Here is a 57,671-nt window from a genome sequence, read left to right as displayed (position 1 = left end):
GGCTACATGGATTACGTCGGCGTCCTCAAGTTCGACGGCAACGGCCGTCCTGTCGCCGAGCAGCGCTTCCTCGGCCTGTTCTCGTCCAATGCGTACATGGCGCATCCGCAGCACGTGCCGCTCGTGCGCGAAAAGTGCGAAGCGGTGATGACCCGCTCAGGACTCAAGCGCGACTCGCACTCGGGCAAGGCGCTACGCCACATCCTCGACACGCTGCCGCGTGAAGAGCTGTTCCAGTGCAGCACCGATGAACTCTACGCCCTGGCGATGGGCCTGCTCGAACTGGCCCAGCGCACGCGCACGCGCCTGTTCATCCGTCGCGACAGCTACGGCCGGTTCTTCTCCTGCCTGGTCTACATTCCGCGTGACCGTTTCAACACCAACGTGCGCGAGCGTGTGGAAGGTGTGCTGCGCGAGGCCTTCCACGGCGAGCACGTCGATTCCGCCGTGCTGATGGGTGAGGCCGCTCTGGTCCGCCTGCACGTGGTAGTGCGCCCGCGCATCGGCGACCACCCGATCTACGACGCGGCGGCCATCGAAAGCCAGATCGTCGCCATTGCGCGCAACTGGTACGACGACCTGCGCGATCGCCTCATCGAAGTAGCCGGCGAACAGCAGGGCATCATTCTCGCCAACCGTTATGGCAAGGCGCTGCCGGCCGGCTACGTGGACGAAGTCTCGCCGCAGGTAGCCGCTGCCGACGTGCGCGCGCTCGCGGGTCTCGACGGTCCCGATGCCATCAGCATGTCGTTCTACCATCCGCCGCACCGCCCGGAAGAACTCCGCTTCAAGGTCTACCGCTCGGGCTCGGACATCGCGCTGTCGGAAGTCCTGCCGCAGCTTGAAAACCTCGGTCTGCGCGTGCTCACCGAGCACATGTACGAGGTGAAGATCGGCGACGGCTCCCTGTTCGTGCAGGATTTCGAAGTGCAGCCGGTCGGCCGCCTCGCCTTCGAGGTGGAGCAGGTCGGTTCGCTCTTCGAAGATGCCTTCGAACAGATCTGGCGCGGCAATGCGGAGAACGACGGCTTCAACCGCCTCGTGCTCGGCGCGAAGCTCGGCTGGCGCCAGGTCGCCGTGCTGCGCAGCTACTGCAAGTACCTGTTGCAGACGGGTGTGGCGTTCTCCCAGGCGTACATGGAAGACGCACTCAATCGTTACCCGGCGATTGCCGGCCTCATCATCGAATTGTTCAACGCGCGCTTCGATCCGCGCCGCGAGAGCCTCGACGGCGACGAGCGCGCACGCGCCGAAAGCCTGCTCTCGCACGAGATGCATACGTTGATGGACACAGATACGCTGGCCGCGCATCCGGGCCTCATCGGCAACCTCGTCGCGTCGCTCAGTCGGCCGCGCGAGGAGCAGGTCGCCGCGGTGGAGGAGGCGATCAACGCACTGCTGGATAACGTCTCCAGCCTCGACGAGGACCGCATCCTGCGCAGCTTCATCGCGCTGGTGCATGCCACGCTGCGCACGAGCTTCTTCCAGGCATGGGACGGCGCGTTCCGTCCGTACATCAGCTTCAAGTTCGATTCGCACCGCGTGCCCGACCTCGCCAAGCCGGTGCCGTTCCGCGAGATCTTCGTGTACGCGCCGCGCGTGGAGGGCATCCACCTGCGCTTCGGCTCGGTCGCACGTGGTGGCCTGCGCTGGTCCGATCGCCGCGAAGATTTCCGCACCGAAGTGCTGGGCTTGGTGAAGGCGCAGATGGTGAAGAACACGGTGATCGTGCCGGTCGGCTCCAAGGGCGGCTTCTTCGTGAAGCGTCCGCCGGTCGGTGGCGATCGCGACGCGCAGCTTGCCGAGGGTATTGCCTGCTATCGCATGTTCATCAACGGCCTGCTCGACATCACCGACAACCTCGTCGAGGGCAAGGTCGTGCCGCCGCACGACGTGGTGCGGCACGACCAGGACGATCCGTACCTCGTGGTGGCGGCCGATAAGGGTACGGCCACGTTCTCCGACATCGCCAACGCCATCTCGACGGAGCATGGCTTCTGGCTGGACGACGCTTTCGCCTCGGGCGGTTCCAACGGCTACGACCACAAGGGCATGGGCATCACGGCCAAGGGTGCGTGGGAGTCGGTCAAGCGGCACTTCCGTGCGCTGGGCCGCGATTGCCAGACCCAGGATTTCACCGTGGTCGGCGTGGGCGACATGTCGGGTGACGTGTTCGGCAACGGCATGCTGCTCTCCGAGCATATTCGCCTCCTGGCTGCGTTCGATCACCGCCACATCTTCCTCGATCCGAACCCGGATGCCGCCACATCGTTCGCGGAGCGCCAACGCATGTTCGCGCTGCCGCGTTCGTCGTGGGACGACTACGACAAATCGCTGATCTCCGCCGGTGGCGGCGTGTATCCGCGCAGCGCCAAGTCGATCCCGGTGTCGGCCGAGATCCGCGCCGCGCTCGGCATCCGTGCCGAGGTCACGCACATGGCGCCGTCGGATCTGCTCTCCGCGATCCTCAAGGCGCCGGTCGATCTGCTCTGGAACGGCGGCATCGGTACCTACGTGAAGGCCACCAGCGAAACGCATGCCGACGTGGGCGATCGCGCCAACAACGCGCTGCGCGTCAATGGCAACGAGCTGCGCTGCAAGGTGGTGGGCGAGGGCGGCAACCTCGGCATGACCCAGAAGGGTCGCATCGAGGCCGCGCAGGCCGGCGTGCTGCTCAACACGGACTTCATCGACAACTCCGCGGGCGTGGACACCTCCGATCACGAGGTGAACATCAAGATCCTGCTGAACGACGCCGTGCAGCGTGGCGAGCTCAGCTTCGAGGGTCGCAACCGGCAGCTTGCCGAGATGACCGACGAAGTCGCGCGCCTCGTGCTGTGGGACAACTATCGCCAGAACCAGGCCATCACGATGATGGAGCACCAGTCGGTGCGCCGCCTCGGTTCGATGGCTCACTTCATCAGCACGCTTGAAGCCGAGGGCCTGCTCGATCGCCAGGTGGAATCGTTGCCCACCTCTGCCGAACTGGCCGAACGCAAACAGCGCGGCCAGGGCATGACCCGTCCCGAGCTGTCGGTGCTGCTGTCCTACGACAAGATCCGCCTGTTCCAGCAGTTGCTGGAATCGGACGTGCCGGAAGATCCGTACCTGTCGCGCGAACTGGTGCGCTACTTCCCCTTGCCGCTGCACGAGAAGTACGCCGAGCACATGCAGCGCCATCGCTTGAAGCGCGAAATCATCGCCACGGCGGTGACCAACTCGACGATCAATCGCATGGGCGCCACCTTCATGATGCGCATGCAGGAGGATACCGGCCACGGTCCTGCCTCCATTGCCAAGGCGTATACCGCGGCGCGCGAGATCCTCGACGCCCGCGACCTGTGGGCTGAGATCGAGGCGCTGGACGGCCAGGTGGCGGAGGACACGCAAATCGACGCGATCCTGCAGATCTGGTCTCTGCTGCGTCATCTCACCCGCTGGTTGCTCAACCGCCCGGGCGGCTCGCTGGACATCGCGGCGAACGTGGATCGTTACGCCAGCGAGGTCACCGTGCTGCGCAAGGCACTGCCGGACGCGCTCACGGATACGGGCCGCGGCGACTTCGCCGCCAGCCAGGAGAAGTGGGAAGGCCTGGGCGTGCCGAACGCGCTGGCTGTGCGTCTGGCGCGCATTCCGGTGCTGCGCTCTGCGCTGGACATGGTCGAAGTGTCCAAGCAGAGCGGCAAGGGCGTCGCCATGGTCGCCACCGTGTTCTACGAACTGGCCGAAGCGTTGGATCTCGACTGGCTGCGCGGGCAGATCGAAGCCTTGCCCGTCGAAGGCGCGTGGCATGCGCAGGCGCGCGGGTCGTTGCTCGACGAACTCAATGCCCAGCATCGTGCGCTGGCGTTGCAGGTGCTCAGCGTGGCCGGCGATCGCACGGATGTCAGCCCGGTCAAGGCCTGGCTCGAGCGCGACGACGCCACGCTCAAGTACACCCGCGCCATGCTGGCGGAAATCCTCACCCAGAACGCGGACTACCCGATCGCCTCGGTCGCCGTCCGTCGCCTGGCCCAGCTCGCGCAGATCCCGGTGTAAGCAACCCTGTGGGAGCCGCTACGGCGGCGAGAAGCCAACGAAGCGGTGTAGCGGCGAGGCCGAATTCCCTCGCCGCCATGGCGGCTCCTACAAGCTCGCGAGAACGCCCCACAGTACTGCGTTGTAGGAGCCGCTACAGCGGCGAGAAGCCAACGAAGCGATGTAGCGGTGAGGCGAATTCCCTCGCCGCCATGGCGGCTCCTACAACGCGGGGCTCTATCCGCTGCACGGCGTTAGGCACTAAGCTCCGTGTTGGTTCCGGATGCCCACTCCTCAATGCGCCTAGCCTTCGTTGCCAGCGAAACCGATGTGGCCCAGCGGGCCCGCGCCACCCTCGTCAAGCGCTATCGGGGGGTGGAGCCTGGCGATGCCGACATCATCGTGTCGCTCGGTGGCGACGGCTTCATGCTGCGCACGCTGCATGCGCATCGGACCCTCGGCGTGCCGTTCTACGGCATGAAGCTCGGCCGGCTCGGCTTTCTCATGAACCATCACGACGTCGACCATCTTCCCGAGCGTATCGAGAAGGCGCACCCGGCGGTGCTGCATCCGTTGGAAATGCACACCACGTGCTGCGATGGCGTGGAGCACCGCGCGCTCGCCTTTAACGAAGTGGCGCTGTTGCGACAGAGCAACCAGGCGGCGCATCTGCGGGTCAGCCTAAACGGCGAGGTGAAGCTGGACGAGCTGGTTTGCGACGGGATTCTCGTGTCCACGCCCGCCGGCTCCACGGCGTACAACCTTTCCGCGCATGGCCCGATCTTGCCGCTCGATGCGAACGTCCTGGCCTTGACGCCGATCAGCCCTTTCCGGCCGCGTCGCTGGCGGGGTGCGATCCTGCCGCACGCGACGCGCGTTGGCTTCGACACGAAAGATCCGAACAAGCGCCCGATCAGCGCCACCGCCGATTTCCACGAAGTACGCGACGTGCGCTCGGTGGAGGTCAAGCAGTCGCGGCGGCATGCGGTGCGCCTGCTGTTCGATCCGGAACACAACCTGCAGCAGCGCATTCTCGACGAGCAGTTCGCGCCCTAGCGGATCGGTGACGGGTGGCCGGTGTACGATGAGCGCCGGCTCGTCTCGATGGAACGCCCGCGCATGAACTCGCCCGAAGACAATCCGCCCAATGCCCACGCCGATGCGTCGGTGCGCGACAACCGCCTGGTGGTCGCCATCTCGTCGCGGGCGCTGTTCGACATGGGCGACAGCCACGAGCTGTTCGAGCGCGACGGCCTCGATGCCTACCGCGCCTATCAGATCGAACACGAAGACGATCTGCTTCAGCCCGGCGTGGCCTTTCCGCTGGTGCAGAAGCTGTTGGGCTTGAACGCGTTGTCGGGTGACCTGCCGGCCGTGGAGGTGATTCTGCTTTCACGCAATTCCGGCGACACCGGGCTGCGCATCTTCAATGCCATTCAGCACTACGGGTTGGGCATTTCGCGAGCCGCATTCACCAGTGGCGCGCCGACGTCGGATTACATCGGGCCGTTCAAGGCCGATCTGTTCCTTTCGGCCAATGCCGAAGACGTTGGCCGCGCGTTGCGCGCGGGCGTGGCGGCGGCCACCATCCTGCCATCGACCGCGCCACAACGGTCCAGCGAACAGCTCCGCATCGCCTTCGACGGCGACGCTGTCATCTTCGGTGACGAAGGCGAGCGCGTGTCGCGAGAGGAGGGTCTCGATGCCTTCCACCGCAATGAGTCGGAGCGCTGGGCAGAGCCGCTGTCGGGTGGCCCGTTCCGGGGTTTTCTTGCGGCGTTGCATCGTCTCCAGGCGGCTTTTCCCGCGGAAACCTCGCCCATTCGCACGGCGCTGGTCACGGCGCGCTCGGCACCGGCGCACAAGCGTGTGATTCTTACGCTGCGTCGCTGGGGTGTGCGCATCGACGAGGCACTGTTCCTCGGCGGGCGCGACAAGGGGCCGTTCCTGGATGCCTTCGGCGCGGACATCTTCTTCGACGATTCTCCGGCGAATGTGGAATCCGCGCGTCGCCATGTGGCGACCGGGCACGTGCCGCACGGCGTGTCGAACCTGTAGTGGCCGCCATGGCGGCGAGGCGATCTGCCTGTGGGAGCCGCTATAGCGGCGAGGGAAAACTGCCTGTGGGAGCCGCCATGGCGGCGAGAAGCCAACGGAGCGGTGACGCGGTAAGGCGGATTGCCTCGCCGCTATAGCGACTCCCACAATGCCTCTTAGACGATATTCGTCCAACGCCACCAGTTGGTTTTCTTTTCCTCGCGTACGAAGGTAAAAAGGCCGGCGCCGAGGATCATCACGATGCCGATCAGCATCGGCCAGTCCAGATGGTCGTGGAACAGCAGATAGCCGAACAGGATCGCCCACAGCATCTGGCTGTACTGGGTGGGGGCGACGCGGTTGGCGGGTGCGTTCTGTGTCGCGAGCATCAGCAGCACCGCACCGGCGGCGGCGAGCAGGCCGTAACCGAGCACCAGGAACCACTGGTGCGCGTCCGGCCAGACGAAGTGCGGCAGCATCATGATGAAGCCGGCAATCATGGGCCCGATGACACCGGCACCGTAGAGCGTGATGCGTTTTTCGGTGGCGCCAGCCATGCGCAGGGCGATGATCGACAGCGCGCCGGTGATGCCGCAGATAATGGCGGCGACGTGGCCCACGCCGAGGTGGCGGAAGCCGGGCCTCAGCACCACCAGCACCCCGAGGAAACCCACCACCACGGCGGACCAACGACGCCAGCCGACGTGCTCGCGCAGGAACACGACCGAAAGGATCGTAACGAAGATCGGCAGCAGGAAGATCAGCGAGAACGCCTCGGCCATCGGCAGCGCGGTGAACGCCATCACGGCGGTGACGTTGCCGATGGCGCCGGCCATGGCGCGCAGCAGCCACAGGCCTGGCATTTTCGAGATGACGATCTCGCTCCAACGGTCGCCGGGCTTCTTCAGGAAGGGGAACGCCGCCATGGCCAGTACGGCGCCGAAGAACACGGCCTCGTAGGCGGGCAGGGTGCCTTCCAGCGACTTGACGAAGGCGTCGCTCCACGCATAGGCCGCGTAGCAGGCGAAGCCGAGAATGACGCCTTTGAACATGGGGAGATCCGGCGACGAGGGACGGACCATTATGGCGCGTCCGGCGTGAACGTCCGTGGCTCGCGTCACCCCACCCGGTCTCGGGTCGCCTGTCCCCGGAGCGCGTGGTCGGGCACGGACGATTGCTGCGCCCCGCCATGACCGGACGCGGCGGCGTGGTTACAATCGTGGGCTTTCCGGCTGCCAACGTACGAGTCCCCGCATGGCCCCACGTCTCGACCCGCTCGATCTCTACGACGTCCGTTCGCTGCTCACCGATGAGGAGCGCGCCGTGCAGGACGCCGTTGGCCGCTTCGTCGACGAAAAGGTCCTGCCGATCATCGGCGATGCCTTCGACCAGGGCCGCTTCCCAGCCGAGCTGGTCCCCGAGATCGCCGACCTCGGCCTGCTGGGCGCCACGCTGCCCGAGGAATACGGCTGCGCCGGCATGAACGGCGTGAGCTACGGCCTGATCTGCCAGGAACTCGAACGCGGCGACTCCGGCCTGCGCAGCTTCGCCTCCGTGCAGAGCTCGCTGTGCATGTACCCGATCTTCGCCTACGGCTCCGAAGAGCAGAAGCGCGAATACCTGCCGCGCATGGCGCGCGGCGAGGTCATCGGCTGCTTCGGCCTGACCGAGCCGCATGGCGGTTCGGACCCCGCCAACATGAAGACGGTGGCGCGCAAGGATGGCGGCGACTGGGTCATCAATGGCGCCAAGATGTGGATCACCAACGGCAACCTCGCCCACATCGCCATCGTCTGGGCACAGACCGACGAAGGCATCCAGGGCTTCATCGTGCCGACCTCCACGAAGGGTTTTGCCGCACAGGAAGTGCACAAGAAGATGAGCCTGCGCGCCTCGGTCACGTCCGGTCTGTTCTTTGACGACGTGCGCGTGCCCGACAGCGCACGCCTGCCCAACGTCAAGGGCCTGAAGGGCCCGCTGGGCTGCCTCAACCAGGCCCGCTACGGCATCACCTGGGGCCCCATCGGCGCCGCACAGGCGTGCCTCAAGGAAGTACTCGATTACACCGGGCAGCGCATTCTGTTCGGTCGTCCGCTGTCCGCGAACCAGGCGGTACAGGTCAAGCTGGCGGACATGGCGCGCCGTATCACCACGGCGCAGCTCCTGTCGCTGCAACTGGGCCGGCTGAAGGACGCAGGACGCCTGCAACCCACCCAGGTCTCGCTCGCGAAGTGGAACAACGTGCGCATGGCGCTGGACGTGGCACGCGAGTGCCGCGACCTGCTGGGCGGCGCGGGCATCACCACCGAGCATTCGGCGATCCGCCATGCGTTGAACCTGGAATCGGTCATCACCTACGAAGGTACCGAGACGGTGCACCAGTTGGTGGTCGGCCGCGAGCTTACCGGCATCAACGCGTTCTGATGCCGCCATGCACGGCCTCCGCATTGAGACCGACCGGCTGATTCTCCGCCCCACGGCGGCGGAGGATTTCGATGCCTGGGCCGAATGTATGGCCGATCCGGAGGTCAGCCGATTTCTCGGCGGCCCGCAGCCGCGCGCGCTGGCCTGGCGCAACTTCATGACGATGGCAGGCTGCTGGAGCATCGACGGCTTCGGCATGTTCTCCGTGATCGAGCGCGCGAGCGGGCGCTGGGTCGGCCGGCTCGGGCCGTGGGAGCCGGAAGGGTGGCCGGGTCACGAGATCGGCTGGGGTCTGGTGCGCGAAACCTGGGGCAAGGGCTACGCCACCGAAGGTGCCGCGGCGTCGATGGACTGGGCGTTCGCGAACCTCGGTTGGGAACGGATCATCCACTCGATCAATCCCGACAACCTTGCCTCGATCGGCGTGGCGAAGAAGCTCGGTTCGACCCTGCTGGGCCCGGGAACCCTGCCACCTCCCTTCGAGGGCGACGTGGTCGATCTCTGGGGCCAGACCCGCGAGCAGTGGCTTGCCCGCCGTCGTTGATTCCCACCGCGAGACTCCCTCCTTGACTCCCGAACAGCTCCCCACCGTGTACGGACTGCGTGCGTCCGGCAACTGCTACAAGCTGCAACTGCTGCTGGATATGCTAGGTCGTCCCTATCGCTGGATCGAGACCGACAGCACGCGCGGCGCCACACGCACGCCCGAATTTCTTGCCCTGAATCCGAATGGCAAGGTACCCCTGCTGGTGCTTCCCGACGGGCGACGGCTCGCCGAATCCAACGCGATCCTGTGTTATCTCGCCGACGGCACGCCCTACCTGCCGGCCGATGCGTGGGAACGCGCACGCACCCTGCAATGGATGTTCTTCGAGCAGTACAGCCACGAACCCTATGTGGCGGTGGCGCGGTTTGTCCGCCGCTGGCTGCCCGAAGATCATCCGCGCCAAGCCGAGATCCCACGGCTCATCGAAGGCGGTGAACATGCGCTGCGCGTGATGGAAGGCCATCTTGCGCAGGAACCCTGGTTCAGCGGCGGCGCGTTCGGTATCGCCGACATCGCCTTGTTCGCGTACACGCATTGCGCCGCCGATGGCGGCTTCGAACTTTCCCGCTGGCCTCACGTGCTTGCCTGGCTGGATCGCGTTCGCGCGCAGCCTGGCTTCACGCCGATGGCCGCCTGACCTTCTCCTTCCGAGTCTCCCATGTCCGTCCCGCAACCCATCGCCGCCCGTCACAAGGGCTTCAACCGCGCCGAGATCGTCGATCGCAATTTCGTGGAGTTCGTGCAGTCGTGGCAGGGGCACGCCGCTGCTGCGCCGCGTGACGACGAGCCCGTGCTGCCCGGCAGCGCACTGGACGCGCGCGGTTTCCGCGAGCTGTTCGAATCGCAGTTGATCAGCCGCCACCTCGACCTGATGGCGCGCGTGCTGCGCGTGCAGAACAAGGTGTTCTACACGATCGGTTCGTCGGGTCACGAGGGTAACGCCATGGTGGCGCGGCTCACTCGCCACACCGACCCGGCGTTTCTGCATTACCGCAGTGGCGGTTTCATGGCCGAGCGCTTCCGCAAGCTGCCCGGCATGGACCCCGTGATGGATTCCGCGCTGTCGTTCGCCGCCAGCAGCGAGGATCCGGCGTCCGGTGGCCGGCACAAGGTGTGGGGCAGCAAGCCGCTGTGGGTGCTGCCGCAGACGTCTACCATCGCCTCGCATCTGCCCAAGGCGCTCGGAACGGCCGTCGCCATCGAACAGGCCCGTCGCATCGGTCATGCGTTGCCGATACCCGACGACGCCATTGCCATCTGCTCGTTCGGCGATGCATCGTCGAACCACGCCACGGCGCAAACCGCGTTCAACGCCGCCGCCTGGACGGCGTACCAGAAGCTGCCGGCCCCGGTGCTCTTCGTCTGCGAGGACAACGGCATCGGCATCTCGGTGAAGACGCCAAGCGGCTGGGTGGCGAACAATTTCCGTCATCGCGCCGACCTCGATTATTTCTATGCCGATGGCCTCGATCTCGCCGCGGGCTACGGTGCGGTGGAACGCGCGGTGACGCATTGCCGAACGACCCGCCGGCCCACCTTCCTGCACCTGGGCACTACGCGGATCATGGGCCACGCAGGCACCGACTTCGAGATCGAATGGCGCTCCGTGGAAGAGCTGGTAACGCTGGAGGCCACCGATCCGTTGCTGCGCAGCGCGGACATCGCGCTCGCCTCCGGCTTGTACGATCGCCAGTCGCTGCTCGATCTGTATGAAGCCATCCGCAAGCGCTGTTTCGATGCCGCGGACGAAGCGGATCGTCGCCCGAAGCTGGGCGCGCTCGACGAGGTGATGGCGCCGCTGGCGCCGTATACGCCGGATGCCGTGCGCGCTGAAGCGGAGCGCACCGCCGATGCCGCCGAGCGCGAACGCGTCTTCGGCGGTGCCGACAAGCTGCCGGAGAACCAGCCGCCGCGGCATCTCGCGATCCAGATCGGTCAGGCATTGCACGACCTGATGGCGAAGTATCCGGAAAGCCTGCTGTTCGGCGAGGACGTCGCGCAGAAGGGTGGCGTGTACACGGTGACGAAGGGGTTGCACAAAGCGTTCCGTAACGCGCGGGTGTTCAACACTTTGCTGGACGAGACGATGATTCTCGGCCTCGCGCAGGGCTACGCCAACATGGGCATGCTGCCGCTGCCGGAGATCCAGTATCTGGCCTACTTCCATAATGCCTGCGATCAAATTCGCGGCGAGGCGGCGTCGCTGCAATTCTTCTCCAACGGCCAGTATCGCAATCCGATGCTGATGCGCGTCGCCTCGCTGGGTTACCAGCGTGGCTTCGGCGGGCATTTCCACAACGACAATTCCATCGCGGCGCTGCGTGACATTCCGGGTCTCGTCGTCGGTTGTCCGAGCCGGGGCGACGACGCCGCGACCATGCTGCGTACGCTCGCCGCGCTGGCGAAGGTCGACGGTCGCGTCACTGCGTTCCTCGAACCGATCGCGCTGTACATGACCAAGGATCTATACGAGGCGGGCGATGGCCAATGGCAGTTCGCCTATCCCGCGCCGAGTGAATTCATGCCGCTTGGCGAGGGTCGTGTGTATGCGGAAGACGCCGACGATCTGGTGATCTTCACCTTCGGCAACGGCGTGCCGATGAGCCTGCGTGCCGCGCGCCGCATCGAGGCGCAGCAGGGCTGGAAGGTGCGCGTGGTGGACCTGCGCTGGCTGGTGCCGCTCAACGATGCCTTCATCGCCGCGCAGGCCGCGAATGCGAAGCGGATCCTCGTGGTGGACGAGGGGCGCAAGAGTGCGGGCGTGGGCGAGGGCGTCATTACGGCGATCGTGGAAGCCGGCCTGGGGCATCTGCCGCTGCATCGCGTGGTGGGCGCGGATACCTTCACGCCATTGGCCGGTGCGGCGTTCCTGGTCCTGCCGGGCGATGACGACATCGTGGCTGCTGCCACCGCCCTGTAGGAGCCGCCACGGCGGCGAGGCCAAGCTTGCCGGCGGGACCACCCTGTCGGTTGCCACCCTGCCGGTGGGAGCCAGCCTGCTGGCGATGGGGCCTGCCTCACGGCTACACCGCTTCGTTGGCTTATCGCCACCAGGGTGGCTCCCACCGCGCTACTGTTGTGGGAGCCGCCATGGCGGCGAGGGAAAGCTTGCCTTGAGGTTTGGTGATGTAGGGCTGGGCGATGTGGGTTTCGGCGTCATCGCTTCGTTGGCTTCTCGCCGCTGTAGCGGCTCCCACAATGCGCTCCGTTTGCTTCCACCATGGCGGCTCTGCACATGCGCTTCGTCGTTACTGCGCCGCCTTGGCATCTGTCCGGCGCACCAGCACCGGGCCGTGCCCTGCGCACACCGCCCGGTTGCGACCGGACAGCTTGGCCGAGTACATCGCCGTATCGGCGCGCTCGACCAGCGATTGCACGCTGTCCGACGGCGTGCGCATCGCGACGCCGATCGACACGGTGAGCAGCACTTCCGCCGATCCGATGTGCACCTCGAGGCGGTGCACGCGTCGGCACAGGCGAGTAGCGATCTGCATGGCGTTTTCCTTGTCCACGCCTTGCAGCAGCGCCACGAACTCCTCGCCCCCATAGCGCCCGAGCAGGTCGGACGGCCGCAGCTCGTGGCGTAGCGCGGCGGCTACGGCCACGAGAGCACGATCGCCGCTAGCGTGCCCATGCATGTCGTTGAGTTCCTTGAAGTGGTCCAGATCGAAGAACAGCACGGCGACGGGACGCGCCAGCCCTTGTTCGAGCACCGTCTGTGCCGCTTCGGTCCAGGCGCGGCGGTTGAGCAGGCCAGTGAGTGGATCGCTGTCCGCCAGTTCGCGTGCTCGGTCGCGATCGTGGCGGATCGTAAGCGCACGATCGGACAGGCCGATGGAAAGCACGATGGCTTCGAACGCGCCTGCGGCGATCGCGGCGTCAGGCAGCCAGGGGGCGCTGGCAAGCATCCCCTGCTGTTGCGCGCCGCAAAGCGCGGTAAGCACCAGCAACGGCGTCCACCCCACGAGGAAGAACCAGGCGTAGCGCGAACCGCGCGATGCGGCGATGGCGGCGGCTATCACGAACAGCAAGGCACCGAGCAGCACGAGCGGCTGGAGCAGCAGTTGCGCCATGCCGACGAGCAACTCGACGCCGCTCGCGCGCAGCACGATCAGCACGGGCATCACCACGGCAAATCCGAGCACCGGTATCCGCAACAGCGGTACGTACTCGTCTACCTTCGCGAAGCGCAGCATGAACAAGGCGGCGAACGATACCGAGAGTGCGGTGGCCGCCGCACCCAGCGCATCCGCTATGCCTGCGAGCCCCTGCAACTCCAGAGGGTGATAGACGAAGCCGGAGCGTAGCCCCTGGATCAGGGCATAGCAGATCAGGTACGCGGCGTACCAGCCGAAGGTCATGTCGCGCAGGATCAGCGTGAAGCACAGCGCCATCAGCGCCATCGTCATCATCACGGCAAGGCAGCCGGTGGCGAACACCATCCAGCCGCCGTCGTCGCGCAGGTAGTCCGGCCATGACGACAGTTTGATGGTCACCGCGCCCGGCGGTGCCGTACTGGCCTCGAACTTCAGCAGCAGCGGCCGGGATGCCGGAATCGAGGCGGGTATGTTGAAGATGAGCCGCCCGTGTCCGTGCAGGGGCGGCCCGAAGTCATCCAGTGACGTCGTCGCGATCAGCCGGTTCTCGTCGTAGAGGGAGACCGCACCGAGCCCTGGATGCCGCACGCTCAGCACACGCTCGTCGGTGGTCCACGGTGGCAGGGCGCGGACGACGACCCAGGTGCCGGAAGGGGCGTTGGGAAGGATCTGCAGATTTTCGGGATCGAAGGAGGGCAGGGGGCGCGCCGCGGCCTCCCGCAGGATCTCCGCCGGTACGTCGCCCGACCTGGCCTCGCGCCAGTGGGTGGTGATCGTCGTCGCCGCTCCCGCCGCGCCGGCCGCCCACAGACAGCACGCGGCCATCGCCTGAAGAAGGCGAAGAAACCACGGGTGCTGCCGGTTGCAGAAGCTCATTCCGGTTCCTGCGGCTAGCGTGCGCGCCAAGGCGCTCGGCGTGGATCCGGAAGCGTTCGATCGAAAGCCCGTATCCCCTGGAAAAGCGCCTGCATTGTGCCCTGGGCGCGGCGCGTTGTCGCCTTGGCCGTTCGGGCTAATCGACCGGTTGAGCGCCTTGCGGAGCGGTGCTCAACCGGCCGTGGGCGCGGCAATCCCGCCGAAGCGCTCCAGCAACTGGGTCTGGGCATCCCGTACGGGCTGTCCCGCTGCGGGCTGGAGCAGCACGTAGGTGCCGTCGGGCTGCTGCACCCAGGCCGAGTGGTTGTCGCTGAGGTAGACGTCCAGCTCCCGGCGGACGCGCTGGCGCAGCTTCTTGCCCTCGATCGGGAAGCAGGTCTCGACGCGGCGTTCCAGGTTGCGTTCCATGAGGTCGGCACTGGCCAGATAAAGGGCCGGCTCGCCGTCGTTGTGGAACCAGTAGACCCGGCTGTGCTCAAGGAAACGACCCACCACCGAGCGAACCCGGATGTTCTGCGACACACCCGGAATACCGGCGCGCAGGCAGCACATGCCACGGACGATGAGTTCGATCTTCACGCCCGCCTGGCTGGCCCGGTACAGCGCGCGGATCAGTTTCGGGTCGGTGACCGCGTTGACCTTGCAGACAATCTCGGCCTTGCGACCGGCGGCGGCGTGCGTCGCTTCCCGCGCGATGAGATCGAGCAGCCCTTTCTTCAGGGTGAAGGGCGCGTAGAGCATGCGCTTCATCTTCAGCGCCTTGCCCATGCCCGTGAGCAGGCGGAACAGGCGATGCACGTCGTCGCACAGCGCTTCGTCGGACGTGAGCAGGCTGTAGTCGGTATAGAGGCGCGCGTTGCCCGAGTGATAATTGCCGGTACCGAGGTGCGCATAGCTCACCAGCTTGCCGTTCTCCCGGCGCTGCACGAGCATCAGCTTCGCGTGCGTCTTCACGCCCACGACGCCATAGGTGACCACCGCGCCGGCCTGCTGTAGGCGCGAGGCAAGGGTGAGGTTGGATTCCTCGTCGAAGCGCGCGCGAAGTTCGACCACGGCGGTGACTTCCTTGCCCGCCCTCGCGGCCTCTACCAGTGCGTCCACGATCTCGGAATTGGCACCGCTGCGGTAGAGCGTCTGCTTGATCGTGAGCACCTGCGGGTCTTTCGCCGCCTGGCGCAGGAAATCCACCACCGGCGAGAACGATTCGAACGGATGGAGCAGCAGGATGTCCTGCTTGCCGACCACCGAGAACATGTCTTCCGCTTCGGCCAGCGCCTTGGGCAGGGCGGGTACGAAGGCAGGGAACTGCAGGCGCGCATAGGCGGGCTGCAAGGTCATTTCGAACAGACGGGCGAGGTTCACCGGTCCGTTCACTTCGTAAAGCGCGTCCGCCTCGAGGGAATACTGCTTGAGCAGGTAGTCGACCAGCGGCTTCGGGCAGTTGTCCGCCACCTCCAGACGTACCGCGTCGCCGTACCGGCGCGAGAACAGCTCGCCGCGCAAGGTGCGCGCAAGATCCTCGACGTCTTCTGGATCGATGGTGAGGTCGGCGTTGCGGGTGAGACGGAACTGATAGGAACCGAGCACGCGCATGCCGGGAAACAGGTCGTCGGCATGGGCGTGGATGATCGAAGACAGCAGCACGTAGTTGTCGCCACCTTCGCAGACCTCCGCAGGCAAGCGCATGAGGCGCGGGAGAATGCGCGGCGCAGGCACGATGGCCAGGCCGGAGTCGCGACCGAAGGCATCGGTGCCTTCGAGCTGCACGATGAAGTTCAGGCTCTTGTTGACCAGTCGGGGAAAGGGATGCGTCGGGTCCAGGCCGATCGGCGTGACCAGGGGCGCCACTTCGTGGCGGAAATAGCGGCGCACCCAAAGCTTCTGCTTGTGCGTCCACTGGTTGCGGCGGACGATGCGAATGCCCTCCTGCGCCAGCGCGGGCAGGATCTTCTCGTTGAGGATCTGGTACTGGCGTTCGATCTGCCGATGTGCCACTTCGGCGATTTCGGCGAGCACGCGGCGCGGCGGAATGCCGTCGGCGCCGATCACCTCGTGGTCGAACGCGATCTGTTGCTTGAGACCCGCCACGCGGATCTCGAAGAACTCGTCCATGTTCGCCGAGAAGATAAGCAGGAACTTCAGCCGCTCGATCAGCGGCTTGGACTCATCCAGCGCCTGGTCGAGAACGCGAATGTTGAACTGCAACTGCGACAGCTCGCGATGGACGTAGAGGCTGGGATCGTTGAGGTCGACGTCCGGTGTCTCCGCGGGCACCTGCGGCCTGCTGGAGGATTTGGCGGCGGGAATGGCGGATTCGGTGGGTGGCGTCATCGTGTCCAAAAAACATCCTCGTCGCGGGTTGCGACGCCCCGATGGTACGCCGCCCGGCGGGGAGCGTATGACCGTAGCCTTGCAGATGTGTGACAGCCGGTCTGGCGTGGGCGCCACGGCCCGCCAGCTATCGCTTTGATCCCGAATGATATGCGGGGCGGGCTCGGTGAAGCGCCCTTCCGGTTGGCACCGCGCCGTAACAAGTCACGGAACGCGTACCGTGACCTCTGCGACCTGCAAATGGTTCATCACCACGGCGTCCGCGGCACTGAAGCAGTACGCATGGATGGTATGGCCTCGTCGACGCAGCTTCTCGATCATTTCGTGCTCGGTGATACCAGCCAGATTATCGAAGATCGTGTTTTTTCCGCTGCGTGCGACGTGGGCGTAATAAGGGCGTCGTTCCTCTTCCCTGCGAAGGTGATCGTTGTGGAGTGGATACCCACGCTTGTAGTCAGGCCAGTTCATGCCGTCCCGCCGGCCATGTACGCCACTGAGGATATAGACAGGGATAGGGTCAGCGGGGTTGGTCTGGAATTTGGCGATCTCTTTCAGCACAGGATCGATATCGTCGTGCAGCATGGCACTGTCCACGACCCATTGGGTGGATTTGTCGTTGTCGACGCTGAAGGCCTTCCATGCAGGTTTGATGCGAACTCTATCTTGCGGTGCGTGCCCGCGGCTGTGCGGAGGGCTCGTGTTGGGTCTCACGATAGTTACCCGGCCGGCGCGAGGCTGATTCGATGGCAGACTCTTCGCCCGCTGCGACGAAGATGGGATTCGCCCTCTGCGGGCATCCAAACCCGTTCTCAGCAGCCCGAGAGCGTCATGTTTTGTGCTTCCGGCGCCTGCCCCTGTGACCCAGGCCAACCTGGCCTTCGGCGTTGTATCCATCTGCGCCACGACCGTTTGCGCGAATGTTGTGGGTGTCTGCGAGCTCAAGTCGGAGCCTCGAAGCGAAAACTGCGTCTTCAACCACGTCCACCAGGAGCTGCCGCTGGGATCGACGCGGTTGACGGGATCGCCCCCGCAATAGGTGTAGCGATTCAGGCCTCCGTCGCCAAAAGGGCTGGCAGAGTCTGCACTGAGGAATCGGCGTAGGCCGGGAGAGTAAGTGCGACTATCCAGTGCATAGCAACCCGTCTCCTCTTCGACACGGTTGCCAGCAAACGCCGTGAGTGCCTTTCGCGGGACATGGCCAAGGCTGCCGTACGCGTCGTAACGTCGGATTGTTATTGCCATGGTTGGGTTCTCGTCCCTGCTGCGTACCGCTACCTGCCCGGTGGCCTGGGGAGGTCGATGATGATGGAGGAGACCTTCCCGTCAAGTCTGCCGTCTTCCCAATAGTACCGAATGGCGTATTCCGGCTTGGTTTCGGTGACCTCGAAGTACCATACGACGATGCGGGGCGTCGCTTCGCGAAGCGTAACTATGTGTGAATAATCGTCGCTTTCTGCGTAATTGGGGTTGTCGTAGACGTAGACGACGCTGCCCGGCGGAGTGTTCTCGAATGTTACCGATTTCGCCTCATCGTTCTTGCAGATACGCTCCTTCACGAAGAATGGAAGCGTGTTGGTAATGTACGTGCAGATATTGCTCTGTGAGGCGCCGTAGCCTTCGTAGAACCTCACGAAAGCCACGGCCTTCGCCCCTTTACCCAGGCCGGTGTTCGCCTGAGGCCCCGTCCCGGGCACGTTCACGATGAAACAGGACGCCTTGCCCTTGTCTCTGTTGGGATGCGAGTAGTTGATGTCATATCCCTTCTGCGTTTTGCTCTCGTCGAAGGTTTTCACCACGACCGACGGGGCCGACGCGGTGAATGTGATCACCGTGTTGTCTTCGCTATCGCCACAGTCGGGCCGGTCATAGATCCAGAGTGCGGCATCCTGTTTTGCATTTTCGTACCGCAGCGAATGGATCTCGTCGTTGCCACAGCCGCGTTCGGCGAACGTCGACCTCAGTAACGTGCCGTCTTTGACCGGCACGGTGCAGACGACCTTGCCCTGGCCGTCGTTTCCTGCATAGAACACGAGCCTGCCGGTCGTACCGGTGGGCGGGGGCCGCACGCATCCCGCGATCGCGATAACGGCAAGAAGTACGGTTCCGATCCTTGGCATGACGCGCTCCTCAAGAAACCCATAGGTCGATGGACCGTCGCATCCCCTCACCTGCCCGGCGGTGACGGGATGTCGATGATGACGCAAGATACCTTCCCGTCGAGATTGCCATCCTGCCTGTGGTACCGAATGGCGTACGCGTCATCAGGATCGTTGTCTTCGAAGTTCCACACGACGATACGGGGGTTGGCAAACCGGATCGTCGACATGACTGCCCAGTCGTCTCCTTGGTCGCAATTTGGATTGTCGTAGACGTAGACGGTGCTGCCAGCCGGCACGTTCTCGTACTTCAACGACTTTGCTTCATCGTTCTTGCAGGGCTTGCCCTGGTGAAAATAGGGCAAGGTGTTGATGGTGTACGAACAGAAATTGTCCTGCGAGCCGTTATAACCCTCATAGAACCTCACGAACCCCACAGCCTTCGCGCCTTTACCCAAGCCAGTGTTCGCCTGGGGTCCCGTCCCGGGCACGTTCACGATAAAGCAGGATGCCTCGCCCTTGTCTTCGTTGGGATGCGAGTAGGTGATGTCATATCCCTTATGCGTTCCGCTCTCATCGAAGGTTTTCACCAAGGTCGACGGGGCCGACGCGGTGAAGGTGATGACCGCGTTGTCGCTGCTGTCGCCGCAGTTTTGATCGTCGTAGATCCAGAGTGCGGCATCCCGTTTTGCATTTTCGTACCGCAGCGAATGGATCTCGTCGTTGCCGCAGCCGCGTTCGGCGAACGTCGACCTCAGGAACGTGCCGTCTTTGACGGGCACGGTACAGACGACCTTGCCCTGGCCGTCGTTCCCTGCATAGAACACGAGCCTGCCGGTCGTGCCGGTGGGCGGGGTCTGGGGCCGTATGCATCCCGTGATAGCGATGACGGCAAGAAGTACGATTCCGATCCTTGGCATGACACGCTCCTCGCTTCCGTTCGATGTACTTTTCATCGTTGGCGCGGCGACAACCATAGGCCGATCAGCGTAGGGTGCGTCATTTCGGCAATCTGATGCGACTCGCGTCCTGATCGACTGACTATGCGTCACGATGGCGAACGGACCGCAAAGCCACGTCGCTACGGTGCGTAGCAATTAACGCCGACGACGGCCGCTCCCGGTTGCGCAAGTTGCGAATGCATGCCGCCGTTTCACGTCAAGGCGACGGGGCGTCGGGGACGGGTACCGGATGAAGAGAGCGGGAAGTCACGTCGGTGATATTGAGCGCTTGCATGAGCACAAGGTCGGTAGCACCGTAACAGGTAAAGTGAATGCCGACACCTTTGCCGTACTGCATGTGGTTACGCATATCCTTGGCGTTGACATCAGCGTAATTCACCAATGTGACCGACCATCGGAGATCGTTGACTTTCCTTTCGACCGAGTCGAAGAATCGCTGCTCAAGATGTTTCCTTCTGCCATCGGTCTCCCAGACTTTCATGCCCTGGCCACCATGAGCTCCCGCAAACATGGTGATGGGAACACCGGGATGCGCAGCATCGATGTAGTTTTTCAGGGATCGCATGTAGCTCAAATTGACGGGAGTGGTGGCAGCGAACTGAATGCCCCCGTTGTCGTTGGTTCGTTCGAGCCAGTGTGGATATGTGATGCCACGGGCCGCACGGCTTGCGCGCTTCGGGTCGTTGCTGAACGCGCGGGGTCCCGTAATGACATGGATAGTGCGCCTGTCCGGCGTGAATAGTGTGGCCGATAAGGTCTTGCCGACGCGCGGCCACTGCACACCTGGAAAGTCAGTGCCGAAGAGCATGCGAGTCTGTTGACTGCCTGGTCCGCTGACTGGCACGCGGGCATTTCCGTAGCTGCGAACCTCTCCCACGAGCTCGTCCAATGGGGCGCCCCTTCGTATCGCAGTGCGCAATGCAGCCGACTCGGGGCGCAACACGGACGTTGCCGCCAACTTCGGAGTCGTAAATGCGTCGTGACTTCCCGAAGGGCGGCGCACCGTCGTGATCGGCAGTTCGATCCGGTCCATCGTGGAGGCAACCCAGGACCACCAGGAACGGCCGCTGGGGTCGCTCCTGCCGATGGGATCCCCGCCGCAATACGCGTATCTGTTGATGCCGCCGCTGCCGAATGGACTGGTGTCGTCGGGACTCAGGAGGCGACGCATCGCCGGGACGTACACGCGCATTCCAAGCACGTACCAGCCGGTGCCGTCTTCCCGAATCTCGCCGGTGTACGCGGCACGGGCGTGCGCGATGGCGCCGGCCCGGTTGCCATAAGCGTCGTAGATATGTGTTTCGAAGACCACGGTGCGACCTCCCTGTTCGCGTGTTCATGCACGGCTACGCGTCCGCCGGGGTCTGCCGGGACGTATCGCACGCAAGCGCTACAAGCGGTCTGCTCCTTGGGGCCGAGCTCCCACGACCGGCAGGGGTCACGGTAACGGACGCCTTATGAGGCGTCGAGTGGAACCGGCACGCGAAAACGGAATCTCCTGGCAATCCGCCATTCAAACGACCAACGGCTCCGGCTCCAGGATCACGCCGAACTTCGACTGCACGCCTGCGATGACCTTCTGCGCGAAGGCCCACAGCTGTGGCCCGGTGGCCTTGCCGTGGTTCACCAGCACCAGGGCGTGCCGGTTGGACATGCCCGCGTCGCCATCGCGCTCGCCCTTGAAGCCTGCGGCCTCGATGAGCCAGCCGGCAGAGATCTTGGCTGTGCCGCCGGCATGTGGCCAGACCGGCAGGCCGGGGTGCGCCAGCGCGAGTGCTTCCGCCTTCGCCATCGGCACGATGGGGTTCTTGAAAAAGCTGCCGGCGTTGCCGATCACGGCAGGGTCGGGCAGCTTGCGCGAACGCAGGCGGACGACGGCTTCCGCCACGTGATAGGGCGTGGCACGCGCGACGCCCATCTTCTCCACTTCCTCGCGGATGCCTGCGTAATCCAGCGACAGCGGTCTTTCGCGCGGAAGGGCGAACGTCACGGCCACGACGATCCACCGACCCGCCTGCTGCTTGAACGTGGAATCGCGATACGAGAACGCGCAGGCGGCCTTGTCGAGCACCACGAATTCGCCTTTGTGCGTATCCCAGGCTTCGACCGTGTCGATGAACTCCGCGACTTCGACGCCGTACGCGCCGATGTTCTGGATGGGCGACGCACCCACGGTGCCCGGAATGAGGATCAGGTTTTCCAGGCCTGCAAAGCCCTGGCCCAGCGACCAGCGCACGAAGTCGTCCCAACGTTCGCCGGCAGCGACTCGGATCAATACACGATCGTCGCGCTGGAAGGTCTCCACGCCGCGCGTCGCCATGGCGAGTACGGTGCCGTCGTAGTCGCCCTTGATGAGCACGTTGCTGCCTTCGCCCAGCACGAGCACCTTGCCGGCTTTCACGGCAGGGTAGGCCAGCAGTTCGGGAATCTTCGTCGGGTCGCGCACTTCCGCGAGCAGGCGCGCTCGCGCGTCCACCCGCAGCGTATTGCGGCCACCCAGAGCGGCGTCGCTGGCAAGCGTGAAGCCGCCCATGTCTACCGGAGCGTTGTTCATGCGGCCATCCCACGACGACGAATTTCAGAGACCGCTTCGGCGATCAGTGCCGGGCCGCGGTAGACCAACCCGGTGTAGACCTGTACCAGTGAGGCACCCGCGGCCATTTTTTCGGCCGCCGTGTCGCCATCGAGAATGCCGCCTACGCCAACGATCGGTAGTCTGTTTTCAAGACGAGCGCGCATGCCGCGCAGAACCCCGGTGGACTTCGCGAACAGAGGTCGGCCGGAAAGACCGCCGGTCTCGTTCGCGGCCGGATCGCCCGCCACGTCGGCTCGGTCGATGGTGGTATTCGTGCAGATGACGCCGTCGATCCCGGAAGCGAGCAGCACCTCGGCGATGGCGTCGAGTTCGGTCTCGGTGAGATCGGGCGCGATCTTGAGCAGCATCGGTTTGCGTTTGCCATGCTGCGCACCGAGGCGTTCCTGTGCCTCGCGCAGTGTTCCGATGAAGCGGCGCAGCGTTTCCTCTTCCTGCAGGTCGCGCAAGCCTTGAGTGTTCGGCGATGAGATGTTGACGGTGACGTAGCTGGCAAGCGGATACGCACGTTCGAGGCAGATCAGGTAATCGTCGATCGCGCGCTCGTTGGGCGTGTCCTTGTTCTTGCCGATATTGATGCCGAGCACGCCGCGGAATGTGGCTTTTTCAACGTTGCTTACCAGCGCGTCGATACCGTCGTTGTTGAAGCCCAGTCGATTGATGACGGCTTCATGGTGCCGCAGGCGGAACATACGTGGCTTGGGATTGCCGGCCTGTGGCCGCGGCGTGACGGTCCCGATCTCGACGAAGCCGAAGCCCAGCGCGGCGAGGCCGTCGAGGTGGGCGCCGTTCTTGTCCAAACCTGCTGCCAGACCGACCGGGTTAGGGAAGTCGATACCGAACACCCGCACGGGCAGGTCCGCGGGCGGCTTGGCAATGAAGCCCGACAGCCCGCTGCGCTGCGCGACGTCCGAGGCGTAGAGCGTGAGACCGTGCGCGGTCTCCGCGTCCAATGCGAAGAGCAGGGGTCGGATCAGTTCGTACATCAGGCGTGTTCCGGGCGACCCGCAAAGACGCGGGTGTCGTAGTCGAAGTCGATGGTGCCGCCGTCCTGTGTCGCCTCGAACAGGGCATGCAAAGCGCGGAGCATCGGCTCGTGGTTGGGATGGCCCGGCTTGGGTGCGTATGACGATGACATCAAACGACCGCGCAGCGCTTCTTCGTCGAGTTTCTGTCCATGCGGAAACGACGCCATGCCGCGGTAGCCGCGCCCGAACCAGCGGGCCATGCTGTCGTCGTCGGCATAGCGCTCGGCGACACCCACATAGTCCACGCCGTATTCGTGCAGCAAGCGCTCGTAGCCTTCGAGAAACGGTGTACCTACGAGGCGACGCGTGTTCCAGAAGACGGCGACGAGCCCTCGTGGCGAAAGCACGCGCGCAAATTCTGCGCGTACCTTTTCGGTGTCGAACCAGTGGAACGCCTGCCCGGCAATCACGAGATCGACGGAGCCTTCTGGCAGGCCGGTGCCTTCGGCGCTGCCATTCACGGCATGAAAGCGCGCGTCCGCGGCAAGCCATCGTTCTGCGGCTTCGCGCATGGCTGTATTCGGCTCGACGCCGGTCACGCGGTGACCGGCGTCGAGGAACAGCTTGCTGGAGATGCCCGTACCGGCGCCGATGTCCGCGACGGACCAGTCCGCATGGACGCCGAGGCCATACAGCCAATCGACCAGCGCGCGCGGATAGTCCGGACGGTAGCGGACGTAGTCCTCGACGCGATCGGAAAAACGTTCCGTGGAGCGCAGGTCAGTCATGGCATCACCGGGCGGTTCAGAACTCGAACTTGATGCCCTGAGCGAGCGGCAGCGAGTCGGAGTAGTTGATGGTATTGGTCTGGCGGCGCATGTAGACCTTCCACGCGTCCGAACCGGACTCTCGACCGCCGCCGGTTTCCTTCTCGCCACCGAACGCGCCACCGATCTCGGCACCCGACGTGCCGATGTTCACGTTGGCGATGCCGCAGTCCGAACCCGCAGCAGACAGATACTGCTCGGCTGCCTTGAGGTCCTGGGTAAAGATCGCGGACGACAGGCCCTGCGGCACGGCGTTCTGCTCGGCGATCGCTTCGTCGAGCGTGTCGAACGGCATGACGTAGAGGATCGGCGCGAAGGTTTCCGTCTGCACCACGTCATCGCGATTGCGCAGGCCGGTGATGATCGTCGGCAGCACGAAGTTACCCTTGCGATCGGTGAGTGCCTTGCCGCCCGTGCGCACCGTGCCGCCAGCAGCCTTTGCGCGTTCGATGGCGCTCAGGAAACCCTGCACCGCCTCCGGGCTGTTCAGCGGACCCATGAGCGTCGTGGAAAGGGTAGGGTCGCCGATCTTCTGTTCGACCTGGCCGTAGGCCTTGACCAGCGTGTCGACCACGGCGTCGTGCAGCGACGCATGCACGAACAGACGGCGCGTGGTCGTGCAGCGCTGACCCGCCGTACCGACGGCACCGAACACGATGGCGGGGATGGCGAGCTTCAAGTCCGCCGACTTGTCGAGAATGATGGCGTTGTTGCCGCCGAGTTCGAGCAGGCTGCGCCCCATGCGCTTCGCTACACGCTCCCCGACCATGCGGCCGACCTTGGTGGAACCGGTGAAGCTGATCAGCGGAATGCGCTTGTCGTCGACGAAGGTCTGCGCCAGTTCGTTACCCGCATCGTTGAACAGGAAGAAGATGTCCGGGAAACCGCCTTCCTTCAGCGCCTCATTGCAGATCTTCATCGTCGCGATGGCGGAGAGCGGCGTCTTCGGAGACGGCTTCCAGATGCAGATGTCGCCGCAGATGGCAGCCAGGAACGCATTCCAGCTCCACACGGCCACCGGGAAGTTGAACGCGCTGATGATGCCGACGAGGCCAACCGGATGCCACTGTTCGTACATGCGGTGGCCGGGGCGTTCCGAATGCATCGTGTTGCCGTAAAGCATGCGGCTCTGGCCCACGGCGAAATCGGCGATGTCGATCATCTCCTGGACTTCGCCATCGCCTTCCGGCTTGATCTTGCCCATTTCGAGCGCCACCAGCGAACCGAGGGCGTCCTTGTGCTTGCGCAGGGCTTCGCCGCACAGGCGCACCGCTTCGCCGCGGCGCGGCGCGGGGGTGGTGCGCCAGATCGCGAAGGCTTCCTGCGCGCGCTGCACGATGGTCTCGTAATCCGCCGCGCTGGAGGCCTGCACTGTCGCGATGACCTCGCCGGTGGCCGGATTCACAGGCGTGATGGTGCCGGCGTCGTTCGTACCGGCCCACTGGCCGCGGCCGAGGTAGGTACCCGACTCGGTGGCGTTGAGACCGAGCGCTGCGAGGATCTTGGCGGACATGGGAACTCCTTTGACGGACACCCGGGCGGGATGCCGGGGTGCGCGGATAAAACGGCGATTCTAGCAAACACCGCCTTCACGACTCGTTGTGCGGCGCGGGACGAACGTCACGGCGGCGTCGGCGCAGTTCCGGCCTCCGACGACCTGGCAATGACGCGAGCAAGTCCAAGCTGGGCCTGAACTTATCGCGCAGCGGAAGGCCTTATGACCCGCATTTACGAGATCTCGTATCACCCCGACGACGGCTCGTCGTGGACCTTGCGCCTGGACGGGCGCCCGGTGGGACGTTTTCCTTCCCGATTCGAGGCTTTGCAAGCCGCGGTGAACCGTGCCGCCGCGGATGGCGTTGGCACCGGGATTGCCATCGAAGGTGCGGACGGCATCTGGCGCCCCTTTGGCAGCGACGCGAAGCGTCCGGCCGAGCTGCCGCGACTCTCGGTGGGCCGATACGCCGCTGCGCCCGTAGGCGCGATGCCCGTTCCTATGGCACGGGGAAGTAACGGAGGGCACGGGCGGAATTAGCCCGTCGTGGGGCGCGTAGAATGGCGCGGACCCTTCATCGGAGCGTCCACGTGCCGCCAGACATCACCACCTCTCGTGGCTCCTGCCATTGCGGCGCCGTGCAGTTTCGTGTCGAACTCAGTGACGGTCTGCGTTCCGCACGGCGCTGTAATTGTTCGTATTGCCGCATGCGTGGCGCGGTGGCGGTATCGGCACCGCTGTCGGGCATCGTGATCGAGCAGGGCGAGGACGCGTTGACCGTTTATCAGTTCAACACGCGCACCGCGAAGCATTTTTTCTGCTCAAGGTGCGGCATCTACACGTTTCATCAGCGGCGCTCAGACCCTTCGCAGTACGGCGTGAACGTGGCGTGTCTGGAGGGCATCAGCCCGTTCGACTTTGCGGAGGTGCCGGTGTTCGACGGGGTGAATCATCCTGCCGACCGCGCCGCCGGAGTGAACGAACCCGTGGGGGTGCTTCGCTACGTGCGGGGATAGAACGGTATGGCGATATCTCGGGCGGATCGGTGCGCCCGTTATGGGCGTTTGGGCGCAGTCATGAGAGTCGACCCTGTCGCGCGTACTCCCTTTCGAAGACGGCCACAACGGATAGGTTGAACGCCTTGAGCACTACGGGGTCTGCTATGCCGTAGCAGATACCGAGGATATGCACGCCGTCGCCCGCAAGCCGGGCTTCCATGTCATGGAAGGTGAGCGCCCCCATGTCCACAGGGGTTACGGCGATCGAAAAGTCGTTCGCCGCACGCGACTGGGCCTCCTTGCCCCAGGCTGAGTCATCCGGGACCTGAAGCAGTCGTTCGCCGGTCTGCCGATTCCAATTCCGTCCAGCGAGGTCGCCGTGGGCTCCGTGATAAACGTTGGCCGTGGCAACGCCCTGGCTGCTGAGGTGCTTGAAGATTTTCTTCAGGCTCAGCAGGTTCATCACACTGTCGACCACCCAGGTGGTGCTCGCCGGGTTCTGGGGATGTTGCAGCTCGATCCAGCTCTTCCTTGTGCCTGGCGATTTTTGATCCTTCTTCATCTTCATTCTCGTCGCCGGCATGTGCAGCTCGCCTACGTAGACGACCTCGGACGGCTTCATGTCACCCGGTGCGCGTCGCTTCAACCAAGGTTGTTGCCCGATGAACGTTATCCGCGGCGTGGCTGTCCGCGTGGACGCCGCACCAGATGACGCGGCTGCGCTGGCGCCCACGGTGGGGCCCAGCGTCGGGGTAGACGATGGACCCGCGGCAGGGTGGGCAACGGGCAGGATCGCCACTGCAACGCCCGCGACGTCAGCCGTGGATGTCGCTGCGATGGCCGTGGCGGACGGCGTGACTGCAGTCGCGCCCAGCGGTGGACTGGTGGGCGCGGTGCGGCCGCGGATCGGTGCATGCGAACTGACGTTGAAGCGGAATGGGCCCCGCGACCAAGGCTCCCATACGTTGCCGGTGGGATCGACGCGGTTGATCGGATCGCCGCTGCAATAGGCATAGCGGTTAACGCCGCCGCGATCGAAGGGGCTGCTCGGATCTGGCGAGAAGAACCTCCGGCATGTAGGGCTGTAGGGACGCTCACCGAGCATGTGCCAGTCAGTCTCGCGTTCGATAACGCTTCCCGCGTACGCTGTGCGCGCCGATGTGCTACCAGCCGTCACGCCATAGGCACCGTAGCGCCGTGTCCCCGTGGGGTTCGATGCAGGTCGCTTCATGGCGTCTTTCTTACGTAAAGAGTGACGGTCTTGAGGTTCAGCGATTCAGCGACGACTTCGTCCGCAATGCCGAAGCAGAACCCCATGATGTGTGCGCCACGCCTGCTTAGAGCTTGGCGAAATTCGTCCCGAGTGAGACTGCCGATGTCCACGGTGTTGATCCGTGCGCGCCCGTTAAGAAGGCGGTTTATCTCGTCCACATAAACGGCATCCATCTCGAAGTATTTCCGGTCTAGATAATGCCGCTGGCCAGTCCGGCGATCCCAGTTTCGCCCGTCCGGTACGCCATGGGCGCCGGTATACAGGGTCAGCTCCGGAAAGCCGGAAGCCATCAGCTCGCGGAATATCTTCAGATAGCTGGCCAAGTGAACTGTTGTATCCGCAGCCCAAACGACACTGCTCGGGTTGTTTGGATGCACAACGCCGATCCAGCTCTTCTTGTAGTCGGGATCCCCACGACGGTTTACCTTGCGAATGGACTCCGGTGGATCCTTAAGTCTGATGTTCCGCTGCTGTCGCGCGGTCCCGGCGGGGTAGGTCGACAGGCGCCCCGGTGGCCGCCCGATGTAGTAGTAGCTGGCGCGAGGGCCGGTTCCCAGGGAGGGTGCCGAGGCCGTCTTGAGGATTCCAAGCGCGCTGTTATCGGGAAGTCTTTCGCCAACGGCGAGGGTTGCTGCACCAACCGCAGCCACGTTCTCCACGATGCTCCGCACGCCGGCAGCCAACGTGGTGACCGCCGTCGGTGTGGATGTGCCGGAATCGATACCTGTCGTTCCCGCCCCTGATGTACTCGCTCCCTGTTCCGCAGAGCTACCTTGTGCCGTCGCGTTGCTGCGGAAGTGCCGACGCAGCCAGTCCATCCACGCATGCCCGGTGGGGTCGATGCGATTGATCGGATCGCCGCTGCAATAGGTATAGCGGTTCAATCCACCGCGATCGAAAGGGCCGAGAGAGTCCGGTGCGAGAAAACGTCGAAGCCGAGTGTCGTATGGACGTTCTTCGAGCATGTACCAGTCGGTGGATGGCTCCTGCACCTCTCCCGTGTAGCGGGTTTTCGCGGCTGTCGACCCTCGCGGTGAGGCGCCGTAGGCGCCATAGTTCGCCAAGGCGATCATGTCGATGGCCTGCTGTGTGGCGGCGATGTGTACACGGTCAACTGACGGATCCTGAGCGCTTTCATCACCTCCCTGTCTGCCGCACCGTAGCAGTACGCGATGATGTGCACGCCGTCCTGCTTGAGGTCCTGCCCGAAACCCTTCCTGTCGGTGACCATCGCGTCGTAAACGTCCAGATCCAGATCGTACGAGTCCGACGCCAAGCGCTTAGTCCAAGTGGCGTCCGTTTCGTACGATTTCGAATCGAGGCCTCGTCTTAACCCTCTCCTGCGGCTCCAGTTCCTGCCGTTTGCAGCGCCATGAGCGCCGGTATGAAGATTGGCCTTCTTGATTCCCCGTCGATTCAGTTCGGCGAATAGTGGATTGAGGTCGCTTACGCTGATCTCCGTATCAGCGGCCCAGATGGTGCTCTTCGGGTTCTTGCGATGGGGGAGACCTAGCCAGCCAATGACGGGCCTAAGGGACTGATGGCGGTCGGTCCAAGTCATGTCGTCGGGCAGCGATTCCAGCGCTACCTGGGTGATGCATCGTCGCGACTTTCCGGGCGGCCTCTCGTGCGAGATCGTTGGCATCCGTCCGATGTATTCGGCGCTCTCCAAGATCCGCATTTGGGAGGCCGGTACCCTGCGGGCCGTGTCATTCGACGTTCGCGCGAGCTGCCCCAGGGCAATGTTTCCTGGGGGGCCAGCGGGTTCCAGCGAGCCCGACGGGATGGCGGCCGCGGCGGTCAGGTCGATGATGGATGCGGCGGTCTGGGCGATGGTGCTCGGCGTGCTTGCAGATCCCGATGTTCCAGCAGCATTGTTCGCACCCATCGACGATGTCTGGCTGCCGCCGGCCGTGGGAAAGCGAAGCGGTGATTGTCTGCTCGACCAGCGAGTGGGGATTCTCCCGCTGGGATCGATGCGATTGATGGGGTCGCCGGCGCAGTAAGCGTAGCGATTCAGTCCTCCGCCGTCGAACGGGCTCATGCCATCGGCACCAAGAAAGCGGCGCTGCAAGGGGGCGTAGGGTCGTTCGCCGAGTAGATACCAGCCGCTGCCGTGTTCGAGGACTTCGCCTGCGTAAGCGGTCCGCGCCAAATCGAGCGTTCGGCCTTCCCCATAAGCACCATAGGCACGTGGTGAGCCCGGTTTGCGCGAGGAAGGGATGTTCATGCGGACTCCGCGCCCCTCGTCACATGCTCGCGCGTATCCGGCGCGCGTCGTTCGACGTGCCTTCGGGGAAGTTCAACGAGGCCAGCACCGACGTGTCGAGCAACCCGAATGTTTTAGAGGTTACGGCGACGCCGCTTTCGTTCAACCGCTGTCGTGTCTGTTCCTGCGTCAGGCGGTCTGTCTCCACGACGCTGACGTCTGTGCTGGCCGTTCTGCTCTGACGCGCGAGATTGTGTGGATCGCTGCGCACGGGCGTTCGCGCACCGATAACTGCGCCGGCACGTTCGGGCTGGCGCCGGGCGCCGGGCGTGCCGGTGTAGACGGTGGCGCTGCGTGCGCCGCTATCGCTCACTCCCTGTACGGCGCTCCGGAGTTCAGGTGCCTGAAGCTGGCGGCCAAGGGAAACGATGGCGCGACCGCTTGTGCTCTTCGGCGCCGTTACGTTTCGCACGGCGCTCGTCGCGGCGGCCGTTGCAAGCATCGTAAGGTCGTCCACGATCCGTGCGGGTGAGCGAGCGGCAGTGATCGCACGTGCCGAAAACATGGATGCTGCGCCGGCGGACGACACGGCTCGGGAGGAGGTCGCTTGCGCGGCTTTTCCGACGCCTTTTCCGAACTCGGCTCCTTGTTTGACGGCCGCAGTCATGGCAGCGCCCGAGACCAGTCCGGCCCCAAGAGACACCCAGCCGAAGATGCCATTGAGCTTGGAGTCCTGGGTGGCCATGGTAACTGTCGAGCCGATCGTGGCCGACAGCACGACGACATCGGCGACAGCGGCCACCGTGGTGGCGACGATGCCCGAGGTGGCCGCGGCGGCGGCGAGGGATCCGGCGGCGGCGATCGTACCCGCAAGAGCGCCTGCCGAGACCACCGTGCCCACCACGGCGAAGGTCAATGCAATGCCCACCATGAGCCAGTCGGTCCATGCCTCGCCGGTGGGATCGATGCGGTTGATGGGATCGCCGCTGCAATAGGCATAGCGATGCATGCCACCCTTGTCGAAAGGACTCGACGTATCCGGTGCAAGGAAACAGCGGAGCGTCGGACTGTACGGTCGGTTGCCGAGCAGATACCAGCCCGTATCCGGCTCCGCCACCTGGCCGGCAAAGGCGGATCGGGCTTGGGGCAGGGGAACGCCAGACCCGTAGGCAGCGTAGGCGCGTGGCGGTACAGGGATGGCAGTGATCCTGTGCATCGTGTCTCCGTCCTTGTCGTCGGTCAGTCCACGCCGGATTCGGTCACCACCGATCCCTGTGGATCGGTGCCGAGTAGAAGCACTTCGCGAATGGATGCGGCAAGTCGCGTTTCGGCGACGACGCCGCCTTCCGCGCGTATGTAGCGCCGCGCTTCCATTGCATCGGTTTCGAACGCAATCTCGCCGTCTTCGCGGTAGCGATACGTCGCTCGTCCCGGCGTCTGTACCTGGCTGATCCGCCCGTCGGGGCCGTGCGTGTAGCGAATGACGGTGCGATCTGCCAAGGTCACCGACATCAGTCGGCCGGCGCCATCCCATTCGATGAGCCTGCCCTGGCCGTCGTCGATGAGGTTACCGTTCGCGTCGTACACGAGCGTAAGCGGTATGTCATGGCCGGGGTAACCTTCGAGGCTGTTGCTTACGCTGGCCAGGCGATCGATGTCGACTGCATCGTAGCCATAGGTAGTGACGTTCACTCGCCCATCGAGCAGTGTGGTCGTTACCGTCAGCAGGTTGTCGATGCAGTCGTGCACGAACTGTTGGCGCACGTAGGGGTGCTGCATTTCATCCTGCGGATATTCTCCGGCCTCTGCAGCGTCGATGACATGGTCGACGAGACGACCGCGATCGTCGTAGTCCATCGTTTCCTCGCGCAGCAGGGCACCGTCGTTGCGGTACCAGTGGCGACCGATCAGTTTGTCGTCGGCACGCCAGGTCAGCGCAAGCCAATAGCGCTCGGTGGAGGACGGCGCGACGTGTTCCCAGGACTGGACGAGCACGCGGCCCAACGCGTCGTACTCCGTACTCTGGATCACCGCACGCCCGTCGGCCGATGTCGCGACACGACGTTCAAGGCGCGAGAATGCGTCGTATGCCAGCGTGATCGATACGTCCTCGTCTTCGACGCCGATCAGTCGACCTAAGCTGTCATAAGCGAACATTCTGCGGATGCCGTCTGCACCGGTTCGCTCCGTTTCCAGCCCGCCGGGCGTCACGGCGACGTGACACTCGCGGGGCGTGGTGCCCGCCAGAGAGACTACCTGGTCGGTCATGCGGCCCAGGTAGTCGAGGCCGATATCCATGCTGCCACCGGGCGTCTGGATGCGCTCGGGTAGCCCAGCCCGCTTGTTGTACGACGCCTCGGTGACGGCATAGGTCGTGGCGTGTCGCGCGTCGGTGAGCGTGGAACCAAGCAGCGCCTCTCGCAGGCGCAAGTCGTACTTCATTGCAATCTGGCTGCCGTCGGGCATCGTCTTCCTGGCGGCGCTGAGCTGGCCCGGAACGTAGTCATGCCGGGTTTGCAAGCTCCCCGCCTGTTCGATGGCCAGCCGACCGAGGCCATCCCACAGTCGGGTTCCCAACAGCTGTTCGTCTGAGCTGCCCGGCGCGGTGACGGTCAATCGTGCGATCAGCTCGTCTTCGTGCCCCGGCGCGTAGTAGCGCGTCACGATCGTTCCGTCAGGAAGCACCGTACTCGTCAACCGGTCGTATGCATCCCAGGTCTGTCGCGTTATTCGCTCGATGCGCGTGCCGGTGTGCGCCAGTGGAAACGATTCCATCGTGGCTATGCAACGACCCATACCGTCATAGACCCAGCGTGTTGCAATGTGCGGTAGAGGCAGCCCGATTTCAGACCACGTACCCGCTTCGGCGCGTACCTGCCTGCCCGCGGCATCGAGATAGCTGGAACGCCAACCTGTCCGCGCGCCCTCTGGCGTGATCTGCCATTGTTCTGTCCGCTTCAATACCTGCCCGGCCTCGGCATCGGCGACGAGCGTTACCGAGCTGACGGTCTGGCTGCCATCGGGGGCCGTCTCGGCCTTGCAACGCCCCCAGTCGTCATAGGCATAGAGGGTCTCGCGGCGCACCAGCGACTGGTCGGCAAGGCGATCGCTGTCCACTTGGCGAACGAGCTGACCGAACACGTCGTACGCCAGTTCGTTCACGGTCATCAGTGAGCCGTTCGGGAGCGGTTCGTCACGGCGCATGACCCGCCCTTGTTCGTCCATCCACACGCGGTGCGGAAGTCCGGTGATGCCGATGCGCTCAACCCAGCGTTCGCTCAACGTCAACTGGTATCGCCAACGGGTCTCGACCCGGTATTCGTCACTGTCGGGGTCGAGCACTTCGCTGACGCGCCGGCCCAGCGCGTCGTAGGTATAGACGGCTCGGTTGCCCAACGCGTCCTGCGTGGCTCGCACCAAGCCACTCGGGCGATGGAGCGTCTCGCTCGTCCGGCTGACGATACCGTCGTGCGTGGTGTGGATCGTGTGCGTGGTGACGGTGCGCTCTGCATCGTCTGACGTGTAGGTGAACTCGCGGGTCTCTGTGAGGCCATCCTGTTCGCGCGTCTCGCGTTGAAGGCTGCCGTGCTGGGCCCCATGGTCGACGATGAAAAACTGTTCGCTGTGTACGAGCGTCGCGATATTCCCGTCCACGACCTCCTCGCTCATTTCGTCGCACGCCTGAATGTAGTACGTGCGGTCGACCGTCCATGCCAAGGCGTTCTGCCTCACCGGGACGCGTACATATCGGTAGTGTGTGCGGCGGATCGGGCCGCCCTTCTCGCCGGGCTCCGTCGACTGGCTCTTCAGGCGCCGTACGAGGCCGAGCGGATCGGGCGGACAATGCTCCGTGCCGTCGTCGTCGTTCTCGCCCTCGGCAGGGTAATACGTGGAACGCTCGGTGGTGTCGTTGGCGCTGTCGTAGAGCACCAGAACGTTACCCATGTCGTCGTATGTGCTCTGCACGTAGGTAGCCTGCTCTACCTCCGGCGACCCGGCTTCGTACAGACTGGTCGTAACCTTGTGGGGAAGCTGGAAGGTTGTCGGCTGCTGCTCGAAGGGTGTGCCCGGCTTAGCGCCGTAGGTGGTCACGATATCTTGCACTACCGAGCCGCGAACGGTGCGTTCACGCGTGATGAGGTGGTACTGATCGTAGTCGCGCGCGATGGTACACACCACCGAGCCGTTGTCGAACTGTGTCTCCGTAGAACCGTACTGATATGCGTCCGCGCCGATCAAATGCAGCAGTTGATCCTGGGCACTCTCCCAGTTGCGCACCGCCGGGTAACCGTAGAAATTGTGCTGGTTGTGGCGGTTGTAGGTGTACGAGCTTTCCTGGATGACTTCCTGGTTGCTGGCACGGCGTCGCCTGCGCCTGCTGACCGCTGGCATGTATTCGCGCGGCGCACCGGTCGGCAGTCGCAGCGCCATCCGATCGTAATCGACGGTGTCGCGTATTCCATCGGGATAGACGACCGAGGCGAGCAGAGGCATGCCATCGAGGATTTCGTAGTCGAACTCCCAGACCGCCTCGTCGGCCTCGATGGTGGGGAAGCTGTTCAAGGCGGCGATGGCCGGGACGACGATGCGTTTTAGCATGCCCTGCTGACGGATGAAGCGCACGGTCAGTTCGGCATGCCCGAGGGGAATGGTTAAGCCGAGGTCGCTAGGTAGTGCGTGGTCGATGGCGAGGACAAGCTCGCCCTCATCGTCGGTAATGTGAGTCAGTGCATAAAGGCCGCTGGGCACGTAATCCCAATGCAATTGCAAGCTGTCGCCGCTGGCGTTGACGATGCGCCTGGGAATCAGCAGGTCGGGGCTGCCGCGTTTTGCCTCCAGGTGTTCGGTCACACCTGTGATGTGTTCCACCACGGCTTCCCGAAGAAGGTTGCCGATCATCGTCAGTGAGCAGCTTTCGAGCTTTCGGTCCGGGAAGCTTGCACGCGCACCGGGGCGAAGGCCACTCACCTTGTGAGTGTCGCCGCTCGAAAGGGTAAGCATCGACAATGCCGTGTCGAGCTCGGTGAGGCTCATGCGCCAGCCGCGCCCAAAGCCTTCGTCGACGTCGCTCAGTGCGCTGTACGAGAGCCGGAACGGGAAGCTCGGCCCTCGCAAGCGATTCCCTTCGCCAGAGGTGAGGTCGACGTTAGCGCTGAACATGCCAGTGCGTGGATCGACGCTCGCGCTGATATGGCTGTAGAACTGGAACGCAGTCGAGTACATGTCCCCCTCTTGCAGAGGGCGCGGGACGTCCTTGTCCATCATGGCTTGGCCTTCCTGTTCATTAGTGGCGCTATCTGACGTCGAGCTCGTCCCGTGTGCCTTCGACGAATACGATGCGGCAGGTCTGCGAACTGCCGTACGCGTCGATGAGGTTGACGGTCATCGGTCCGCGCGGAGGATTGGCGTGGTCGGCGCGTGGAATGTCGATACGACCGCAAAGCAGAATCATTCCCTTGGCCGCATCGGGTGACGACAGTGTCGGCAGCGGGCGGGATCCCTTCGGCACCTCGGGATTCCAATGGACCTGCGATTCGCCTGGCGACGCGTAGCCCGTAAAACACGGATTGGATGTCACCGGCAGATTGTTGATCCAGTGAATCATCCCCGCTGGAGCGCATGTCATCTGGCGTATGTTTACTAACTGGCCACCTGGTTCGGCGATCGACAACGTGACGATGTCGTCGAAGATCGGAGCGGCGGACTCTTCCGCCTTACTTCGAGTTGCGCTCGTGTTTGCGAGCGGCCGCCGGTCGAGACGGAAACTCTCGGCGGTGTATTGGCGAGGGGGTTCGGAGGTCACCGTTAGCGACCCATTGTTGAAGGCCGCCGCGAAGTAGCGATCGCCGGTCGGCCTGGTGATCCATCCATTGGAACGCCACGTGGAGCCATCGTCGCCTTTGACGGCGAATGCGAGCGTCAGGGTATTGAGTTCTGCAGCCAGATCGTCTGCGGACACGTGGAACGTCAGCGTTTCACCCGGGCCCTGTCGCGCATCGGTTCCCGTGGCGAGAGGATGTGGCTCGTAGCCGCGGTGTCGACGTTGCGCGGACCATCCCTTGTACGAGCTGGACGAGCCGTCGTCGGTGAACGGCAGCATCTTGTCCTCTTCGTAGTAGTTGAACAGGCGGATATTCTGCCGCTCTTGCTCGGTGAGCTTGACGAGGACGCCATCGAGCTCAGCTTCTACGTACAACCGCACCGTGGCCTGCTGGCGCCCGTTCCGGTATAGCCGCGTCTGCTCGATGGAGGCATTCATGCGCTGGAGGAACCAGTCGCCGACGCGGGGTTTGGGCGATATAGGCGAACCTATCTCATCGTTTGTATGGGCACGTGCGGCGGAGAGCCGGAGCTGATTGGCTCTCGTGCCGAACGTCAGCGATAGCGCATGTGCGTTGCCGTACTCGTCGACGATGTGTAGCACCGCATTGGTTTTGTCCGGCACTTGCTGGCCAGACGCATTGAGGAACCTGACGCTGAGGTTGCCCATGATTAGGCCGACCACGACGCGTGTGCTGGCGGCCCCCTCGATTCGGCCCACGCACCGCTTGAACATATCCAGCGGAAAGTAGATGTTGTTTTGCCGTTTCGAGGGCGCTGAAGCTTCGCGTGCAGGGGCGCTCGCAAAGTACTGCTCGACCTTGTTCAGCGGCGGCAAAGGAAAGTGTTCCGGCTGCGTGGCGCCGGGCTGGCCGTAGTAGCTGATACCCCATTTGGCGTCGTCGAAAAAACTGCCTTGCTTGTAGACGGCGAAACCTGCCGAGCCAGTTGGCGTGGCACTGACCGACTTCAACGGGAGCAGGCGGCCATTGAACCGAACGTGTATGTGGTGCTCCTTCGCCCAGTAGAAATTTTCCCGGTTGCCGACATCGAAAGGGAGAAGGGTGCCGTCGCTGGCAAATTCTCCGTATTCGCTGGCGGGAAGGACGGGGAACGTGGCGGGCTGCAGGAGGACCGACGAGTTGAAAAGCTTATTGGGGCCGCCGGTGCCGTCGGTGTCGTCGAAGCCAACGTGATTGGTGGATATATAGGCCGTTCCGCCGGGCAGGGGAATGCGAGCGGCAATCTGTAGTCGAGACGTCGCTTTCGCGGAGACGAACAACTGGATGGTCTGCGCGCCCTGGCGCGGTCCAACCGCCATTTGTGTAGTGGCATCGGGCGCGTCGTCCTGCGCCTCGGCGATGATCGTCTCGTCCCAGACGTAGTCTCTTTGGTTTGAGGTGTACTGATACGCCTGATGGTTGGCGAGATCGTCGCTGCGCGGCAAAGGCTGATTGCTAATGTATTCGATCAGTTCGATTGTCCGCAGATCGGCCTCGCTCAATTGAACGGGACTGCCGGCCTCGTTTGCTGCGATGATCGATATCCTGATCGCGCATTGCTGCCTGGTATTGTTGAACAGCCTTGCGGTCGAATGTGACTCGCCTGCGAAATCTTTGTAGATCCTGAAATAGATGAGCGAATCCCACGCCGCTTCCGTCTGATCTTTCGAATCCTTGCTGCTCATGGGACTTCCTTGTCGTTTCGGCGAGATGGTTGCCTGCCATTGAGCGCCGATCGCTCGGTTCTGCCCATAGGCTGCATGACGTAGGTGACGCTGTTTCGGCAACGACGAGCTTTCGAAGATCCACGCCTTCCTCTATCGGCGCATCATCCGATCTGCGCGAAAGGAGCATCCGGAGATGCGGTACTATTCCCAGGGCGCTCGGCAGGGCAAAATATCGTCCCTGTGCAGCGACATTGCATGGCCCCGTAGCTCAGCTGGATAGAGCGTCCCCCTCCTAAGGGGAAGGTCGCCCGTTCGAATCGGGCCGGGGTCACCATCTGCCGCCGTTCTGGCGCATCCGTTCCAACACCTCATGCAAGCCGCCAGCGCCCGGCTTCGCTAGCATGGACGGACTTTTCTCGCCCGGAGCCCCGCCATGACCCGTACCTTCGACGCCATCATCGTGGGGGCTGGGCAGGCCGGGCCGGCCCTGGCAAATCGCCTCACGGGCGCGGGCAAGACGGTCGCGATCGTCGAGCGGCATCTGGTCGGCGGCACCTGCGTCAACACGGGCTGCAAACCCACCAAGACCTTGGTCGCGAGCGCATACGCGGCCCGGCTGGCCCAGCGTGGCGCCGAATACGGCGTGCTCACTGGCCCGATCGCCATCGACATGCCGACGATCGCGGCGCGGGCGCGCAAGGTGATCCTCGACTCGCGCAAGGGCAACGAAGACTGGCTGGCCAGCATGCCGGGCCTCACGCTTATTCGCGGCCACGCACGCTTTACTGCCCCGCGTCGGCTTGAAGTGAACGGCGAGACGCTCGAAGCGGCTCAGGTGTTCCTCAACGTGGGCGGCCGTGCGCGCATTCCGGATTTTCCCGGGGTCGACGAGGTGGACTACCTCACCAACAGTACGATCATTCCGCTGGAATCCGTTCCCGAGCATCTCGTGGTAGTCGGCGGCAGCTACATCGGTCTGGAGTTTGCGCAGATGTACCGGCGCTTCGGCGCGAAGGTGACTGTCGTGGAGCAGGGACCACGGCTGATCCAGCGCGAAGACGAGGATGTCTCGGTCGAGGTGCGTGCCTTCCTCGAAGCCGAGGGCATCGTCGTGCGTACCGACGCCTGCTGCATCCGTCTCGCACAGCACCCGGGCGGCGTCGCCGTTGGCGTCGATTGCAACGAGGGTGAGCCCGAAGTCGTTGGTACGCACGTGCTGCTCGCCGTGGGCAGGCAGCCGAACACGGACGACCTTGGTCTGGACAAGGCGGGCATCGCGGTAGATGAGCATGGTTACATCGTCGTGGACGATGCGCTGGCGACCACGGCCGACGGGGTCTGGGCGATGGGCGACTGCAATGGCAAAGGTGCCTTCACGCATACCGCCTGGAACGATTACGAGATAGTGGCGGCGAACCTGCTCGACGGCGGCAAGCGCAAGGTCAGCGAGCGCATCCTTGGCTACGCGCTTTACGTCGATCCGCCGCTGGGACGCGTCGGCATGAGCGAAACGCAGGCACGCAAGAGTGGTCGCCCGTTGCTTGTGTCCAAGCGCCCCATGACGCGCGTGGGCCGTGCCGTGGAAAAAGGCGAGACCCACGGCTTCATGAAGATCGTGGCGGATGCGGAAACCAGGAAGATTCTTGGTGCAGCCATCCTCGGCACCGGTGGCGACGAGGCCATCCACGGCATCCTCGACATGATGAACGCCGATGCCGCTCTCGACACCTTGCAGTGGGCAGTACCCATCCATCCCACGGTGTCGGAGCTCATCCCCACCGTGGTCGGCGACCTCAAGCCGGCCTAAGGAGCATCCCTAGACGTCGCGCATCACCATCAACCGCGTCTCGGTCATGTCCTCGATGGCATAGCGCACACCTTCGCGGCCGATGCCGGAGGACTTGGCACCGCCGTAGGGCATGTTGTCCACGCGGAAACTGGGCACGTCGTTGACGATGACGCCGCCCTGTTCGAGTTCGTCCCATGCACGCATCGCGTGGTTGAGGTTGTTAGTGAACACGCCGGCCTGCAGGCCAAAATCGGAGTCGTTGACGATGGCGATCGCTTCGTCGAACGTCATGAATCGTTCGAGCAGCGCCACCGGACCGAAGGCTTCCTTGCGCTGCAGCGTCGCGTTGCGCGGTACGTTGTCGAGCAGGGTGGCTTCGAGCATCGCGCCCTTGCGTCCGCCGCCGCACAGAACGCGTGCGCCGGCCTTCTTCGCCTCAGCGATCCAGCCTTCGAGCCGCTCCGCCGCGGCCTCGTCGATCATCGGGCCGAGAAAGGTGGATTTCTTCTTCGGATCGCCCGCCTTCAAGGTCTTTACCTTCGCCACGAGCTTGCGCCGCAGCGCATCGTAGAGATCGTCGTGAACGAGGATGCGCTGCACGCTGATGCAGCTCTGTCCGGACTGGTAGAACGCGCCGAAGACGAGACGATCCACGACTGCGTCGAGGCGGTCTTCCTGGTCCTCGTCGATAATGCAGGCGGCATTGCCGCCGAGTTCCAGCGTGACTTTCTTGTGGCCTGCGCGCGCTTTCAGATCCCAACCGATGAGGCCACCCGTGAACGACAGCAATTTCAGTCGCGGATCGGTCACCAGCGGTTCCGCGTGCTTACCGTCCAGCGGCAGGATCGAAAACGCGCCCACAGGTAGATTCGTCTCGGCGAGGATCTCGCCAATGATCAGCGCGCCCAGCGGCGTGCGCTCCGAGGGTTTCAGCACAAAGGGACATCCCGCTGCGATGGCGGGTGCGACCTTGTGCGCCACGAGATTGAGCGGGAAGTTGAATGGTGTGATGAAGGCCACCGGTCCCAGCGGAACGCGGCGCGTATAGCCGTGGTATCCGGCCGATCGCTGCGAGATCTCCAGATTGATCGTCTCGCCGTTGATGCGCACGGCCTCTTCGGCAGCGATCTTGAACGTCTCGATCAGGCGGGTCACTTCACCGACCGAATCGTTGATCGGCTTGCCCGCTTCCACGCAGAGCGCGTAGGCCAGCTCGTCGCGGCGTTGTGCGAAGCGCTTGATGCAATGCTCCAGTACCGCCTGCCGCTCATAGGGCCGGAATCGCTTCATCGGACCGGCAGCGGCGTGAGCTGCCGCGATGGCCTGCTCCAGTGCGGCACTGTCCGGCAGGGCGACGCGTGATGCAACCTGGCCGGTGTACTTGTCGACGACGTCGAGCTTCTTCTTGCCGGCCTTTACGGGCCGGTTGGCGAGGTAGTACGGGTAGCTTTTGGCGAGCATGGCGTTCTCAGTACGGCAAGCAAGAGACGAAGCATGAGGGTCCAGACGTTCACTCGCCGTATACGTTCGCCGGCCGAGCTAGTCTTCCCGGCGAACCGCGATCTCGCCGTTGCCCAGCATGATCCGCAGACGATCGCCGATGGCAACGTCCGTCGAGCGACGCACCACGGCGTTGCGCTCGTCGAAGACGATGGCGTAACCACGTTCGAGGGTGGCGAGAGGGCTCACCGCGTGCAGTGTGCGCGCTTGTTCCGAAAGGCGCAGCCGGTCGCGCTCTACGCGGCGCGACATCGCCACGACCATGCGCTGGCGCAGGTCGGCGATGCGAATCCGCGACGGCGTGAGCCTCAGCTTCGGGTGCTGCGCGGCGAGGCGGGCCTGCAGTCGTTCGAGACGGGCGCGTCGCAGGTGATTCGCTTGAGCGACACTTGCATAGATGCGGCGGCGCAGGCCTTCCAGGCGCTGTGCGTCGCGCGCGAGGCGGGCTTGAGGGCGTTGCGCGTTGAGCCGGGCCTGCCAATGGTCGGCGCGCTGCGCGGCAGCCTGCAGTCGCCGCGTGGTCAGTGTCGCCATGCGCTGGCGCAGGCGATCCAGTTGCCGGGCAAGATCGGCGCCATCGGGAACCAGCAGTTCGGCGGCTGCTGACGGCGTTGCCGCGCGGAGGTCGGCCACAAAATCGGCGATGGTGAAGTCCACTTCGTGGCCCACCGCCGAAACGACCGGGATCGCGCTGGCGTGGATCGCACGCGCCACGCTCTCGTCATTGAAGGCCCAGAGGTCTTCCAGCGAACCGCCGCCACGCGTGACGAGCAACACGTCGTAGCGACCGCTGGCGGATGCCCGGTGCAGCATCGACGCAATCGCGGGCGGCGCCTCGCGTCCCTGCACCGGTACGGGCAGCACGTCGACCTCGGCCAGGCCGAGACGGCGTCCGAGCACGCTGAGCACATCGCGAACGGCCGCACCCGATGCCGAGGTGATGACACCGATCCGGCGCGGAAAACGGGGCAGGGTGCGCTTGCGTTCGGGAGCGAAAAGGCCCTCCGCGCCGAGCCGGGCTTTCAACTGCTCGAATTCGCGCTGCAACGCACCTTCGCCAGCCGGTTCCATGTGGTCGGCCACGAGCTGGAATTCGCCGCGAGCCTCATATAGTCCGACCTTCGCGCGCATCAGCACGTGCATGCCGTCCGTCGGGCGGAAACGCAGGCGCGACGCCGCCATGCGAAACATCGCGCAGCGCACCTGCGCGTTGGCGTCCTTCAAGGTGAAGTACACGTGGCCCGAGGCGGGTCGGGCCACGTTGGACAACTCGCCCTCGATCCAGACGCCCATGGGCAGGGCGTCTTCCAGCAGATCGCGCACCAACCGGTTCAATCCGGAGGGCGTGAGGATCTCGGGAGGGGCGCGGTCGTCAAGGTCGGACATGGACCGCCGAGGTTAACACGGCGGTCGCATATGTCGATGGGGTAGGGACTTAGGCCACATTCCTGCCGGTCGAGTTACATGCGGAAGACGCCGAATCGGCCCTGCTCGATCGGTGCGTTCAACGACGCGGAGATCGCCAGGCCGAGCACGCGGCGCGTGTCGGCCGGGTCGATAATGCCGTCGTCCCAAAGCCGCGCGCTGGCGTAGTACGGATGGCCCTGCCGCTCGTATTGCTCGCGCACCGGTGCCTTGAAGGCTTCTTCGTCTTCCGCGCTCCAGGTGCCGCCGCCGGCTTCGATGCCGTCGCGGCGAACCGTCGCCAACACCGACGCGGCTTGCTCGCCACCCATCACGCTGATGCGCGCGTTGGGCCACATCCAAAGGAACCGAGCGCCATAGGCACGGCCGCACATGGCGTAATTGCCGGCGCCGAAGCTGCCGCCGATGACGACGGTGAACTTGGGCACGTGGGAGCACGCCACGGCCGTGACCATCTTTGCGCCATCCTTGGCAATGCCGCCGTTCTCGTACTTGCGGCCGACCATGAAGCCCGTAATGTTCTGCAGGAACACCAGCGGAACATTGCGCTGGTTGCACAGTTCGATGAAGTGCGCCCCCTTCTGCGCCGATTCGCCGAACAGGATGCCGTTGTTCGCCACGATGCCCACCGGATAGCCGTGGACGTGCGCGAACCCGGTCACCAGCGTCTTGCCGTACCGCGCCTTGAACTCGTGGAACTCGGAATCGTCGACGAGTCGCGCGATGACCTCGCGGATATCGAATGGGCGCCGCGTGTCCTCGGGGATCACGCCGTAGAGTTCTTCCGCAGCAAAGCGCGGCTCACGCGGTGGACGCAACGCCAGCGGCTGCGGCTTTACCCGGTTGAGCGAGCCGACGATGTCACGCGCGATGGCCAGCGCATGCACGTCGTTCTCGGCGAAATGATCCGCCACGCCGGACACCGACGTATGGACGTCCGCGCCACCCAGGGCTTCGGCATCGACCACCTCGCCCGTGGCGGCCTTCACCAGGGGCGGGCCACCGAGGAAGATGGTGCCTTGCTCGCGCACGATGATCGTCTCGTCGCTCATGGCCGGCACGTACGCGCCCCCCGCGGTGCACGAGCCCATCACGACGGCGATCTGCGGAATGCCCTGGGCACTCATGCGCGCCTGGTTGTAGAAGATTCGTCCGAAGTGCTCGCGATCGGGGAAGACTTCGTCCTGCAACGGCAGGAACGCGCCGCCGGAATCCACCAGATAGACGCAGGGAAGGCGGTTTTCCATCGCCACTTCCTGCGCGCGCAGGTGCTTTTTCACGGTCATCGGAAAATACGTACCGCCCTTGACCGTGGCGTCGTTCGCCAGCACGACCACTTCCTGGCCCATGACGCGGCCGATCCCGGCGATGATGCCCGCGGCCGGTGCCGCACCGTCGTACATCCCATGTGCCGCCAACGGCGCCAGTTCGAGAAACGGAGAGCCCGGATCGAGCAAGGCCCGAATGCGCTCGCGTGGAAGGAGCTTGCCGCGCGCGACGTGTTTCTCGCGCGCTTTGGCGCCGCCGCCCTCGGCGGTCAAGCGCAGCGTTTCGCGAAGATCCTCGGTCAGCGCGCGCAGGCGCTGGCTGGCCGACTGGAACTCGGCGGAACGGGTGTCGATCTGCGATGGAAGAATGGGCATGGGCGTTCGCGCAAGGACGAAACGGCCATGATAGCGGGCAGGGCGTCGGCGAAAACGCTGCGCTGCGGCAGCGCGCATAAAAAAACGGCCACCCGAAGGTGGCCGTTTTCATTCATCGGAAGCGAGCGTGAGGGCTTACTTCTTGCTGTCGTCCGCAGCGCTCTTCGCGTTGTCGGCAGCGTCCTTGGCCTGGTCGGCAGACTTGTCAGCCTGGTCGGCAGCGTTGGAAGCAGCGTCCTTGGTGGCGTCCGAAGCGCCGCCAGCGGTCGAGGCCGAAGCAGCAGCCTGGGCCTGCGAAGCAGCGTCCTTGGCCTGGTCAGCGGACTGCTGAGCCTGGTCAGCGGCCTGGGAGGTCGCGGCGTTCTGCGACTGGTCGGCGGCCTGCTGGGCCTTGTCCGCCTGCTGCTGAGCGTCGGCGGCCGACTTCTGGGCGTCTTGCGCGGAATCCTGCGCGCCGTTGCTGCAAGCTGCCAGAAGCGCGACGAGCGCAGAGGCGAGAAGGGTACGCGTCAAATTCATTGTGTTTCTCCTTAGCCGTGGAATGCCGTGAGGCGGGCGTATTAATAGCTCAGTTGTTGATACTTAGCTACACATCGTGCCATTTCGCTTCAGGGCGCATTAAAGCCGATGGATATGGCGTGACGATTAATCCATCAATATCTGTCGACGTCGGGTTCACACCAATTCGATGGCGATCGCCGTTGCCTCGCCGCCACCGATGCACAGCGCGGCGACACCCCTTTTTGCCCCACGCGCCGTCAACGCATTGAGAAGGGTGACGACAATGCGCGCGCCGCTGGCACCGATAGGATGGCCCAGGGCGCAGGCACCGCCGTTGACATTGAGCTTGTCGTGAGAGACGCCCAGCTCGCGCATGACCGCCATCGGCACCACGGCAAACGCTTCGTTGACCTCGAACAGATCCACGTCCTCGATCTTCCATCCGGCCTTTTCGACGACCTTGGCGATGGCACCGACCGGGGCGGTGGTGAACCATTCCGGTTCCTGCGAATGCGTCGCATGGGCGGCAATGCGCGCGAGGGCGGTGACGCCGCGCGCCTTCGCCTCGTCGGCTGAAAGCAGCACTAGCGCCGCGGCACCGTCGGAAATGCTGGACGAACTGGCCGCCGTGATCGTGCCGTTTTCCTTACGGAAGGCAGCGCGCAGCGTGGGAATCTTCGCCACGTCGGAACGGCCCGGCTGCTCGTCCTCGGCGAACGCCTGCTCGCCCTTGCGACCCTGGACGGTCACCGGAACGATCTCGTTGGCGAACGCGCCCGACTTCTGCGCGGCCTGCGCGCGCTCGACGGAAGCGATGGCGTACGCATCCTGTTCCTCGCGTGTGAAGTGGTACTTATCGGCGCACTGTTCGCCGAACACGCCCATGGCCTGGCCGTCGTACGGGTTGGTGAGGCCGTCCCATGCCATGTGATCGACCAGTTGGCCGTCACCGTAGCGAATGCCGGTGCGCGCGTTGACCATGTGCGGCGCATTGGTCATCGACTCCATGCCGCCCGCGACGACGATCGAGGCCGAGCCGGCCTTGATGAGATCGTGGCCCAGCATCAGCGCCTTCATGCCGGATCCGCATACCTTGTTGATGGTGGTGCAGCCGGTGGACACCGGCAGACCCGCGCCGAGCGATGCCTGCCGCGCAGGCGCCTGGCCGAGATTGGCCGGCAGGACGCAGCCCATGATCACTTCGCTGACGTCGGCGGGAGCGACTCCGGCGTGTTCGAGCGCGGCCTTGATGGCGACGGAGCCGAGCTTCGGCGTGGGGACACCGGTGAACTGGCCGAGGAAGGAACCGATGGCGGTGCGCTTCGCGCCCGCGATGACGATGTCGGACATGGGGACTCCGTAGGACTCGGATGGCCGCCTTTCGAGGGCGGAAAACTCGTCGAGTATCGCAGTGGCGTTGGGGGCGGGGCAATCTGCGCCGCGTCACGCCGCCTTCCCGAATGGGGGCAACGGGCCGCTCTGCCAAGCCCCGGGATGGCGCGGTCGGCCTCGCGCCGCCCGTCCCGCCAGGGCCCGGCGTGCGCTCGAGCACGGTTTGGCGATCGCCTTGATCTTTCTCGTAGGGTCTTATGGCACCATCCGGTCCAGGGTGCCCACGGATCGCGGGCATGACATTGACGTCGAGTCAGGGGACAACATGAATACGATGCAACTGCCGCGTCGGCGCGACCTCGCGCTGGCCATCTGTGTGGGTATCGGTCTGACCGCCTGTGGCGGCGGTGGAGGGAACGGCGGCGTCCGCAGTTCGAACGTGCCTTCCGTACCGTCGAGCAACATTCCCTCGGTGCCGTCCAGCAACATCCCCAAGGACGACGTCCCCTCGTACAACATCCCCACACCCCCGCCATCGTCGGGCGCGACGATCAAGCAGCCGCCCGTGGACGTCCAGTTGACGGCCACCAACGTGCAGGCCGCCCACGACGCCGGCTTTACCGGCGCAGGCGTCGTCATCGGTATCGTGGACTCGGGCATCAACGCCGCCAACCCGGCGCTCATTGGCCGCGTGGGCCCGCAGTACAACTACGTCGATCCCGCCAGCAACAACCTCAGCGTAGGCGACGTGCTGGGTCACGGCACCTTCGTGGCGCAGGTGGCGGCGGGTCGTCCGGTCGGCATGTTCACCGGCGGCGTGGCACCGGATGCCTCGCTCGTCTCGGCGCGCATCATCGCCGACAAGGAGCCCACCGACGACGGCTCGGGCCAGGGCAACAAGGTCACCTCCGCCGATCCGCTGGGCGACGTCAACGCGAAGATGCTGGGCGCGGGCGCCCGCATCATCAACAACTCCTGGGGCGGTCTCTACTGGGATGCCGCCGATACCGCGACCACGGCCAGCTTCAGCAACGCCTATGGCGCGGCGAAAACCGGCGCCGCGCTGTTCGTCTTCGCGGCGGGCAACAGTGCCGACGCCAATCCGTCCACGGTTGCCGCGCTGCCGAGCCTGGATGCGTCGCTGGCGAAGGGCTGGCTGACGGTCGTGGCGCTGGATAGCGACCACACCGACACGATCGCTTCCTATTCCAATCGCTGCGGCGTCGCCAAGAGCTACTGTCTAGCAGCGCCGGGCACCGTCATCGTCACGTCGTCCGATTCGACCACCAGCAAGACGTCCTTCGTCTACGGTGCGGGTACCTCGTTTGCGGCACCGCAGGTCTCGGGTGCGGCGGCCGTGGTGATGCAGGCGATGCCGTCGCTTTCGCTGGACGACGTACGCCAGGTGCTGCTCGGCACGGCGGACGACCTCGGCGATCCGGGCCCGGACGCCGTCTACGGCTACGGTCGTCTCAATCTCGGTCGCGCCATCCGCGGCCCGGCAAAGTTCGACTGGGGCGACTTCCAGGTCAACGTAACGGGCGGCAATCTGACCTTCGCCAACGACATCTCCGGCGCTGGCGGCCTGCAGGCGACGGGTAATTCCCGCCTCACGCTGAGCGGTACGAATTCCTATACGGGCGCTACGACCGTCGGTTCGACCCTGACGCTGGAGGCGATGCACGGCATTCCCGCCGCGCTCACCGTGCAGGGCAACGCCACGGCGATCGTCCACGGCGACATCGGCGGCGACACCCTCGTCTCGTCCATTCTGCAGACCGCCGACGTCACCACGCACGTCAACGGCAATTACACGCAAACGCCAACCGGGCGGCTATCGCAGTTGCTGGGCGCCCCGCTGATCGTCAGCGGCAGCGCTTCGCTCGCAGGCGATTTCTACGTGGCCGGTGCCGTATCGGGCTATGTGCCGACGTCGCACCAGCAGGTGGTCGGTGCACAGTCGATCACCGGCACGTTCGCGACGACGACCAAGGCGAACGGCGTGTTCCTCAACGCCACCCTGCAATATCTGCCCAGCGAGGTGTGGATCAATACGACGACGCTGAGCGTCAGCCAGGTCGCGAGCACCAGCATGAGCCAGTCGGCGGCGGCGCAGTCGTCGGCCCAGCGTCTCGACGGCGCGTTCCAGCAGATCGACCAGGGCCTTTCGTCTTCCTCGGTCAGCGGTACGTCGTTCGCGACCGGCACGCTCGTCGCTGCGGGTGGCATCCAGCAGGCGGCGAACGTCCAGGTGGCGCAGGCATCCCTCGAATCGCTGTCCGGCCAGCTCTATGCGGCCAGCACGGCCGTGACGCTGGCAGGCATCGAAGCCGGCAACGATGCCTTGATGACGCATCTCGACCAGCAGGGCGCCGGTGGTGCCTGGACGCAGGCGTTCAACGGCCAGGGCGGGTTGAGCCGTGGCGGTTTTGGCAACGTCGGCTTCAGCCTTGACGGTGGACTCGCCGGTACCGATGTGCGTCTCGGCAGCAACGGTTTTGCGGGCGTCGCGGTCGCGCAGATGCAGAGCAGCGGCCAGCTTTCCGGCACCTTCGATCGCCAGCGCAGCCGTTCCACCGAAGGCATGTTTTACGCGGGCTCGCGCGGTGCGAACTGGTATGGCGTCGGGCGCCTGGGTTTTGGCAGCTTCCGCGGGAATACCCAGCGATTGCTGCGCTTCGGCGACCAGGCGTCGTTTGCGGGTGGCGACAACACCGGCCGCTACAACGTGGCCTATGGCGAGGTCGGTTACCGCACCGATGTCGGTGCGTTCTCGCTGTCGCCCTTCGCGAACGTGGAGTACGCGAGCATTCGGCGCGACGGCTTCCAGGAATCCGGCGGCGAAGGCTTCGGCCTCAGCGCCAACGGCCAGACCACGTCGCGCTGGCAGGCCGGTTTCGGCCTGCGCGCCGGCGCGTCGTGGCTCACCTCCGCGGGCAAGCTGCATCTCGATGCGAAGCTGGGCTGGCAGAACGCTTTCGCCACCAAGGGTGAGGTGTTCTCCGCACGCTACACGGGCATCGCGCAATGGGCTCCGGTGGACGGTATCGGCCTTTCGCGTCGTGCAGGCACCGCAGGCATGACGTTGGGCTGGGATGTGAGCGAGCGCACGCAGGTTGGCCTGGACGTCGATCAGCGCTTCGCCGATCGCGATCACTCGCGTTCCGCAAGCGCCACGTTCCGCATGGCCTGGTAAGCCGGGGGGTGGGGGTCTCGGCTTCATCGCTTCGTTGGCTTCTCGCCGCTATAGCGGCTCCCACATCTGTTCGGTTTCCTTGATATTGGGTGATCTGGGCGATGGGAACCTGCGGGTGGGAGCCAGCTTGCTGGCGATGGGAGCTCGCCTCTCGGCTACACCGCTTCGTTGGCTTTTCGCCACCAGGGTGGCCCCTACCTTCGCTTCGTAGGTTTCGCACCGCGATATAGCGGCTCCCACATTGCCCGGCGGCGGATCAGGATTTGCCGTGGAACAGTTCGCGGCCGATCAGCATGCGGCGGATCTCGTTGGTGCCCGCGCCGATTTCATAGAGCTTGGCGTCGCGCAGCAGGCGGCCGGCCGGGTACTCGTTGATGTAGCCGTTGCCGCCGAGCGCCTGGATCGCCTCCAGCGCCACCTTCACCGCATTGGTGGATGCATTGAGCAGGCACGCCGCCGGATCGATACGCGACTTCACGCCGTTGTCGAACTGCTGCGCCACCATGTAGGCAAAGCCACGCGACGACTGCAGCGCGGTGTACATGTCGGCGACCTTCGCCTGCATCATGCCGAAGGTGCCGATCGGTGCGTTGAACTGCTTGCGCTCGCGCACATAAGGCAGCACCAGATCGACCGCGGCCTGCATGATGCCGATGGGGCCACCCGAGAGCACGAGACGTTCGGTGTCGAGACCGCCCATCAGCACGCGCACGCCTTCGTTCACTTCGCCGACGATGTTCTCGGCGGGAATCTCGCAGTTCTCGAACACCAGTTCGCAGGTGTTGGAGCCACGCATGCCGAGCTTGTCGAGCTTTTGCGCGGTGGAGAAACCCTTCATGCCCTTTTCAATGATGAAGGCAGTCATGCAACGGCTGCCGGCAGGACGCGGCGCGGTGCGCATGTAAACCAACAGCACGTCGGCATCGGGTCCGTTGGTGATCCACATCTTCGTACCGTTGGCGACCCACACGTCGCCCACCAGCTCGGCGTGGCAGCTCATCGAGCCCACGACGTCGGAGCCGGCGCCCGGTTCGCTCATCGCCAGCGCGCCCACCCACTCGCCGCTGGTGAGCTTCGGCAGGTACTTGCGCCGCTGCGCCTCGTTACCGTTGTGATAGATGTTCTGCACGCAGAGGTTGGAATGCGCACCGTAGGACAGACCCACCGAGGCAGAGGCGCGGGAGATCTCCTCCATCGCCACCATGTGAGCCAGGAAACCCAGTCCCGAACCGCCGTATTCCTCCGGCACGGTGACGCCGAGCAGGCCCATCTCGCCGAGCTTCAGCCAGAGGTCTTCCGGAAAGACGTTCTCGCGGTCGATGCGATCCGCCCGCGGCGCGATTTCCTTCTCGGCAAAGGCGTGCACGCTTTCGCGCAGGAGGTCGAGGTCTTCACCAAGGGAAAACGGGCGCATGCGTGGAACTCCGGGGGGCGAGAAAAGCTGCCCATCGTAGCGTGCGGGGGCAGCCAAGCCACGGCGCGACGCAGCAAAGGTCGTTCGATCGCCATGGCGAGCTGCGCGCTGCCCGCCTGCCGGCATCAAGATAGGTCAGTGCACCGACGTGACGAAAAGGGCTGCGACTTTCTCGTTGACGCGGATCAGCAGCAGGCATTGATCGGCGACGAGGCGCATGGCCGGGGAAGGTTCGGTCGTTACGGGCTCTGGTAGCGCGAGAGGCTTCGAGGGGATCGACGGCACGTTTCCCTGGCGAACGGCCACCGCCAGCTCGTCGAAGCGGTCGGCAACGGCCGAACACAGGGCATCGACCACGGCCGATTCGTTCGCGGGCAGCGCTCGCCGGTGGACGCCCAGCGTCGACAGATGGGACAGGCCCGCCTGCAGGGCGGCAAGCAGACGCAAGGCCTGCTCGCCGCGCTCGCTGGAGTGGCCCGGCTCTGCAAGCAGTTCCGCCACGTTGCCCGCGACCGCGGCCTGCGCCGCATGCGCGTCGCGGCGAACGATGCGATAGGGCAGGTCGTCCTGCCTGCCGGTGGCGTACTGCGCCGCGATGACGCGCAGGTAGCGCGCATACGCTTGCAGGGCATCCGCGGCGATGTCTTCGAGACGCCGCACGCGCCAGTCCGGCAGCACGAAACGAATGGCTGCGATGGCGATCAAGGCGCCCAGCAGCGTGTCGAGCAGCCGCGGGCCGATGGCGTCGTAGCCCGCGCCGACGAGATCGAAGCACAGCAGCACGAACAAGGTGATGACGGCGGTCGCCAGCGTGTAGCGTCGCAGGCGGAAAGCGAAGAAAGCCGCGCCGGTCGCCACCAGCACGGGGAGTCGCCACTCGCCGCCGGGCAACAATTGCAGCATGGCCCAGCCGGCGACGAGCCCGGCGGTGGTACCGGCGATGCGTTGCAGGGTGCGTCGGCGCGTCGCGCCATAGCTGGGCTGGCAGACGAACAGCGTCGTCATCAATATCCAGTAGCCGTGCGTGGGATGCAGCAGACGCATGGCGAGGTAGCCGGCAAGCATGCCGCTTGCCAGGCGCATGGCATGGCGGAAATGCATGGAGCGGCGATCGAGGCGGACGCGAATGCGTGCGAACGCCTCACTCACCGACTCCGGCTCGCTGTCCTGCAGCGATACGTCGGTGCCTTCGCGCAGGGCACCTTCGTCACCGATGGCTTCCTGCAGTCGTTCCATGTTGTCGAGGAGCGCGGTAAGCGCGTCATCGAGCGTCCGTGCCAACGTCTGGGTACGGCGGCAGTGCGCCACGGCGTTGCGCACGTCGTCGAGGGCGGCGCGCGGCAAGGCGATCGTACCGATGGGCGCACCGTGGCGCACCGCATCGGCGCGCCTGCGGCAGGCGATGGCCTGAAGGCGAAGCAGGCGGCCGAAACGGAACATGACGTCGCTGTGATAAAGCGCTTCCGCCATCTCGTCGTACGGGTAGTGCGACGAGGTGATGCGTTCGTGGATGTCCTGCGCCACGAAGAACATGGCCAGCCTCGCGGCGGAGCGTCCGCGCGGCTGGCGGTGACCGATGCGATCCAGCAGCGCGGCACGGGTGGCGCCCAGTGCATCGACGGTGAGTCGGTTGCGTCGCGAGTACTCGACGGCAAGGGCGTCGCGGTCGAGGTCGTGGACCGGTTCGAACAGGGCGGCCTTGGCGTCGATCAGCGCCGCGAGCGACTCGAACAGGCGGGCCAGCGCGTGGCGTAGCGCCCGTTGCGGTGCGAAGGCGCTCCACAGCAGCGAGAGCAGCCCGTACCACGCCGCGCCACCGAGGATCGCGAGTGTGCCGAGTCCTTCATGCTGCCCGGCGTGCACCGCGTCCGAGGCGATCATCGTATAGACCGAGAGGATCAGGGTCGCGGTGGCGATGGTCGCGTAGCGTCCGCTCGCGGCGCCGAGCATCACGAGGCCGAACGTGCCGACCGGCAACAGCAGCGCAAAAAGGAGAGGGGAGCCGATGGTGGCCTCGACGATGGTCGCCGCGGCGCCAAAGCAGGCCAGCGTGACGAGCAAGCCGCGCAACCGTCCGCGCCAAGCGTCGTCGGTTTCGGCCAGCGCGCATGCGATGGCACCGAGCAGGGCCGGGACGATGGCTCCGGCATCGCCTTGCCACGTGCACAGGGCGACGATGCCGGCATGCGCCAGGAAGACGCGGACGACGTCGGCGAAACGATCCGATTGGGCGATGCGGTGAAGGAAACGCATGGAGGTAGCTTATCGCGATGACGGCGCCGCTTCGCGGCGCGCCACCGTGGAAGGCTATCGCGCCGCGTTTTTCAGCACAGGCCGCCGTTGACGGCGAGCACCTGGCGGGTGATGTAACCCGCTTCGGCGCTCAGCAGGAAGCGGACGGCCGCGGCCACTTCCTCCGGCGTTCCCGTGCGTTCCATGGGAATGGCCTTGAGGATGTGCTCCACCGGCACTTCGGGTTCGAGCATGTCGGTATCGATGAGGCCGGGGGCTACGCAGTTCACGGTGATCTTGCGCTTCGCAAGTTCGACCGCCAGCGCCTTCGCGGCGCCGATAACGCCGGCCTTGGACGCGCTGTAGTTCACCTGCCCGCGGTTGCCGACAAGTCCGGACACGGAGGTGATGCAGACGATGCGTCCGGCGGCTCGGCGTCGGATCATCGGCATCACCAGCGGATGCAGCACGTTGTAGAAGCCGTCGAGGTTCGTGCGCAATACCTGATCCCAGTCGTCCCCGCTGAGTGCGGGGAACGCGCCGTCGCGGGTCAGGCCGGCGTTGCAGACCACGCCGTAGTAAGCGCCGTGCGTCGCGACGTCCGCTTCCAGGGCGGCCGCCGTCGCGGCGCGATCGGCCACGTCGAACTGAACGATGCGCGCGGCGCGGCCCTTCGCCACGATCTCGGCGACGACGGCTTCGGCTTCGTCGCGACGCGAACGGCAGTGCACGACGAGGTCATAGCCGGCATCGGCGAGGTTCAGCGCAATGGCGCGGCCGATGCCGCGGCTGGAACCGGTGACGAGGACGGTATCGGTCATGAAAGGCTTCCGTTGGAATCGAGGTTGTTGCGGGGATCGAGGAATGGCGTGGGGTCAGGCGGGCTGAAGACGCTGAGGCGCGCCTCGGCGTGCATGCCCGGCGCGTCGATGCGGCAGGCGAAACCGCCCATGCCGTCGTCGTCGTGGAAGCTGCGCACTGCTTCGATGACCAGGCGCGCGCCCAGAGGGAAGGCGTCCACATCCGCGCGGTAGGTGCGCGTGCCGAGCAGGAAACCGGGCCGAATGTCACCGCCGGCGGCAAGCACCTGGCAGCCATTCCATGCGGCGATGGTCTGGGCCATCAATTCGACGCCCGCCCACGCGGGAAAGCCTGCGGCTTCCACGAACGCATCGCCACGCCGCACGGTCCGCTCGCAGACGATGCGTTCCGCCTCCCAGGTCACGACGCGGTCGAGCAGGATCATCGTGCCAGCGTGCGGCAACAGCGTTTCGATCGGCCAAAGCGTCATACGTCACCTGCCAGGATCAGGCTCGCGTTGTTGCCACCGAACGCGAAGGAGTTGCTCATGAGATAACGCTGGCCCGAAGGCAGCGACGCCCCCTTTTCGGTGAACGCGAGCGGGGGCAGGGCGGGATCGGCTTCGCCATTCCACGCATGCGGTGGAAGTCGTCGCTGCGGGTCGTGCAGCGCGAGCCAGCAGAATCCCGCTTCGAGTGCGCCTGCCGCACCCAATGTGTGGCCGGTGAGCCCCTTGGTGGACGAGCAGGGCACGGCGCGGACGAAGGTGTCCGCCATGGCATGGCTTTCCATGGCGTCGTTGTGCTCGGTAGCCGTGCCGTGCAGGTTCACGTAGTCGATCGTTCCTGGGTCGATGCCTGCCATGACCAGAGCTTGGTGCATGGCGTCGCTGGCGCCACGTCCATCGGGTACGGGCGACGACATATGGTACGCGTCCGAGCTGGCTCCGCCGCCGACGAGGGCGACCGGCGCGGCATCGCGGGTCATCAGGAACAGGGCAGCGGCCTCGCCGATGTTGATGCCCCGGCGTTCGCGGGAGAACGGCTGGCACCGCTCGGGCGAGGTGGCTTCCAGCGCGTGGAAGCCATGCGTGGCGAGGCGGCACAGCGTATCGGCGCCGCCGCAGATCACGGCATCGCACAGGTCCAGCTTCAGCAAGCGCCGCGCGCTGATGAGCGCTCGTGCGCCGGACGTGCACGCCGTCGAGATCGCGTAGCAGGGCCCCGCCACGCCCAGCCATTCGGCGAGAAACGCGGCCGGTGCGCCGAGTTCCTGATCGCTGTAACGGTAATCGTCCGCCCAGGAACCATGGACCGCGCGCGCGGCGATCTGCGCCGTGGCCTCTTCGATGCCCGTGGTGCTCGTGCCCACGACAACCGCCACGCGTGCCGCGCCGAAGCGCGCGATGGCGGCGCGGATGTCGCTTTCGATCTCCTGCGCGGCGAGCAGCAGCAGGCGGTTGTTTCGTGTGTCGCGATGCGCGAGACCTTCCGGCACCGGCGGCAGCGCCGCGCCGACCTCGCCCAGAGGCAACGAACGTCCGGGCACCCAGCCTTCGATGGAGCGCAGACCGTGCGTCGCGGCGCCGAACAGCGCCTCCGCGACGGCGGCCTTGCCGACACCCAGCGAGCAGGCGATGCCGAGTGCGTTGAGGTACGCCTGGCTCATGCGTCGGCGAGCGGCTTGCGTGCTGCCACGTTCACGAGGGTTTCCTCGCGCCGGCCGGGCGGCGGTGGCGCCTTGAGACCCCAGCGCTCCAGCAGGCCGAAATCTTTCGCGCGGCTCCACCACAGGTACGGCAACGAGACGTTGGTCTGATCGAACACGAAACCGCGCTGGCGCAGCATCGCCAGGTATTCGTCGGCGCTTTTCTGCACGTGCATCGGGTGGCGGAAGAACCAGCGGATCACCCAGGTGTCGATGTACGCCTTGGTCGACTCGGCGAACAGCAGCAGGCCGCCGGGCTTAAGCACACGCCAGAATTCGTCCAGCGCACGTTCCTGCTCCACCAGGTGATGGAAGGTCTGGTGGCAGAAGAGGACGTCGACGCTCGCGTCGGGAAGATCGATGCGTGCGCAATCGCCCAGCAGCAGTGTGGCGTCGATGCCTTCGCGCTCCGCCTCCGCCTTTGACAGCGCCACGCTGTGCGGATCGGCGTCGAGACCGATCAAGCGTCGCGGCGCGAACGCATCGCGCAGCAGGCGGAAGGAACGACCCTGACCGCAACCCACGTCGAGCAAGGTGCCGCCGCTGACGGGCGGATCGCCGACGAGGCGTTTCAGATCGTTGATGGCGACCCGCAGCACATGGTGTTGCCAGGTATGCGTACGCAGGAAGACGAAACCGATGCGGGTTTCCTCGACGTAGGTGGCGCTGGCGTACTTCATGCGTGGGTTCCAGGTGCGGGGAGGGACGACGCGGCGGCGAGCTGCCGCTCGATGTCGTCGACGAACACGGCAGGCGACACCAGTTGCATTTCGCCATTCGCAAGGCTCACGGCGACCTGCACGGTGCTGCCGCGCGTGAGCCGTTCGCCCGTCGCGGCATCGCTGACGGTGTAGTGAATCTTCAAGCGGTTCTGCCATTCCACGAGTTCGGCGCGCACGCGAAGCGCCTGGCCGAAGCGCGCGGCGCGTGCGTAGCGGACCTGCAGGTCGATGATGGGCCAGACATAGCCGGCATCCTTCATGCGTACGTAGTTGTGGCCGAGTTCGTCCAGCAGGACGCAGCGCGCCACCTCGAAATACTTGACGTAGTGGCCGTGCCAGACCACCTCCATCGAATCGACGTCGAAGAACGGCACCACGAGATCGATCTCGGTGGCGTACACACCTTTAGCGCGCATCGGCGGCTCCGTGGGTAGCGTGCCAGTAGGCGTGGAAGTTGAACCATTGCAGCGGTGCTGCCAGACAGCGTTCGCCGAGCCAGGCAGCGTAGCGGCTGACGGCGTTCGCGATGATCGTGCTGCGATGGCCACGTTCCCAGGTGGCCGCGTCGTCGAAGCGGCGAAGATGGATGCGGTAGCGCTTGCCGTACTTCAGACAGCAGACCAGGTTGACCGGGCAGCGCAGCATCGCCGCGACCAGCCACGGGCCCTGTGGAAACGGCGCGGGGGAGCCGAGGAACGGCGCGTCGACGGTGCGGCCGCCATGCGCCGGCACGCGGTCGCCTGCGATGGCGATCCATTCGCCGCGATCGAGACGTTGCGCAAGGTCGAGCATCGCTGCGGTGTCGAGGTCGCCCACGTGCATGAGGTTCAGGCGACGATCGCCCGATTCGCCGAGCAGTCGGTTGAAATGCGCCGCGTTGGGCAGGTGCATCAGCACGTTCAGCATCACGCCTTCGCCCAGTTCGGCCATGGCGCGGCAGACGTCGAGGTTGCCCAGATGGGTGCACACCAGCAACTGCCCGCGTCCACCCGACAGCAACGCGTTGCGCACACCGTCCGGATCGTCCATGTCTACCGAGGACAGGCGCAGCTTGCCGCGCCATACGTCGAAGCGATCGAGCATGCATTCGCCGAAGGCGAAGTACTGCGCCAGCACGGGGCGGACACGGGGGAACAGATCGGTGCGGCCGCTCCACGCGGCGAGGCGCTGTTGGTATTCCGCGACGTGCTGGCGTGCCGCGCGTCCTGTCGCGAAGAAATACAGCACCACGAGCGCGATGACCGGCGACACGATGCGCCGCCCGAGTACGCGGATCGCCATGGCGGTGAGCTTCATGCCGAGGAAGCTGCCGCGTTCTTTCTGCGCGGTCCAGTGTCCCGTCGCTGCGGCGTCAGGCATGCGCTGTCTCCAGGCGGAGCTGCGCCGAAGACGCCGGCGCGTCCCCCACGGCGTAGGCGAAATGCAGTCGACCGCGCGCGGCATCGTGGCGAAGCGTCAGGCGCAGCGTGTCGCCCGGTCGCAGCAGCCGCTGGAACTTCAATGCGTCGATGGCGCGACACGTACGGGGCGTGCCCAGGCGAGTGGCGGCGAAGTCGAGTGCCCAGCCGATCTGCATCACCCCCGGGAGCACCGGCGCATCGGGGAAGTGTTCGGCGAAGCAGGCGAGATCGAGCGGAAGCACCAATTCGAGGACGTAGCTGTCGTCCTCCCGCCGCTCGGAGGTGACCGTGGCTACCGTCGGCAGGGGCGCGCGCAGCAACGCATCGGTCTCGCCCGGCTCCGGCAGTTGCTCTACGAAACGCCACGCCATCGGGGTGGACAGGGGGTCGTCGCCTGCGGCGTGCTGGCCCAACTCGTTCACGACGCCTGCGCGGCCATGGCGCAGCAGCGCGGTTCGGCCCGAGGGACTGAGCGCCACCACCATGCCCGGGCCGACCTTGCCGGCATAACCGCCCGCCGCTGCCGCCACCCAGGGATGCGATGCGAGCCGCGTCGCCGCGCCGTCCATGGGCGCCTTGTTGATCCGCCGCCGCAGGCGCTGGCGCAGGATCCATTCGCCGATGAAAAGGACACCCATGACGGAGTAGGCGAGGATGCCGTTGTAGAACGTCCACCACGACAAGGGGCCCCATGCGGCCAGCAGCCCCGACACGGTGCCGTTCAAGGCGAAAAATGCCACCCATACCCAGGTCACCCGGCGTGTATAGCG

Annotated in this window: 42 protein-coding genes and 1 tRNA gene (2 of these 43 running past the window's edge); 12 read left to right on the top strand and 31 right to left on the bottom strand. The window is 64.9% G+C overall.

Translation table 11 applies throughout. From position 1 onward, the window contains the following. From BT115_RS06100 to BT115_RS06090, 3 genes are all read left to right on the top strand, one after another. On the top strand, window positions 1-4,038 hold the 3' portion of the coding sequence (locus BT115_RS06100; protein ID WP_072321588.1) for an NAD-glutamate dehydrogenase. 882 nt of this gene lie to the left of the window's left edge; the window shows 4,038 of its 4,920 coding nt (coding positions 883-4,920); its start codon lies beyond the left edge, outside the window; it ends in the stop codon at window positions 4,036-4,038. 276 nt (window positions 4,039-4,314) lie between these two features. Then, entirely contained in the window at window positions 4,315-5,073 is a 759-nt protein-coding gene (locus tag BT115_RS06095; protein ID WP_072321587.1) for an NAD kinase, read from the top strand. A 63-nt stretch (window positions 5,074-5,136) separates the two neighbouring features. Further along, window positions 5,137-6,075 carry a 5'-nucleotidase gene (locus tag BT115_RS06090; RefSeq protein ID WP_072321586.1) on the top strand — a complete coding sequence of 313 codons (939 nt, stop codon included), beginning with the start codon at window positions 5,137-5,139 and terminating at the stop codon, window positions 6,073-6,075. Window positions 6,076-6,230: 155 nt separating this feature from the next. On the opposite strand, the gene BT115_RS06085 is transcribed toward BT115_RS06090, so the two are convergent. Beyond that, the gene (locus BT115_RS06085) at window positions 6,231-7,106 is read right to left on the bottom strand and encodes a DMT family transporter (protein ID WP_072321585.1); all 876 of its coding nucleotides are present in this window, start codon (window positions 7,104-7,106) and stop codon (window positions 6,231-6,233) included. A gap of 202 nt (window positions 7,107-7,308) precedes the next feature. On the opposite strand from BT115_RS06085, the gene BT115_RS06080 reads away from it, so the two are divergent. Genes BT115_RS06080 through BT115_RS06065 form a run of 4 tightly spaced genes read left to right on the top strand, consistent with a single transcriptional unit; the run spans window position 7,309 to window position 11,945 of the window. Further along, complete coding sequence (locus BT115_RS06080; RefSeq protein WP_072321584.1) at window positions 7,309-8,478, top strand: acyl-CoA dehydrogenase family protein; 1,170 nt, start codon at window positions 7,309-7,311, stop codon at window positions 8,476-8,478. A 7-nt stretch (window positions 8,479-8,485) separates the two neighbouring features. Further along, entirely contained in the window at window positions 8,486-9,022 is a 537-nt protein-coding gene (locus BT115_RS06075) for a GNAT family N-acetyltransferase (protein WP_072321583.1), read from the top strand. Between the two features lie 22 nt (window positions 9,023-9,044). Further along, window positions 9,045-9,662 carry a glutathione S-transferase family protein gene (locus tag BT115_RS06070; protein WP_072321582.1) on the top strand — a complete coding sequence of 206 codons (618 nt, stop codon included), beginning with the start codon at window positions 9,045-9,047 and terminating at the stop codon, window positions 9,660-9,662. A gap of 21 nt (window positions 9,663-9,683) precedes the next feature. Next, window positions 9,684-11,945, top strand: coding sequence for a thiamine pyrophosphate-dependent enzyme (locus tag BT115_RS06065; RefSeq protein WP_072321581.1), 2,262 nt, complete (start codon window positions 9,684-9,686; stop codon window positions 11,943-11,945). Window positions 11,946-12,273: 328 nt separating this feature from the next. Here BT115_RS06065 and BT115_RS06060 read toward each other — a convergent pair whose 3' ends face one another. From BT115_RS06060 to BT115_RS06015, 10 genes are all read right to left on the bottom strand, one after another. Continuing rightward, window positions 12,274-13,998: a GGDEF domain-containing protein gene (locus BT115_RS06060; protein ID WP_072321580.1), complete on the bottom strand. Its 1,725-nt coding sequence runs from the start codon at window positions 13,996-13,998 to the stop codon at window positions 12,274-12,276. A gap of 171 nt (window positions 13,999-14,169) precedes the next feature. After that, window positions 14,170-16,329: a polyphosphate kinase 1 gene (ppk1, locus tag BT115_RS06055; RefSeq protein WP_072321579.1), complete on the bottom strand. Its 2,160-nt coding sequence runs from the start codon at window positions 16,327-16,329 to the stop codon at window positions 14,170-14,172. 204 nt (window positions 16,330-16,533) lie between these two features. Then, complete coding sequence (locus BT115_RS18865; RefSeq protein WP_255369357.1) at window positions 16,534-16,911, bottom strand: hypothetical protein; 378 nt, start codon at window positions 16,909-16,911, stop codon at window positions 16,534-16,536. Window positions 16,912-17,600: 689 nt separating this feature from the next. Then, window positions 17,601-18,446 (bottom strand): hypothetical protein, encoded by an 846-nt coding sequence (locus BT115_RS06045; protein ID WP_072321577.1) that lies wholly within the window; start codon window positions 18,444-18,446, stop codon window positions 17,601-17,603. Window positions 18,447-18,493: 47 nt separating this feature from the next. After that, window positions 18,494-19,345, bottom strand: coding sequence for a hypothetical protein (locus BT115_RS06040; protein ID WP_072321576.1), 852 nt, complete (start codon window positions 19,343-19,345; stop codon window positions 18,494-18,496). A gap of 238 nt (window positions 19,346-19,583) precedes the next feature. Further along, a complete protein-coding gene (locus BT115_RS06035; RefSeq protein ID WP_072321575.1) occupies window positions 19,584-20,699 on the bottom strand; it encodes an RHS repeat-associated core domain-containing protein in 1,116 nt (371 codons plus the stop codon). Between the two features lie 201 nt (window positions 20,700-20,900). Then, on the bottom strand, window positions 20,901-21,920 hold the full coding sequence (gene murB, locus BT115_RS06030; protein WP_072321574.1) for a UDP-N-acetylmuramate dehydrogenase: 1,020 nt from the start codon (window positions 21,918-21,920) through the stop codon (window positions 20,901-20,903). Window positions 21,921-21,937: 17 nt separating this feature from the next. Then, a complete protein-coding gene (locus BT115_RS06025; protein ID WP_072321573.1) occupies window positions 21,938-22,966 on the bottom strand; it encodes a quinone-dependent dihydroorotate dehydrogenase in 1,029 nt (342 codons plus the stop codon). Next, window positions 22,966-23,736 carry a class I SAM-dependent methyltransferase gene (locus BT115_RS06020; protein WP_072321572.1) on the bottom strand — a complete coding sequence of 257 codons (771 nt, stop codon included), beginning with the start codon at window positions 23,734-23,736 and terminating at the stop codon, window positions 22,966-22,968. The genes BT115_RS06025 and BT115_RS06020 overlap by 1 nt, the downstream gene beginning before the upstream one ends. Before the next feature lie 16 nt (window positions 23,737-23,752). Then, complete coding sequence (locus BT115_RS06015; protein ID WP_072321571.1) at window positions 23,753-25,288, bottom strand: L-piperidine-6-carboxylate dehydrogenase; 1,536 nt, start codon at window positions 25,286-25,288, stop codon at window positions 23,753-23,755. 204 nt (window positions 25,289-25,492) lie between these two features. Here BT115_RS06015 and BT115_RS06010 point away from each other — a divergent pair, with 204 nt between their 5' ends. Both BT115_RS06010 and BT115_RS06005 read left to right on the top strand, forming a co-directional pair. Beyond that, a complete protein-coding gene (locus BT115_RS06010) occupies window positions 25,493-25,810 on the top strand; it encodes a DUF2188 domain-containing protein (protein WP_072321570.1) in 318 nt (105 codons plus the stop codon). 50 nt (window positions 25,811-25,860) lie between these two features. Beyond that, window positions 25,861-26,286, top strand: a complete 426-nt coding sequence (locus tag BT115_RS06005) for a GFA family protein (RefSeq protein ID WP_072322279.1) — start codon at window positions 25,861-25,863, stop codon at window positions 26,284-26,286. Window positions 26,287-26,344: 58 nt separating this feature from the next. Here BT115_RS06005 and BT115_RS06000 read toward each other — a convergent pair whose 3' ends face one another. From BT115_RS06000 to BT115_RS05975, 6 genes are all read right to left on the bottom strand, one after another. Continuing rightward, window positions 26,345-27,499: an RHS repeat-associated core domain-containing protein gene (locus BT115_RS06000; RefSeq protein WP_083527325.1), complete on the bottom strand. Its 1,155-nt coding sequence runs from the start codon at window positions 27,497-27,499 to the stop codon at window positions 26,345-26,347. Beyond that, the gene (locus BT115_RS05995) at window positions 27,496-28,614 is read right to left on the bottom strand and encodes an RHS repeat-associated core domain-containing protein (RefSeq protein ID WP_072321568.1); all 1,119 of its coding nucleotides are present in this window, start codon (window positions 28,612-28,614) and stop codon (window positions 27,496-27,498) included. Before BT115_RS05995 ends, BT115_RS06000 begins: the two co-directional genes overlap by 4 nt. Continuing rightward, window positions 28,611-29,771 (bottom strand): RHS repeat-associated core domain-containing protein, encoded by a 1,161-nt coding sequence (locus BT115_RS18645; protein WP_072321567.1) that lies wholly within the window; start codon window positions 29,769-29,771, stop codon window positions 28,611-28,613. The genes BT115_RS05995 and BT115_RS18645 overlap by 4 nt, the downstream gene beginning before the upstream one ends. Before the next feature lie 19 nt (window positions 29,772-29,790). Further along, a complete protein-coding gene (locus BT115_RS18765; protein ID WP_072321566.1) occupies window positions 29,791-30,966 on the bottom strand; it encodes an RHS repeat-associated core domain-containing protein in 1,176 nt (391 codons plus the stop codon). Between the two features lie 23 nt (window positions 30,967-30,989). Next, complete coding sequence (locus tag BT115_RS05980; RefSeq protein WP_143144469.1) at window positions 30,990-34,973, bottom strand: RHS repeat domain-containing protein; 3,984 nt, start codon at window positions 34,971-34,973, stop codon at window positions 30,990-30,992. A gap of 70 nt (window positions 34,974-35,043) precedes the next feature. Further along, window positions 35,044-37,257: a hypothetical protein gene (locus tag BT115_RS05975; protein WP_072321564.1), complete on the bottom strand. Its 2,214-nt coding sequence runs from the start codon at window positions 37,255-37,257 to the stop codon at window positions 35,044-35,046. A gap of 239 nt (window positions 37,258-37,496) precedes the next feature. Here BT115_RS05975 and BT115_RS05970 point away from each other — a divergent pair. Further along, window positions 37,497-37,573: transfer RNA gene (locus BT115_RS05970), tRNA-Arg, on the top strand. 99 nt (window positions 37,574-37,672) lie between these two features. Continuing rightward, window positions 37,673-39,046, top strand: coding sequence for an FAD-containing oxidoreductase (locus BT115_RS05965; RefSeq protein ID WP_072321563.1), 1,374 nt, complete (start codon window positions 37,673-37,675; stop codon window positions 39,044-39,046). A gap of 9 nt (window positions 39,047-39,055) precedes the next feature. On the opposite strand, the gene BT115_RS05960 is transcribed toward BT115_RS05965, so the two are convergent. The 5 genes from BT115_RS05960 to BT115_RS05940 form a co-directional block, all read right to left on the bottom strand. Next, on the bottom strand, window positions 39,056-40,489 hold the full coding sequence (locus tag BT115_RS05960; RefSeq protein WP_072321562.1) for an aldehyde dehydrogenase family protein: 1,434 nt from the start codon (window positions 40,487-40,489) through the stop codon (window positions 39,056-39,058). 78 nt (window positions 40,490-40,567) lie between these two features. Next, window positions 40,568-41,914: an exodeoxyribonuclease VII large subunit gene (gene xseA / locus BT115_RS05955; RefSeq protein ID WP_072321561.1), complete on the bottom strand. Its 1,347-nt coding sequence runs from the start codon at window positions 41,912-41,914 to the stop codon at window positions 40,568-40,570. A gap of 74 nt (window positions 41,915-41,988) precedes the next feature. Next, the gene (locus tag BT115_RS05950) at window positions 41,989-43,596 is read right to left on the bottom strand and encodes a carboxyl transferase domain-containing protein (protein ID WP_072322278.1); all 1,608 of its coding nucleotides are present in this window, start codon (window positions 43,594-43,596) and stop codon (window positions 41,989-41,991) included. A gap of 135 nt (window positions 43,597-43,731) precedes the next feature. Further along, the gene (locus tag BT115_RS05945; RefSeq protein ID WP_072321560.1) at window positions 43,732-44,115 is read right to left on the bottom strand and encodes a hypothetical protein; all 384 of its coding nucleotides are present in this window, start codon (window positions 44,113-44,115) and stop codon (window positions 43,732-43,734) included. A gap of 156 nt (window positions 44,116-44,271) precedes the next feature. Further along, entirely contained in the window at window positions 44,272-45,447 is a 1,176-nt protein-coding gene (locus tag BT115_RS05940) for a thiolase family protein (RefSeq protein ID WP_072321559.1), read from the bottom strand. Window positions 45,448-45,754: 307 nt separating this feature from the next. On the opposite strand from BT115_RS05940, the gene BT115_RS05935 reads away from it, so the two are divergent. Continuing rightward, window positions 45,755-48,625, top strand: a complete 2,871-nt coding sequence (locus BT115_RS05935; RefSeq protein WP_072321558.1) for an autotransporter serine protease — start codon at window positions 45,755-45,757, stop codon at window positions 48,623-48,625. A 256-nt stretch (window positions 48,626-48,881) separates the two neighbouring features. Here BT115_RS05935 and BT115_RS05930 read toward each other — a convergent pair whose 3' ends face one another. From BT115_RS05930 to BT115_RS18860, 9 genes are all read right to left on the bottom strand, one after another. After that, window positions 48,882-50,039 (bottom strand): isovaleryl-CoA dehydrogenase, encoded by a 1,158-nt coding sequence (locus BT115_RS05930; RefSeq protein ID WP_072321557.1) that lies wholly within the window; start codon window positions 50,037-50,039, stop codon window positions 48,882-48,884. 135 nt (window positions 50,040-50,174) lie between these two features. After that, on the bottom strand, window positions 50,175-52,292 hold the full coding sequence (gene yccS, locus BT115_RS05925) for a YccS family putative transporter (protein ID WP_072321556.1): 2,118 nt from the start codon (window positions 52,290-52,292) through the stop codon (window positions 50,175-50,177). Between the two features lie 71 nt (window positions 52,293-52,363). Next, a complete protein-coding gene (fabG, locus tag BT115_RS05920) occupies window positions 52,364-53,092 on the bottom strand; it encodes a 3-oxoacyl-ACP reductase FabG (RefSeq protein ID WP_072321555.1) in 729 nt (242 codons plus the stop codon). Further along, entirely contained in the window at window positions 53,089-53,562 is a 474-nt protein-coding gene (locus BT115_RS05915) for an ApeP family dehydratase (protein WP_072321554.1), read from the bottom strand. Before BT115_RS05915 ends, fabG begins: the two co-directional genes overlap by 4 nt. After that, window positions 53,559-54,740: a beta-ketoacyl-[acyl-carrier-protein] synthase family protein gene (locus BT115_RS05910; protein ID WP_072321553.1), complete on the bottom strand. Its 1,182-nt coding sequence runs from the start codon at window positions 54,738-54,740 to the stop codon at window positions 53,559-53,561. The genes BT115_RS05915 and BT115_RS05910 overlap by 4 nt, the downstream gene beginning before the upstream one ends. After that, entirely contained in the window at window positions 54,737-55,459 is a 723-nt protein-coding gene (locus BT115_RS05905) for a class I SAM-dependent methyltransferase (RefSeq protein WP_072321552.1), read from the bottom strand. Before BT115_RS05905 ends, BT115_RS05910 begins: the two co-directional genes overlap by 4 nt. Next, entirely contained in the window at window positions 55,456-55,917 is a 462-nt protein-coding gene (locus BT115_RS05900) for an acyl-CoA thioesterase (RefSeq protein WP_072321551.1), read from the bottom strand. Before BT115_RS05900 ends, BT115_RS05905 begins: the two co-directional genes overlap by 4 nt. Continuing rightward, complete coding sequence (locus BT115_RS05895) at window positions 55,907-56,860, bottom strand: LpxL/LpxP family acyltransferase (RefSeq protein WP_072321550.1); 954 nt, start codon at window positions 56,858-56,860, stop codon at window positions 55,907-55,909. The genes BT115_RS05900 and BT115_RS05895 overlap by 11 nt, the downstream gene beginning before the upstream one ends. Beyond that, on the bottom strand, window positions 56,853-57,671 hold the 3' portion of the coding sequence (locus tag BT115_RS18860; RefSeq protein WP_072321549.1) for an ApeI family dehydratase. 354 nt of this gene lie beyond the right edge of the window; 819 of the gene's 1,173 nt are visible here — the last part of the coding sequence; its start codon lies off the right edge, out of view; it ends in the stop codon at window positions 56,853-56,855. Before BT115_RS18860 ends, BT115_RS05895 begins: the two co-directional genes overlap by 8 nt.

Origin of the sequence: Luteibacter sp. UNCMF366Tsu5.1 (genome assembly GCF_900119235.1) — a bacterium.
GTDB classification, from domain to species: Bacteria; Pseudomonadota; Gammaproteobacteria; order Xanthomonadales; family Rhodanobacteraceae; genus Luteibacter; species Luteibacter flocculans.
This window is presented reverse-complemented; position numbering and strand designations above follow the sequence as displayed.

Bases quoted from the DNA above. Each gene is read 5' to 3' on its own strand.
- BT115_RS06095 (WP_072321587.1), top strand. From the start codon at position 4,315: ATGCGCCTAGCCTTCGTTGCCAGCGAAACCGATGTGGCCCAGCGGGCC.
- BT115_RS06090 (WP_072321586.1), top strand. From the start codon at position 5,137: ATGAACTCGCCCGAAGACAATCCGCCCAATGCCCACGCCGATGCGTCG.
- BT115_RS06085 (WP_072321585.1), bottom strand. From the start codon at position 7,106: ATGTTCAAAGGCGTCATTCTCGGCTTCGCCTGCTACGCGGCCTATGCG.
- BT115_RS06080 (WP_072321584.1), top strand. From the start codon at position 7,309: ATGGCCCCACGTCTCGACCCGCTCGATCTCTACGACGTCCGTTCGCTG.
- BT115_RS06075 (WP_072321583.1), top strand. From the start codon at position 8,486: ATGCACGGCCTCCGCATTGAGACCGACCGGCTGATTCTCCGCCCCACG.
- BT115_RS06065 (WP_072321581.1), top strand. From the start codon at position 9,684: ATGTCCGTCCCGCAACCCATCGCCGCCCGTCACAAGGGCTTCAACCGC.
- BT115_RS06060 (WP_072321580.1), bottom strand. From the start codon at position 13,998: ATGAGCTTCTGCAACCGGCAGCACCCGTGGTTTCTTCGCCTTCTTCAG.
- ppk1 (WP_072321579.1), bottom strand. From the start codon at position 16,329: ATGACGCCACCCACCGAATCCGCCATTCCCGCCGCCAAATCCTCCAGC.
- BT115_RS18865 (WP_255369357.1), bottom strand. From the start codon at position 16,911: ATGCTGCACGACGATATCGATCCTGTGCTGAAAGAGATCGCCAAATTC.
- BT115_RS06045 (WP_072321577.1), bottom strand. From the start codon at position 18,446: ATGCCAAGGATCGGAACCGTACTTCTTGCCGTTATCGCGATCGCGGGA.
- BT115_RS06040 (WP_072321576.1), bottom strand. From the start codon at position 19,345: ATGCCAAGGATCGGAATCGTACTTCTTGCCGTCATCGCTATCACGGGA.
- murB (WP_072321574.1), bottom strand. From the start codon at position 21,920: ATGGGCGGCTTCACGCTTGCCAGCGACGCCGCTCTGGGTGGCCGCAAT.
- BT115_RS06025 (WP_072321573.1), bottom strand. From the start codon at position 22,966: ATGTACGAACTGATCCGACCCCTGCTCTTCGCATTGGACGCGGAGACC.
- BT115_RS06020 (WP_072321572.1), bottom strand. From the start codon at position 23,736: ATGACTGACCTGCGCTCCACGGAACGTTTTTCCGATCGCGTCGAGGAC.
- BT115_RS06015 (WP_072321571.1), bottom strand. From the start codon at position 25,288: ATGTCCGCCAAGATCCTCGCAGCGCTCGGTCTCAACGCCACCGAGTCG.
- BT115_RS06010 (WP_072321570.1), top strand. From the start codon at position 25,493: ATGACCCGCATTTACGAGATCTCGTATCACCCCGACGACGGCTCGTCG.
- BT115_RS06000 (WP_083527325.1), bottom strand. From the start codon at position 27,499: ATGAAGCGACCTGCATCGAACCCCACGGGGACACGGCGCTACGGTGCC.
- BT115_RS05995 (WP_072321568.1), bottom strand. From the start codon at position 28,614: ATGATCGCCTTGGCGAACTATGGCGCCTACGGCGCCTCACCGCGAGGG.
- BT115_RS18645 (WP_072321567.1), bottom strand. From the start codon at position 29,771: ATGAACATCCCTTCCTCGCGCAAACCGGGCTCACCACGTGCCTATGGT.
- BT115_RS18765 (WP_072321566.1), bottom strand. From the start codon at position 30,966: ATGCACAGGATCACTGCCATCCCTGTACCGCCACGCGCCTACGCTGCC.
- BT115_RS05980 (WP_143144469.1), bottom strand. From the start codon at position 34,973: ATGTACTCGACTGCGTTCCAGTTCTACAGCCATATCAGCGCGAGCGTC.
- BT115_RS05975 (WP_072321564.1), bottom strand. From the start codon at position 37,257: ATGAGCAGCAAGGATTCGAAAGATCAGACGGAAGCGGCGTGGGATTCG.
- BT115_RS05965 (WP_072321563.1), top strand. From the start codon at position 37,673: ATGACCCGTACCTTCGACGCCATCATCGTGGGGGCTGGGCAGGCCGGG.
- BT115_RS05960 (WP_072321562.1), bottom strand. From the start codon at position 40,489: ATGCTCGCCAAAAGCTACCCGTACTACCTCGCCAACCGGCCCGTAAAG.
- xseA (WP_072321561.1), bottom strand. From the start codon at position 41,914: ATGTCCGACCTTGACGACCGCGCCCCTCCCGAGATCCTCACGCCCTCC.
- BT115_RS05950 (WP_072322278.1), bottom strand. From the start codon at position 43,596: ATGCCCATTCTTCCATCGCAGATCGACACCCGTTCCGCCGAGTTCCAG.
- BT115_RS05945 (WP_072321560.1), bottom strand. From the start codon at position 44,115: ATGAATTTGACGCGTACCCTTCTCGCCTCTGCGCTCGTCGCGCTTCTG.
- BT115_RS05940 (WP_072321559.1), bottom strand. From the start codon at position 45,447: ATGTCCGACATCGTCATCGCGGGCGCGAAGCGCACCGCCATCGGTTCC.
- BT115_RS05935 (WP_072321558.1), top strand. From the start codon at position 45,755: ATGAATACGATGCAACTGCCGCGTCGGCGCGACCTCGCGCTGGCCATC.
- BT115_RS05930 (WP_072321557.1), bottom strand. From the start codon at position 50,039: ATGCGCCCGTTTTCCCTTGGTGAAGACCTCGACCTCCTGCGCGAAAGC.
- yccS (WP_072321556.1), bottom strand. From the start codon at position 52,292: ATGCGTTTCCTTCACCGCATCGCCCAATCGGATCGTTTCGCCGACGTC.
- fabG (WP_072321555.1), bottom strand. From the start codon at position 53,092: ATGACCGATACCGTCCTCGTCACCGGTTCCAGCCGCGGCATCGGCCGC.
- BT115_RS05915 (WP_072321554.1), bottom strand. From the start codon at position 53,562: ATGACGCTTTGGCCGATCGAAACGCTGTTGCCGCACGCTGGCACGATG.
- BT115_RS05910 (WP_072321553.1), bottom strand. From the start codon at position 54,740: ATGAGCCAGGCGTACCTCAACGCACTCGGCATCGCCTGCTCGCTGGGT.
- BT115_RS05905 (WP_072321552.1), bottom strand. From the start codon at position 55,459: ATGAAGTACGCCAGCGCCACCTACGTCGAGGAAACCCGCATCGGTTTC.
- BT115_RS05900 (WP_072321551.1), bottom strand. From the start codon at position 55,917: ATGCGCGCTAAAGGTGTGTACGCCACCGAGATCGATCTCGTGGTGCCG.
- BT115_RS05895 (WP_072321550.1), bottom strand. From the start codon at position 56,860: ATGCCTGACGCCGCAGCGACGGGACACTGGACCGCGCAGAAAGAACGC.